The sequence below is a fragment of the Haloarcula argentinensis DSM 12282 genome, assembly GCA_000336895.1.
GTDB lineage: Archaea > Halobacteriota > Halobacteria > Halobacteriales > Haloarculaceae > Haloarcula > Haloarcula argentinensis.
Map to the genome: position 1 here is coordinate 285,901 of AOLX01000005.1, position 57,671 is coordinate 343,571.

Below are 57,671 nucleotides of genomic sequence, written 5' to 3' on the forward strand. Positions count from 1 at the left end.
CAGACGGAGATGCTCGGAAAGCAGCTCTATCCCAACGAATTCGGTGAGTGGCCGGGCGAGATCACCGCTGGCGAACTTCCAGAGATTCCCGAGGGCGAACAGCTGTTCGACCGCGAGGAACTCGCAGAGATCCTCACTAGAGCGAGCGAAGCTACTGGCTCACAGTAACAGCAGTTCCCTCAGAAGCATGGTTGGAAAAGGTAGGTGTTGCGCTCCTGTAGGAAAGCGGATGACGGGTGGCGATGGGCACCGTGTGTGCCACCCACTGCAGTCAGAGGCACGGATGGGTTCTGGACCCGAGACATGGGGTGGGGCGAGTAGGCGCAAAGTAGGAAAGGGCCCAAAGCGGGGACCAGAACCCATATGATCGTAATTCACCGTTCGACATATTTTTTGTGGTGACTCCTAGCATAGTGGTAATTTCAGTGCAGTCATCACCGGAACGCACGGCTCCGCCAATCATCTAAAAGGATGGGACGTTGCTGTGGGGGTGGGAGAGATGGGGTGCAACGTACCATCGGAAGTCGTCGAAACCGACGACGGATTCCAGCCCGAAGCAATCGTGCGGGAGAATCCAGCGCGATTGGACAGGGCTCAGAACCCACCTAGCTCCGATAGGAGTGTATATAAAGTGCTTGTGATATCCCCTCGCCGTCTGTTGGTTTTGTCGCAAGCCACTCGTTTCTCGCTAGCGTTAGTCCCATCTGCTCACGTTCGGAGTACACCCGGATTCGAACAGCAAGAGAATGGTGGGCAGCCGGGGGGTAGCGTCCGCACCATTTGGAGTCATCATCCACGACAACGGGTTCCGGACCCGGACCGTTTGATGAACGTGATCGGATTCAATAAGGGCGGTGCGGGGACCAGAACCCTATGAAGTAGAATGTACTTGGTGTAAGATAACAACTGTGACGTTTTATCTCATTTTATTCGCTCTGCGATCACTGAGCTTCCGCAATCGCAGCATCGAGAGGTGGGCGATATCCCCACACAGCTATGGAGGGGCCATCACAACCACCGATAGCGACGGCGGTTGCTGGCTGTAGCGTTGCGGACGACCACGACACTGGCCTGTTAGCGGAGACCACGCGACGGAAACTACCACTGACCATGCGTCGTGAAGTATAGATAGGACCCGGCTGGTACCCCGTTGTTAGTCGGGCCGGCGTTCAGAATCACTCACCGCCATCGACAAGCAAGTTCGTAAGCAACAGTAGTCGGCACTGTAATCGTAAGCACCACGAATATGATTTCCTCGACTGTGGGACCCGATTGAGTGATTGCGCTGTAGAATACTAGTGCACCGGTGGCAAGGACACCAACGACAGTCGCGACGTACTCGGGGTGTATCCATCTCTGTTGGGAGGGACTGGAAACCATATGTGAATTGACCGTTGCATCTGTGCTAACTCCTGTGGTTTTCCGAGTTCTTTGTATTGAACGGAGAGATTCGGAATAGTGGGTTATTCCACAGTTTCGAGACCCGTGATCTCGAATCGTGTCCCACCCATCGAACTCTCAGTTGCGCGAATGTCCCAGCCATGAGCGTCAGCGACTCGTTTGACGATGTTGAGGCCCAAACCAGTCCCTGATTCGGAAGTCGAATAGCCAGCCTCGAACACCTTTTCGCGGTCCTCGGCGGGGATTCCAGGACCGTCGTCTTCGATGTAGAATCCGGGGGTGTCACCGAAGATACCGACGACGACAGTGACATCTAAACCAGCGTGATCGATCGTGTTCCTGAACAGATTTTCGAGCAGGTGCCGGAGTTGATCCGTATCAGCTTTGACCAGTGGCCGGGTATCGGCCTCGCAATCACAGTACAGTTCGGCCTCGTCTGCAGGGTCAGATACGAGCTTCCACGCGGCCTCAGCCGCTGCGTCGATCGCAACAGGCTCCAGCGACCCGATCTCCTGTTGCTCCCGCGCTAGCCAGAGAAGGTCCTCTACAATCCGTTCCATCCGATCAGTCGCTGTTTCGATCACAGCCAGATGATCACTCGAATGTTCGGCCTGGACAAGTTCCAGCCGACCCTGGATGACGTTTAGCGGGTTCCGCAGGTCGTGGCTGACAGTAGCGGCAAACTGCTCTAGCTGTTCTTTTTGATCCTGCAGTTCCCGTTCACGTCTTGTACGTTCGGATATGTCCCGACCGGTGCCGACAAGCCCTATCAGGTTACCGTCCTGGTCGGTCAGGCGGTCAGCGGTGAACTCGTGGGGAGTGCGCTTCCCCTCCGCAGTGAGAAAATCCGCTTCGATTGTCGATTGCCCAGTTGTGAGCGCCTCCTCGATCGCCTCCGCGACTGCATCCTGTTCGTCTTCCGGAAAAAGACTGACCGCATCGAGATCTGCGATTTGTTCATCAGTGTATCCGGCCAGCCTTGCGAATTGTTCGTTACAGCGCTGAATGTTGCCTTCAGAATCGAGGACGTAGAATATGTCGGCAAGTGAATCGAGTGCCTGGTCGGTAAACGTCCGTTCTGCGCGCAGTTCGTCCCGGATTTTCAGCGAGTGTATAGCGTGCGAGATGCTGTTCCCGAGTTCGCCGAGTAATGCCTGTTCGCCCTCGGCAAAGGCAAATTGACGGGACGAATAGACGCACAGGAGACCGTACAGAGTGTTATTGTATTCGAGCGGAACCGCAGCAGTGCTTCGATAACCGCGATCGAGTGCTTCCTCTCGCCAGATCTCGAATCCCGGGTCGTCTTGAATATTCTGTACCGTAGCAATACGTCGTTCCCGGACGGCCGTCCCCGCGGGACCCTGTCCTGTCCGGGAGTTATCTGCAGTGACGACAATAGTGTCGAGATACGCGTCCTCGACGCCGGCCCAGGTCTGTGGCTCGATTCGGTCTGTCTCGGAATCTCGCTCCCCTATCCAGGCGAACCGATAGGGCTCAGAGTCGCTAATGATCTCACAGACGCGAGTTTTGATTTCCGATAGCGAACTCGCTCGGATGAGCGCCTGATCGATGTTGCTGACGAGCGCACGAACCCGTTCCAGTTCAGCAGCGCGCTGATTGGTGCGGTACTGTTCGACGGCGTTTTCAATGCGATTTGCGAGGAGTTCGTATCGTTCTGTTCCGTGTCCTTTCCGGAGATAATCAGTTGCACCGGCGGCAATAGCGTCGCTTGCGACCGCTTCGCTCCCCTCACCGGTGAAAAGGATGAACGGGAGATCAGGGTACTCTTCACGGACAGCTTTGAGAAGCTCGATGCCGTCTTTTTCGGGCAACCGATAGTCGCTGACAATACAGTCAACGGAACGTTCATCAAGCCGGTCGAGCCCTTCAGCGGCACTCGCTGCAGTTACAACGTTGAGTTGGTCGGATTGCTGTGCAAGTATTTCCGAGGCCACATCTAAAAAATCCGGTTCATCATCAATATGAAGCACAACAATATTCGGCAGCTCTGACACAATATCGAATGTACCTAACTTCGAGCGATAAAGTTGCCGACCCAAGTATCAAATTATATACTTTGGTACTTGAATGACACCTCGTGTGATTTGCAGTAAATGTATGATGTAACGGATTGAACACCTAACCTCGGATTGATCGAGCAGCACAGAGCTAGCTGTCCCGGTAAAATATCATACATAAGAACTAGCACGGGTGATTCATAAAAGCTCGATGCATAGCTATAGCAATGGTCTATGCAGGTGCCAAGACTCCCGATTCCATCCGTGTTCTGTATGTAAACGACGATGGTGACTTTGCTGAGTTGGCGCAGACGAAACTCCTGAATATCTCAACTGTCTTTGACGTCACCACTGTCGGGAGTATAGAGGCTGCTCTCGACTTGCTTGTAACTTCGACTATCGATTGTGTAGTCACGTCGTACTCATTGCCGGACGGGACAGGAATTGATCTCCTAGATCGGCTACAAACTGAACAATACGAAGGACCGACAATACTATTTACTGGTCGGGGGAGCGAGCGAATCGCGAGCGAAGCAACGCAGGCGGGTGTCTCCGATTACGTCCCGATCCATTCGGGCCAGAACAGTTTCGAGTTGCTCGCGAGTCGCATCCAGACGCTCACTGAGGCCGCTCGCAAACAAGCGGCCGCCGAGCGACTGTCCGACCGCTTCCAACGAACGCTGGAGCGGGCAACTGACGCGATTTATGCCGTCGATAGCGAATGGCGCATCGAATATATAAACGAGAAGATGGCAACGCGCGTCGACCGCGAACCCGAAACTATCGTCGGGACGATCATCTGGGAAGAGTTCCCCTCGATAGTTGGAACGGAACTCGAAGAGAAATACCGAACCGCGATGGAGACCGGCGACCCGATGTCGTTCGAGCAGTACCTTGGCGAGCCGTTGGATTACTGGGTCGAAATACGAGTCTTTCCCGACGATGACGGTCTGACCGTCTTTTCACGAGAAACCACGGCGGAGCGGGAACGGGAACTGGAGTTAGAACGCAGTGAAGCGATCCTCGAAAACATCCACGACGTTGTATTCGTTCTCGATGCTGACGGGACAATCGAGTTCGCGAATACCGCTTCGAGACGACTTGTTACCGGGGACGGATCGGCCAAGATAACGGGACAGCGGCTGGAAACGGTCGTGGGAGACCGGATATCCGATTGCGATGCGGACCGGTTCACAGCGGCGGTCGAATCGACGGTCGCTGATATCGAGACCGACGGTGGGGCGACAGGATTGTACGGCACGGACCTGCAACTCGATGTGACGACCGGTGGCGGCAAGCGGACGTTAGATGTCCGCGTCACACCGTTCGGGAGCAACAACGGCCGACAGGTGCTCGTCGTTGCCCGTGACATCACCGAACAGAGCATGGCGAAACGACAGTTAGAGCAGGAGCGAGATGCGCTTCGTGACCTCCAGAGCGTCATGGCAAGGGGCGAGATCTCGGCCGAGGCGCGTCTCGAAGAATTGCTCGAACTTGGCTGTCGGACACTCGGGCTCGACATCGGAATCGTCTCACACGTTCAGGGCGACGATTACACGGTCACGGCAGCGCACGCACCGGACGCCGAAATCGAACCCGGAGATCAGTTCGACCTCGAATCGACGTACTGCGCGGAGGTTGTCGGGACAGATGCGGTCTGCTCGTTCGCAGATGCTGTCACTGATGGCAAAGAAACCCACCCTGCGTATCGTGAGTTGGAGTTGGAATCGTATATCGGCGTGCCACTCATCGTCGATGGAGTCCGGTACGGGACGGTTAATTTTTCGAGTCCGACGACGCGAGTCGCGCCCTTCGGAGCGCTTGAGGAAACGTTCGTGAAGCTACTCTCGGAGCTTGTGAGCGCCGAAATATCCCGGATGCAGGACCAGACCGACCTCAAGCGCCAGGAGTTCCTGTTCGAGCGGGTGCAAGACATCGCAGATATCGGTGTGTGGGAGTATTTTCCATCGACGGACAGCCTCGACTGGTCTGACGGCGTCCGTCGGATTCACGGGGTTGACGACGAACACGAGCCGTCACTCGATGACGCACTTGGTTTTTATCACCCTGACGACAGGGAAAAGATTGCGCAGGCAGTCGAGCAGACGATTGCGGACCGGGAACCGTACGACATCGATCTCCGGATCGTTCGGACCGACGGCGACGTGCGCGACGTTCGGGCGTGGGGAGAACGCGTCGACGACCCACAGGACGATGAGCCCGTGCTTCGGGGGGTTTTTCAGGATATCACGGAGCGAAAAGCCCGGGAACGAGCGCACCAGGAACTTGCCGAAGAGTACGAGGCACTACTCAACAGTTCCGGTGACGCCATATTCATGCTCGACGTCGATACGGCTGGTAACGAGCCAGCGTTCGAGTTTGCTCGACTCAGCCCCGGCTACGAGTCACAGACCGGACTCACGACTGACGAGGTTCGAGGGGAAACACCACGGGAAGTATTCGGTGACGACCGCGGTGCTGAGCTCGCAACGAACTACACTCGCTGTGTCGAACAGCGTGCGCCAATCTCGTATCGTGAGGAGTTAGACATCGCTGACGATGCACGGTTCTGGGATACGAGCCTCGCGCCAGTCATCCTCGAAGACGAAATCGTCCGGATCGTCGGCATCGCCCGCAACGTAACCGAACAGGTCGAGCGGGAACGCAAACTCGAAACGACGAACCAGCGACTCGAATCACTCATCGAGGCAACGCCACTCACCGTCATGGAAATCGACACGGACGGAGCAGTCATCCGCTGGAACGACGGGGCCGAGAATATGTTCGGCTGGTCACGAGAGGAGGTGCTCGGCGAGTTCAATCCGATGGTCCCGGACGAGCAGCAGGCTGAGTTCGAATCCCATCGACAGCGCGCACTGAACGGCGAGCCGATTCGCGGCAAGGAGATACGGCGGAAAACGAAAGGTGGTGAGGTACTGGATTTACTCCTGTCGGTTGCCCCCATCACTGCTCCGGATGGGGAGATAACGAGCATACTGGCCGTTCTGGAGGATATCACTGAACAGAAGCAGTTAGAGTCGAAGCTCCGCTCACTGCAGGAAACAGCACAGCGGCTCAGTGGTGCACAGTCGAATGTCGAAATCGGCGACATCGCTGTCGAGGCTGCCGTCGATATTCTCGGGTTCGAGCTCACCGGTATCTGGGAGTATGCCGATCAAGCCGACAAGCTCGTCCCGCTGACGGCGAGTGCTGCCACGGGAGAACTGCTCGGTGAACTCCCGCGGTTGGAGTCCGGAGAGGCGCTTGCGTGGGAGGCATTCGAAACGTCTGAGGTGCGTCAATACGACGACCTCCAGTCCGAAGTGACACTCGGCAAGGCCGACGCACAACTCAGGAGTGGCCTGTTCGTGCCTCTGGGCGAGTTTGGGCTGATCGGCGTCGGAACGACACAGGAACAAACGTTCTCTGAGACGGACGTGGACCTGTTCCAGATACTGGGTACGACTGTCGAGGCGGCATTCACACGGGCGAGCCGGGAAACCGAACTCCAGCGACAGAACGAGCGGCTCGATGAGTTTGCCAGTGTCGTGGCCCACGACCTCCGGAACCCGCTGTCCATCGCCATCGGGTTTCTCGACATCGTCGAAGAGACAGGCGACCTCAGTCACGTAGACCGGATCGAGGCGGCACATGACCGCATGGAGCGGTTGATCGACGACCTCCTTACGCTAGCGCGCGGTGAGACCACAGTTACGGATACGAAACAGGTCGACCTCAAGACCGTGACGACGGAAGCCTGGGGATACGTCGACACCGCTGAGGCAACGCTGACAGTTGCTGACACGGTCCAGACAGTGGCTGGTGACGCCGGCCGGTTGACGCAACTGTTCGAGAACCTCTTTAGAAACGCTATCGAACACGGTGGAGAAGATGTCACAGTAACCGTCGGGCAGCTAGACGGCCGTGACGGGTTCTACGTCGCGGACGACGGCGACGGAATTCCGCCGGGGAAGCGTGAGGAGGTACTGGAACACGGCGTGACATCTACCAAAGGGGGCACTGGCTTCGGACTCTCGATCGTGGCGGACATCGCCAAAGCGCACGGCTGGACCGTCCGTGTGACGGAGAGCACTGCTGGCGGAGCACGGTTCGAGTTCCACTACTGAGGGAAGCAGTGGTCGCGGTTTCTCGGCACCGACAGTGACAGTGCTGGAACCGACAGAACCAGTGCTACGGCCAGAGCCCACGCGCTTCGTGGGCCTCCGCGATACGGGACAGGGCGACGATGTACGCCGCATCGCGCCACGTGATGTCGCGGTTTTCGAACTCCGTCCGGACTGCGTCCCAGGCCGCCCGCATCTCTTCGTCGAGTTCGTCGTTCACGCGCTCGAGTGACCACGACCGGCGGTTGATATCCTGTAGCCACTCGAAGTAGCTCACCGTGACGCCGCCGGCGTTCGCCAAGATGTCCGGGATCACCATGACATCTCGGTCAGCGAGGATGGAGTCAGCAGTGGACGTGGTCGGACCGTTCGCGCCTTCGACGACGTAATCCGCTGCGATGTCGTCCGCGTTAGCCTCGGTGATGACGTTCCCAAGTGCGGCCGGGATGAGGACGTCGACGTCCAGCGTCAACAGTTCGTCGTTCGAAATCACGGTGTCGGCGTACTCGGTGACCGCTTCCGGTTCCTCGTCGTGTGACGGCACTGTCGCCGTATCGATTCCGGCGGGGTCGTACATTGCCCCGTTCACGTCACTGATCGCGACGACAGTCGCGCCCCGTTCGTCGAGTAACCGTGCTGCGTTCGCGCCGACACTGCCGTAGCCCTGTACTGCGACCGTGGTCTCCGACAGTGGCTGGTCGTAGTACTCACAGACCAACTGTGTGATAATCGCGACGCTCCGACCGGGCGCGTCCTCGCGTCCCTTGCTCCCACCGACAATCGGCGGCTTCCCGGTGACGACACCCGGAATCGTCTCGCCTTCTTGCATGGAGTAGGCGTCCATCAGCCAGGCCATCGTCTGCGGGTCTGTTCCCATGTCCGGGGCGGGAATGTCCAGGTTCGGGCCGATGACCTTGCGGAGTTCCTGTGTAAACCGGCGGGTGAGCCGTTCTTTCTCGTCTCGGCTCAACGTTTTCGGGTTGACGGCGATACCCCCTTTCGCGCCGCCGAAGGGGAGGTCCATTACCGCGCATTTCCAGGTCATCCAGATCCCGAGTCCGACACATTCGTCCCTCGTCACATCGGGGTGATAGCGAAGCCCGCCTTTGTACGGTCCCCTGACGCTATCGTGCTGGGCTCGATACCCGGTGAACACTTCGACTGTACCATCGTCCCGCTCAATCGGAACGGTGACTTCGTGGACGTTTCGCGGGTGGTTCAGTCGCTCGACGATGTTCGGGTCGATATCGAGGTGGTCCGCGGCTCGGTGGAGTTGTAGACGGGCTGTTTCGAGCGCTGATTCTGGCTCGGACGGCGTCGGCGAGTCTTCCGAAGGAGAAGCGGAGCTCAGTTCCGGTCCCATCGTTATTCCAGCGGAGTGAGTCGGTTGCGCATTTCACCGCCGCAGTCCTGACAGTTCTCCGGTTGGCTCTCTGCAGTGATGACTTTGCCACACGCAAAGCACTCGTACGGTGTCTCCTCGTCGTGGTCTTGCTCGACATCTCTCATGTGTATTCACGAGTGGCGGTGTCCGACCGCCAGTACTCGGTTAAGGAATAGAAGGACATCAAAGGAATATTCAGAGGTTAAACAAAGAAGTAGGAGCGACTTGAGTTGTTTATTATTGAACCCCTTTCACGACTCTAGACCCGAGACGCTCCGATCCTCGAACAGTGTGGTGAACAGCTTCCGCTGGACAGTCCGGACGTGCTGGTAGAACGCCGGCGGAGAGATTTCAAGCATCGCTGCGATGTCCTCACCGGACCTCGTGCGCGGTGACTCGAAGTAGCCGCTGTAGTAGGCGGTTTGAATCACTTCGAGCTGGCGCTCCGTGAGGTCCGTGAGGAACTCCGAACTGCGGTCCTGCTCGATACCCCGTTCGAGCGTCTCCTTTCGCTTGAGTTCGACGCCGGAGAACGTGCTGTCGACCAACTGTGCGATGTTTCGAACGTCGACGCTCTGTGGCACATCGACGACGAGTGTCGTCCCGTCCGGGTCCGCAGTCGCTGCCCGGAAGATAGCACCGTGGTCGGCCAGTTCTAAGGCGAGGAACGGCTGTGACAACTCCAGCCGCAGAACGCCACTCCCGGCGTCGTCGTCACTGATCTGTGTCACGTCGTCAATCGACGTCATGTCCGCCGCAGCCGCCGCAACCGTTTGCACGTCAGCGTCTTCGACCGTGACGAACACGCTGTTACCAGCCGGTGCGTGCTGGATGCCACCCTCGTAGGAGAGGGAACATCCCGCCGACCGGGCGAGTCTCGACAGGAGGAATCGCTCGTCATCGATGTCGAACTCGACGCGAGTCACCGACGTCGTGAGCAGCGCGTGTTTTCGTTCGATGGCACTGAGCGCCGAGGCGATCGTCTCGCCGAGTTCGCGCAACACTGTGCGCGTTGTCTCGTCGAACGCGTCTTTCGTGTCCGCGTAGATGGTGAGGACCCCGTGCCTGAGATCGTTGTACACCAGCGGGATGCTCAGCACCGAGAGTAAATCACGGGTGAGCGCGTCAGAACGCCACGGCGCGTTTCGGAGGTCGGCGGCGACGTTAGGGATCATCGTCACGTCGCCGGTCGCAGCCGTCTGGCCCGCGGGCTCGGTCTCGGAGTCCGCGACGGCGATTGACTGACTGTCGAGATACCCCTGTTCGTTGCCGGCCCACGCTCGCGGTTCGACGGTAGTACCGCCCGGGTCGACGCTCCCGATCCACGCGAACTTGAATCGGTCCGTGTCAGTCAGCCGTTCACAGACAGTGTGGTTGATCTCTTCCTGTGTTTCGGCGCTGACGATCGTCTGGTCTATCTCCCGGATCGTGTTGTTGATGTGGTTCAGGGCGGTCAGTTGCTCGTTTTGCCGCTGGAGTTCGCGGTCCTGTTCCCGGAGCTGAGATTCTCGGACGACCCGGTCGAGGGCAGCCTCGGCGGTCGCTGCGAGCAGGTCAGTGAGTTCCTGTGTCACGTCGTCGAACACCCCGACGGCTGTCGAGCCGCTGACGAACACGCCGTGGTTGCCCAGCGGAATGAACATGACGCTACGGAGGTCGGTCGCCCGGTTTTCCAGCCGGTCCGACGTGTGGACGTCGTCGAACACGAGTGTCTCGTCGTTGACGAAACTGTGGCTCGGAAGCGTGTCGTCGTTCGTGCGGACAGCCGGAAGTGGCCCATGGTGTTCGGTCATCGCCTGTGACTGTGCGACAGGCTGGAGTTCGTTCGTCTCAGCGTCGTGCAGATAGATGGCGTTCGCGGAGACATCGAACACACTGAGCACGTCATCGACGATGTGCTGAGCGATCTCCTGATTGGTCTCCGTGTAGAGGAACTTCCGTGCGGTTTCCTGCAGCGTCGCCAGCGCTTCCTCGCGCTGTTTCCGTTTCGTGATATCCCGGCAGCTGTACAGCAGCGTCCCGCCCTGAATCGCGACTTCGCGGACGTTGACCAGCAGTGTGTGCTCGTGGCCCGCTTTGTCGGTGACGGTACACTCGATGTTCTTGAGAACGCCCTTCTCTGCGAGTTCCGCACGGTCGAACAGGTCCTCGCCGAGGAGTGTGTCGATCGTTTCCTGCCCGCGGATCTCGTCGTCGGTGTAGCCGAAAATGAAGTGGACGTTCGGGCAGACGTAGGTAAATTCCCCGTCCTCATTCGTCATGAGGACGGTGTCGGTCATATTGCTGAGCGTGACCCGGTGGAGTTCCTCGGACTGACGGAGGTCACGGTCGAGGGTGACCTGGTCCGTGATGTCTATCCCTTCGATTACAATCGAGGTGACGTCGCCGAAGTCGTTCCGGACCGGACGAACCGAAAGCTCGATAACGCGGTCCGTGGCCGTGGTCGGCCGGTGAACGACCGCGTTACCGAACTGCCCGTCGCGTGCGGCCTCTACGAGTTTCCGGATATCGCGTTCTGTCGCCTCGGACTGGGACCAGCACGGCAGCGTCCAGAACAGGTCACCGATGACCGCGTCCACGGCCTCGGCGATCATCGCCTGTCCCGTCTGATTCACACGGGCGAGCGAGCCGCCCGGGTCGAGGACCCACGTGGCCGTCTGTGTGTCCTGAAAGACGGCGTCGAACTGCCGTGCCCGTTCGCGCTGCGTGATCGCTCGCTGAGCGGACTGGAGTGTCTTCTCGGTTCGCTCGATTAGGTCATCTATCCGTAGGCCGTCTGTGCCTGACAGGGGAACGTAGTCGGAAACGCCGGCCTGAATTGCCTCGCTCGCCAGGGCTTCACTTCCATCCGTAGTCCCGAGGACGACGGGGAGGTCCGAAGCCACGTCCCGGAGCTGTCGGACCAGTTCGATACCACTCTCATCGTCGAGTGTCTCTCCCGTGACGAGACAGTCGACCGACTGCTGCCGAACGGTATCCAGGGCGTCCGCTGTCGTCGTAGCGGTGTGGATAGTGGCCTCGGTACTCGCGCTGAGAGCAGCTGAGAACGGCTCGCTCCAGTTTGTAGAACCGACAACGAGAACCTGCGCTGTGTCGAGTGGACTCCCGGCGTCGCTCATCTGATTCTCCCGGTCACAAACCGATCACTGAGGCCACTGGCGCGATACGTGGCTACTCGTGTGGGTTCTCGCCACCGGTTGGGGAAGGGGTGCTTCAGTTGCCGCGTTTTGAATGGAGGGTTCAATAGTAAACACCTGGTGTTCGGAGGGCTTCGTTGCTAAACAATTTAGTATTTCCTCATTCCCGTGGTCGTTTCGATAGAGTGCCATCGATCGACGGCCGGTACTCGCGAAGACACATGACGGACATCACACAGACGCCGACACGGTCGGTCCCTGCCTGTCGTTCAGGCGGTCGTGAGCGAATAGCTCCTGCCGATTTAGCTCAGCCATGATGGACGTACAACGTCGCTTGACGGAGAAGAGAGCTATCAGGCGCGTCGAAGCGCCGACGTCGGTGCCACTGTTCCGATCCGTGACGCGTGTCTGGCATTTCCCCAGCGGCGACGTCCTGCTCGAACGTGCAGAGTATCGTGACTGTCTGATCCCGGACGTCGACCGGGTTGACGTTCCAGTAAGTGGAACGGAGCAGATTGCGGACGCTGTGGCACTCGATACGGATACCACTGTTCGGGTGACAGATTGTTCAGGAAACATAGTAGTAACAAAATTTGATAAGAATGTGAAAATAGGCTGAGTATTTCGGACCCGAATGCCGCTATAAGCCCCCTTTGCTAGCTTCTGCTATGTCAAATAATATAGTAACTTTGCTGGTAGAAATAGATAGCTTTTGGTATCTCGATTAATCCCGTGGATACATGTCTGATGTAAATCCGTACCAGAGTCTACGGACACAGATCGGTGCAGCAGCACAATATTTAGACATTTCAGCGGGACAGCTGGAACGGCTGAAAACCCCTGAGCGGATACTGGAAACGAACCTGTCTGTTGAGATGGACGATGGGTCGGTCGAGGTGTTCCGCGCGTATCGGTCACAGTTCAATGGTGATCGCGGCCCGTACAAGGGCGGGATCCGCTATCACCCGCAGGTGGACCGGGACGAGGTCAAGGCGCTCTCCGGCTGGATGGTCTACAAGACGGCGACGGGCGATATCCCACTCGGCGGCGGGAAAGGCGGCATCGTCATCGACCCGAGCAACTATTCGGAGAGCGAACTCGAACGGGTCACCCGCTCGTTCGCGAAGGAACTGACGCCACTGATTGGAGCCGACCGCGACGTGCCCGCACCTGACGTCAACACGGGCCAGCGCGAGATGAACTGGATCAAGGACACCTATGAGACACTCGAAAACACGACCGAGCCCGGCGTCATCACCGGGAAAGACCTCGCGAGTGGTGGCAGCGAGGGTCGCGTCGAAGCGACCGGGCGTTCGACGGTCGTCGCAGCGCGTGAAGCCTTCGAGTATCTCGACAAGGAGATCGAAGGCGCAACGGTCGCGGTCCAGGGCTACGGGAACGCCGGCTGGATCGCAGCGAAACTCATTCACGAGATGGGAGCAAACGTCGTCGCCGTATCCGATTCGAGAGGGGCGATCTACAGCGAAGCGTCATTCGACCCCGTCGCAGTCAAAGACTACAAACGCGAAACCGGGAGTGTCGTCGGATCTCCGGACGCGGCGGCGGAACTCACGAACGATGAACTGCTCACGCTCGACGTCGACCTGTTGATCCCAGCCGCACTCGAAAACGCCATCGACGAGTCTTTGGCACATGAGATCTCTGCAGACGTCATCTCTGAGGCCGCGAACGGCCCGATCACTCCCGCAGCGGACGACGTTCTCAGCGACCGCGAGACGCTGGTTATCCCGGACATTCTCGCGAACGCGGGCGGCGTCATCGTGTCGTACTTCGAATGGGTCCAGAACAGACAGCGCTTCTACTGGTCCGAAGAGCGCGTGAACGAGGAACTGGATTCGATTATCGTGGAGCAGTTCGGGAACCTCGTCGAGGCTTACGAGGAGCGAAACCTCCCGTCGCTCCGGACCGCCGCGTACGTCATCGCACTCCAGCGGGTCATGAACGCCGGCGAGCAGCGCGGCACCTGGCCGTAACGGGTTCCGGACCACATCTGGCTGCCGTTCTCGCTGCCGTGTTTTCGAGCCCTCTGTCACCAAACGACACGATATTAAGGCCATCCAGTGACGAGGAACACTATGCCAACCGACCGCGTCACCGTCTCTCTCGACGAGGAGACCAAGGAGACGTTAGAGAGTCTGACCGACCGAACTGGGGAAAGTCAAAGCCAGTTGATCCGCGAGGCGATCGCGTTCTACGCGGCAAACTTCGACTCAGCCCACGCGAGCGACAGCGACCACCTCCAGACGTACTACGAGATGCTCTCGACGGGCGAGCACGTCCTGCTGGACATCGACCTGCTGCACGCACTCCTGAGCCAGTTTCCCGACTCGGACGAGCGGGACGAGGAGGTTCTCGAAATGATCGATCAGGTGGCACAGTACCACGCTCAGGAATACGCTGAGCGGTTCGATTCGCTCGAAGATGTTCTCGAGTGGCTCTCGCTGTGTGGGTTCCTGACCGTTCGGCGGGACGAAAAAGGGAGTTTCCACGTGGTGTTCCCATCCGAGTCAGTGCGGTGGTTGATGATTCGGTTCATTCGTGGTAGCATCGCCGACCTCCCGTTCGAAATTGAAGTCGACGAGAGTGTGTCGAAAGTTCTACTGAGAGAGCGAGAACCGTGAATACCCCCGGCACGGGACGTAAACAGACTCGAATCGGGGGATGTGGGAGTTCTTACTAGTTCACACACTTGGTGACACAGACACAGGGTTCATACGACCGATGTTCCGGCCACACACAGGTCTTAACAATGTTTTTCATTACCTGCTGGGACCGTGACAGTGGCTATCAAAACCAACAATCATGAGCATTACAAAACGACTCAAAGCCGTCGGTCCGGGAGCGATGGTCGCCGCCGCGTTCATTGGCCCAGGCACGGTCACGACTGCGAGTGTTACCGGAGCGGAGTTTGGCTACGCACTCCTGTGGACAATGGTCTTCTCAATTGTTGCAACGATCGTTCTCCAGGAAATGAGTGCGCGACTGGGTCTTGTCTCGGGGGAGGGGCTCGGCGAAGCACTTCGAGAACGGTTCGACAATCAGATCGTCGAGTACGTGAGTATATTCCTCGTTGTCGGCGCGATCGGCGTCGGGACCGCCGCCTACGAGGCCGGGAATATCCTCGGCGGTGCCGCAGGGCTCGCGACGATTACTGGTATCGACTCGACGGTGTGGGGGGTCGTGATGGGACTCGTGGCCGGACTCCTGCTCTACACTGGGCGCTACAAGCTGATCGAGCGAGCGCTCATTGGTCTGGTTGCCGTGATGGCGTTCTCGTTCGTAGCATCGGCGATCCTCATCGGTCCCGATCCCGGTGCGATTGCGATGGGGTTCGTCCCCGGTATCCCCTCGGGGTCGCTGTACCTCATCACTGGCCTCATCGGAACAACCATCGTCGGGTATAACCTGTTCCTGCATGCGAGTAACGTCCAGGAGCGGTGGAGCGGGCCCGACGATATCGGCCACTCCCGCATCGACACGGTGCTCTCGATCGTCGCAGGCGGCGTCATCACGATTACGATCATGGTGACTGCGGCCGCAGCATTCGAGCCCGGAACACAGATCAGCGATATCGGGCGGATGGCCGAACAGCTCCGGCCCATTGCCGGGCCGTACGCCGAACTGTTCTTCAGCATCGGCATCTTTGCCGCCGGGTTCACGAGCGCGACGACAGCGCCGCTCGCGGGTGCGTGGGCAACCACAGGTGCACTCGGCTGGGATTCAGATATGCAGAGTACACAGTTCCGTGCCGTCTGGGGCACCATCCTCGGTGTCGGGGTTCTCTCGGTACTGCTGGGCGGCAGTCCCGTCCAGATCATCGTGTTCGCACAGGTCGTCAACGGGATTTTATTGCCGATCGTCGCGGTATTCCTGATATACGCGATGAACCAGCGGGACCTCCTCGGCGAGTACACGAACGGGTCGATAGCGAACGCCCTCGGTGTGATCGTGACACTCGTCGTCGTGTGGCTCGGGGTTCGGACGCTGCTCAGCGTCGCGGGGGTGCTGTAGATGGGCGACCGGCGGATCGGTGTCGACGTCGGCGGCACATTCACCGACGTGACGCTGTCGCTCGACGGCGAACTCGTGACCGCGAAAGTCCCGAGTACCGAAGACCAGAGCGAGGGCGTCATCGCCGGAATCGAGAAGGCCTGCGAAGCGGCCGAGGTCGACCCTGAGACTGTAAGCGAGTTCTCCCATGCGATGACCGTGTCGGTCAACGCCCTGCTTGAACAGGACGGCGCAAAGACCGCACTCGTCACGACCGACGGGTTCCGGGACGTTCTGGAGATCGGTCGGCAGGACCGCCCTTCGTTGTACGATCTGTCGGCGGAAAAGCCGACACCGTTGGTTCCCCGCCGCCGCCGCTTCGAAGTGTCCGAACGGACGACCACCGACGGTATCGAACAGCCCGTCGACGAGGACGAAGTCCGGTCAATCGCCGAGCAGCTGCGCGAGATGGATGTCGAGTCTGTCGCGGTCTCGCTCTTGCACGCGTACGCACACCCCGAGAATGAAACACGCGTCGCAGACATCCTGCGGGATGAGCTCGACGTGCCTGTCTCGGCCTCGCACGAAGTCCTCGCCGAGTTCCGCGAGTACGAACGAACGTCGACAACGGCCGTCGACGCGTACGTCCGGCCGGCGATTGACCACTACGTCAGCCGTCTGACCGACCGTGCGCGGGACCTCGGGATTCCACAGCCCCGAATTATGCAGGCGAACGGCGGCATCACCGACGCCGACACTGTCAGGCGGAACGCTGTGACGACCGTCCTCTCTGGCCCTGCTGCTGGCGTCGTTGGAGCAGGGTCGATGGCGGCAGACGAACAGGACGGGCTCGTTACGTTCGATATGGGTGGGACATCTAGCGACGTGAGCCTCGTCCGCGATGGCGAAGCCGAACGGACGACGGAGGGCGTCATCAACGAGCGGCCGATCAAGACGCCGATGGTCGACGTCGAAACAGTCGGCGCAGGTGGTGGGTCCATTGCCTGGGTCGATGCCGGGGGCGCACTCCGCATCGGCCCGCGCTCCGCCGGAGCGAACCCTGGCCCCGCTTGCTACGGGAAGGGCGGAACGGAGCCGACCGTCACCGACGCGAACCTCGTGCTGGGCTACATCGGCGCAAGTACCAGTCTGGGCGGTGAACTCTCACTCGATGCGGATGCGGCCCACGACGCGCTTGCGGATCTCGCCGACGAGGCGGGGCTCGATGGGCCTCTGGAAGCCGCCCGTGGCGTCTACCGCGTCGCGAACGCGAACATGACCAGAGCCATTCGCTCCGTGACCGTCGAGCGCGGCTACGACCCACGGAAGTTCGGGCTCGCCGCGTTCGGGGGTGCCGGGCCGATGCACGCGGCAGCAATCGCGGACAGCCTCGATATCGACCGGGTGGTGATTCCGCGCGCCTCGGGCGTACTGTCGGCATATGGCCTCCTCGCAGCCGACGAGAAGCGCGACGCGGTACGGACGTATCAGCGGTCGCTCGATGCGGTCGATCCCGACGATGTCGAGGCCGTCTACGAGGAGTTGGCCGAAGAACTACTAACGGAGGTCAGCGACCGCGAAACGGCGACAGTGCGTTGCTCTGCCGACCTCCGGTACGCCGGCCAGAGTTTCGAACTCACCGTGAACGTCGACCGGCCGTTCGACACCGCGGACGCCCGCGAGCGGTTCGCCACAGCCCACGAGTCCGCATACGGCTACCGAGCGGACGAGTCGGTCGAACTGGTGAACTGTCGCGTGACGACGACAGTCGAACGGAGCGCACCGCCGGTCGAGTACACTGCCGCTGGCGACCCACGCAAGGGGTCCCGCGAGGCGGTGTTTACCGACGATGTCCGCGACACTCCGGTCTACGAGCGAGCGAAACTGCCACCAGAGAGCGGAATCGACGGCCCCGCGATTGTCGAGGGCGATGAGAGCACGATCGTCATCCCACCGGCCTGGGAGGTCCGGGCGCGCGATGACGGGACATTGACAGCGGTGGTGAGCGACACATGAACGACGAAACCACGACACCGAGTGACAGACAGGAGACGATCGACCCGGTGACGCTGGAAATCCTCAGGAACCAGCTAGAAAGCGTTGCAACCGAGATGGGCCACGTGCTCATCCGTGGGGCCTACTCCCCGAACATCAAGGAGCGACAGGACTGTTCGACGGCACTCTTCGACGCGTCAGGTCGGATGATCGCACAGGCGGAACACATCCCGGTCCACCTCGGCGCGATGCCCGACGCGGTGGATATCGTCCTGCAGAAGGACCCGAAGCCGGGCGACGTATTCATCGTCAACGACCCGTTTGCCGGCGGGACGCACCTCCCGGACATCACGCTCGTCTCGACGATCGCACCAAACGACGAGGTGATTGGATACGCCGTCTCGCGGGCACATCACGCCGACGTTGGCGGGAGTTCGCCGGGTAGTATGCCACCGGGTGCACAGGAGATTTACGAGGAGGGGCTCCGCCTGCCTGCTGTCCGACTCGTCGACGGTGGCGATCCAAACGAGGCGGTTCACGACCTTATCCGTGCCAACGTCCGGACGCCGGACGAGCGCGAGGCGGACCTTCGGGCACAGCGCGCGGCAAACGAACGGGCCGAGGAACGAATCGGTGAACTCCTCGAAGAACACGGGTCGACCCTGCTGGACGCGTTCGATGCCGTCATCAAGTACTCCCGCGAGCGGGTCGAGGCTGAACTCGACGCACTCCCGGACGGAACGTATCGAGCGCAGGATATCCTCGAAGGCGACGGCGTGACCGATGATGATATCCCGATCGAGGTGGCCGTCACCATCGATGGGGCCTCGATAGTTGTCGACTTCGCCGGGACCGCCGACCAGGTGGCAGGCAACCTGAACGCGCCGCTCTCAGTCGCGAAGAGCGCGGTCTACTTCGTCGTTCGGGCGATCACCGACCCGGAGATTCCGCCGAACCACGGCTGTTACGAGCCGGTGTCCGTGTCCGCACCCGAAGGATCAGTACTCAACCCGGACGCGCCGGCCGCAGTCGTCGGTGGCAACGTCGAGACGAGCCAGCGCGTCATGGATGTCACGCTGGCGGCGCTCGCCACGGCAGTCCCCGAGAGGGTTCCCGCCGGTGGCCAGGGAACGATGAACAACCTCATCATCGGTGACCGAACCGGCGATTTCACGTATTACGAGACGATCGGCGGCGGGTTCGGTGCCAGACCGGAAAAGGACGGGATGGACGGCGTGCAGGTCGGAATGACGAACACGCTCAACACGCCCGTCGAAGCGATGGAGGCTGAGTATCCGCTCCGTGTTGAGCGGTACGCGCTACGTCCGTCGAGCGGCGGCGACGGCCGATACCGCGGGGGCCTGGGCCTCGAACGAACCGTCACCGTCGAGACGGATGCCACCGTGTCCCTACTGACGGAGCGCCGACGGACAGCGCCTGCCGGAATCGACGGCGGCGAAGACGGCGCGCTGGGTGAGAATCTGGTCGACGGCAAGCCGGTCCCCGCGAAGGCCTCCATTGACATCGAGGCCGGGTCGACCGTTTCCGTCCGAACGCCTGGTGGTGGCGGGCACGGTGAGCCGGCAGAGCGGGACCTGGAGGCGAGAGAGTGTGACCGGCGCAACGGGAAGGTAGACGAGGGGTAGCACCTCAATTCGGTTGTCGGTCGAACAGACGTAGCCGGTCACCAGAGTGGAGTCACCGGCAGTCAGCTGTCCGGCGTGTCGATGGCCTCCTGCGCACCGAGCCAGTTCGTGATGGAGCCGTCAGGACCGGTGAGTGGCACTATCGTCACCCGGTTTCTGAAGCGTGTGCCGTCCTCGCGATAGTTCCATAGCTCGACGGTCCGCTGTTCCCAGATATCGATCCCCTCTTGAAGTGTCGCGACCGACTCTGAGTCCGTTGCCGGCCCTTGCAGGAGGCGGAGATTCTCGCCACGGAGTGCCGCCAGCGAGTACCCGGTCATCTCTCTGAACGTCTGAGTCGCATATCTGAGCGGATTGTCCTGATACGCTGGGCCAGTGAGTGTCAGGCCCAGCGGTGCCGTCCCGAGTCGCGCCAATTTCGCGATAGTCTCCCGCTCGAAGGGAGTCACAGAGCTGGGCTTGAGTGCATCGAGGTTCTGGAGAATGTCTGCCGGTGACTCGTCGCCAGGGTACGGATCGACACTTCGTAGCTGGTGTGTTTCGACAAGATCCGGAAGCCGCTGGCGAAACCGCTCCTCGTCGAGCAACATAGTTTCGATAAGTGCGTTCCTCAGTTCGGCCATGATCGCAGTCGCCAGTTCTAGCTACCGGGAACACAAACGCCCGTCGATATCCGGGTTCGTAGCCGATCAGCCGTGCCATTCATGCTGGTATAGCCCCTGTTTCAAAGATACACGGCACCTACGAGATCAATGCCAGAACACGAGTATCCGGTGGCCGACCTTCCGACACCCAGCGAGACAGACAGCCCTAGTGACGCTGTTGCCCTCCAGCTCGATGCGCTAGGAACGAACGACGACCCGTTTGAAAACGCGGGCATCATGACGGCGTACAATTTCGCCTCCCCAGCCAACCGCCGCTCGACTGGGCCACTTGACCGGTTTATAGCCATGGTCGAGTCACCGCAGTACTGTCCGATGATCGACTTCGGAGAGGCTGTGCGAGGCCCTGTCGAGCGAACCGAGAACTATGCTGAGCAGCGAGTGACGATTACCGGGCCAAATGGACGGACAACCACGTACGAGTTCGGTCTGTCAGTCCAGTCCGTCGGTGAGTTCCGTGGATGCTGGCAAACCGACCGTGTTGTCGTGGTCTAAACGGGGCAGGGGCAACTGAATCAGCGATCTATAACGTGTAGTGGGCTAGATTGCAATAGTTACTGCCAGTTCCGCCCGCCCAAGTACGACTGTCAGGTATCTCGTCCGTTTCACTCAGAGAACGCGCTACAGGTGTCGACCCACCGGCCACAGAGCAGTGAAATGAGTCCTGTGCGGTTCCTTATCGATCGGAACCGACTCTGCTGTGACCGTGTAATATTCTAATATAGTCTATTTGTATTGCTATTTGGTAGATCTTCCAGTGATTGTGCCGTCTCCGCTCGCGTGGCGAGCCACTAACTCAGACTGAATTAGCCGTTCAACACAGGAGCATATTTGCATATTCGTCCCCTTCAAGGCCCCTATTACCGCTTTTAGCACAGAGATACCTGCGGCGCTGTTTTTCCACGAGATCCAGTGAAAGTGGACCTGTTAGTATCTTAAACCGGCACACAAAGCCATCGCCTCCCGATATTTGGCATTATTCGCTAGAATGAGAGATGCTGTTGTTTTTATTTCCAGTGGACTCGTCACTTGGCCCTGCAAGTAGAAATTATTTTGATATTTCTTATAATAAATCAGATACCCTATGTAATTCGAGGCTTCCGATCTATTGACTGTTCTTCCCTGCCAAACTGTGTCAATTACTGTATTTCGTTTCCTACTAAGCTGGACCCAGTAGGCAGCAGGTCCGAGAACGGAGAGATACTGTAGATTCCGAGTTGGATTCGGATTCTCACTTCGTTACTTGTTTCAAGTGGTGCGCTCAGTCGCTATCTGCCGGTGCAGCCACGTTACTCGTCATCCGGTCGTCAGCCTCTGTCTCAGTATATGTGATCTGCCAGCCGGTAACTCCCATAAGAATGAGGATGAGCGGCGAAAGGAAGCCCAGGAAGTAGTAGGGCGCATACTGGAACGTGCTGACGCCGAGCGTGCCAGCCATGAACACCGCGCCGCTGTTCCATGGAATGAGCGCACTTGTGACAGTGCCGGAAGACTCGATCGCCCGGGAAAGGTTCTCCGTCTTGAGCCCCTTCTCTTCGTAGAGACTGCCCAGGGTCACGCCGGGAACAACGATACTGATGTACTGTTCTGCCGCAAGGACGTTCATCGAAACTGACGACAGAACCGTAATGCCGGTGAGACTTCCGACGCTCTTGCTGAGCCGACCGAGATGATGAGCTAAGACGGCGATAATTCCAGTACACTCGAACAGGCCGCCCAGTGCGAGTGCGGCGATAGCAATTGTTACCGCCCATGCACCGCCAACCATGCCACCGCTTGCGAGGAGGCCGTTTACGAGTTCCATCCCCGTTTCCGGGCTTGTCCCGCTCTGTGCGACAGTCCACACCGACGTGAACGAGTTACCCTGAAGCACGGCCGAGGTTATCGCGCCGGCAAAGACACCAGCACCGAGAGCCGGAATTGCGGAGATGCCGTAGATCGCCAGCCCAAATGTCACGATAAGTGGGAAGAACGCGAGCGGAGAGATCGTGAACGAACCCGTAAGTGCCGTCTGGATCTCAGCGATCCGATCAACAGGAATAGATCCTGACGCGCGAATACCGAGACCGGCGTACAGGACGACAGCGATGGAGAAGGCAAGGAACGTCCCTGCCCGCATCGCATTGATATGATCGTACAGATCGGTGTTCGTCACCGCCGAAGCGAGGTTTGTCGTGTCCGAGAGCGGTGACTGCTTGTCGCCCGTGTATGCGCCGGTGAGGATTGCACCTGCGGTCATCGGCTCAGGGAGCCCGAGTCCCGAACCGATTCCGATGAAGGCAACACCGAGCGTCCCCGCCGCGGTCCACGATGACCCGATGGCAAACGTTATCGCCGCAGTGATGATCGCTGTGAGCGGGAGGAAAACTATCGGATGCAGCAGGTCAAGGCCGTAGTACATGAGCGTCGGGATCGTTCCAGCATGTATCCAGGTCGAGATAAGCGCATAGACGATAAACAGGATGAATACGACCTGAATGCCCATCAGCAGCGTATGTGTGATCCCAGCATACATCTCGTCCCAAGAGATGTCGAATCGGTAGTAACTGAACAGTCCAGTGAAGGCAATGCCCCAGAGGAGGGGGAACTGCGGATCAAGTCCGTAAATTCCGATTCCGATGCCCAGCGCGGTTAGCATCCCGATGATCGGTATCAGCGCCTCCCCCAGAGAGGGCCGGTCTTCGGGGTCGATGTCGTCGTACAGCTTGATGTCGAATTCAGAACTCATACTTATTGATTCTATTACGTATCTCGATTCCGCTGGTTGCGCAGCGATATATTTGCATCAGGGTCTGTTCCCTCTGATGAGGGACGAATCGGTTTTTCAGACTCTATACGAATAGTTTGGCGACTACACCGGCTGTGGCAACAGCGCATGTCATTTGCCCCATCGACACCATCATCAATAAAAGTTCATGGAGAGAAGGAGACAGACAGTCGTGATATCTGGACCGGATCCGACTGTGCTTCGAAATCCGGTGCGCCGAGACAGATCGTCCCAGTCTGGTCCATATTTTCGAAAGGACTCAGCAACAGACTGTGCGTTCGATATACCAAAATCATATAACCATGATAAACAAGGATCAACACATGACTGAACGCGAACCACCGTCCCGACGAATCAAGTCGATGCAGACTGCCAGTGAAGTCCTGCGTGAAATTCAGTCACAGTCTGAGGCGACGCTATCCGATCTCTGTGAAGACATAGATGTTGCTAAAAGTACACTACATACGTATCTACAGACACTCGTTGCTGAGGACTTTATCGATAAATCAGATGGCGTCTATCGATTAGGGCTGCGGTTCATACCGCTCGGTGAGAGCGTCCGGAATCGGGTCGACCTCTATCAGCACGGCAAAGAGGAAGTAGAGCGCCTCGCCGAAGAGACAAACGAATGGGTCCATCTCACAGTTGCGTACCGGAACAAGGAGGTAACGCTGTACGAGCATAATGGGGGCGAAACTGTCGCCGTGGACTATCAACGGCGAACCCGAGAATCCCCACAGTATCTCCACTGTACTGCGACCGGAAAAGCGCTGCTGGCATATTTCGATGACGATCAAATCACTGAAACAGTGGCTACTGAGGGACTTGTCCAGCAGACTGAGAAGACCATCACCGAACCCGACGAGCTACGGGAAGAACTCGCAGAAATTCAAAGCAGGGGGTACGCGGTAAACGATGAGGAAGAAATCCGGGGGATGCGATCTGTAGGCGCTCCGATACAGGACGTGGACGGGACGGTCTGTGGTGCGATCAGTGTGACCGCACCGAAAACGCGACTCTCCGGTGAATACCTCTATAGTGACCTTCCGGAATTGGTGATGGAGGGAGCAAACATCATCGAGATCAATTTGGAGTCCGCAGCCGCCAGCAGCGAGTAGTATTCACGTATATCAAATAATCACGGGTACTTAGTAGAGCGGTACTACAGTTATTTGGCTCAGAGACAGCACAGGAGGCCCCGGTGTGGAGTCGTATTTCAAACGCTCTCTATATGAGTCAGCAGGTCGTAACGAGTATTGTGAATGTCCCTGAAACCACGTCAAACAGCTTGAATTTTAGCTCTCTTCGGTAATTCCGAATTGGATTGCGTGCTAACGCAGGGAACTCCAGTGCCGACAACGACACGTTTTGTGGGCCATAGAGGGGTTCAGCCACACGTCAGCCAGCGCGTCAGGGAACGGAGCAACCGAGGTTTTGTTCGGTATAGTCATATGCAAGAGGGCAGCGGGGAATCAGACCCTTGGTAGGTAGTATAGTGGGCAGTTTGTCCCTAATCCACCCGCCGCCGCCAGTCATGGCTTGGTTTGTAGATAACACTCACAGACGACACCAGTGGCTTCTGTGTCGCTCACCAGCAACTACATCTCTGACCTCTCAGTCGGTTCACGTGGTCAGATCGGAGGAGCGTGCTGTAGTAGGAACTAAGCATTCGGAACCAGCGGGACTGGTATGTTCGCAAGCTAATAACAGTGGTACATTCGTTATACTCTTGCACGGCATAATTTGAACGAAGATGAAAATTCGAATTCCTTGCGACATTTCAATGTCGGTCGCTATATTTCAGGCAGCGGCCGAGAGAGTAAAACTATTCTTCTTCGTCGATAACTAGATATGGGGTTTCTGTTACCATAGTTCGTTTTTTCAGGCCTCAGTTCCGAAAATAAGTATATACTTATGATTTTTAGGTTCTTTTCTAGAGCCTATAGGTGGAAGACACGACTGTATTTCCGATTCAATCTGCGGCTAAGGTTATTACAGGCTCTGTCAGACATCGACCAACGGGTTCCCCTTCATCACCCTAGCAGCCCTATTGGTAGATATCGAGTCTACAGTTCTACTACGCAGATAGTGCTGTCAAAGCCGGGGGTAACACACGAGCACCGTTGTTCAACGGATCGATCAGCCACTCACGGGGTTCACAAAACGGCGCGAAATGCATGCGGGCAAGAGGGTATGTTTGAAATAGCTACCGCCAAAGGAGACAATATGAGGGTTGCTATTGTCGGAGGGGGATTCGCCGGATTAGCGGCAGCACAACTGGCTGAAGAGGTTACGTCGGACGTGCAACTCTACGATAAGGGCACATATACTGGTGACCGAAGAGGCGCTTGGGGGGAGATGGTCTGGGACTACTCACAAGTGCCACTAGATCGGCACGTTCCGGGCTACGTCAGGGAAGCTACAACCGGGATATTTGTCGGTGCCGACGCGAAGACTGCAATAAATGTCCCTGATAGTGTGATACTGAATAGAGGGGAATTAGAGAAACACTGGGCAGGCACACTCGAACAAACAGAGATTATAGAGGACGCAGAAGTCGACGAAGCGGAGTTTCGGCGGCTATCTACGGAATCAGATCTGCTCATTGATGCTACCGGTCAGTTCCCGATCTCAAGCCGGTTCACGTCCCTGTCGTATGACGTGGCATGTCCGACACTGAGCGGGAGAATAGAGGCCGACTTTTCACACCTGTATCCAGAGCCGAGAGCGCTTGCATACGAGAATTACTTCCTCTGGATCGTCCCACAATCACCAGCGGAAGCAACTGTCGGACTCGGTTGCCGGGAGGACAAGTCTCCTGACGAACTGTACGAAGATATGCGACGATTGCTTGCAGAAGTCGATATTGAGCCCCCCGAACGTGAGGCCTTATACAGCGGAACCGACGTTTCAAACGGCCTGCGAAGTCTCTCAGACTGCTCGTACGAGCTAAACGACTGTACAGTTCATATCGCTGGCGATGCTATCGGACTGGCGAACCGCCTGACGGGCTTTGGAATGGTGCATGCGGCACAATCTGGCCGAGCTGCTGTGAGTTCCTTCGTGCAAGGAGAGTCGTATAAACGCAGGTTGGTGTGCCAGAACTTCTGGACAAAAGCAATCACCAGTGCGGCGTCCCCCATCCATCACACCATCGGGTTAGACGGAATCGCTCGTCTGGCAAAGTCCGATATTGAGTATCAGGAGAGCTTCGAACCACAGCAGCCTACAGATATTCTGAGTGCTGTTCGAACCTTCATCTAGCACCTTCAGTCAAGATTCGACGTTCAGTATATCAGCTCGCCGTACCACATAGAGGGGCTGACGAGAGCATATAGCGGTCAAAAATGACTGATCTATATATCCAGCGAGTATAGCTACCCAGAATAGTCAGCCAGTGAAACTATATAACATAGCCAGTAATTATAGCCAATAAGTATAGCTGAAAGGGCCAGTCGAGCAAGCGAGTGTACAAATATAGTCAACCAGCACAACTATCAGCCTCAGTTGCATTCGGCAGGGAAGTCTCAGAACAACGAGTATCGGACAAGACCACCGTCGAAGTACCAATGAAGCTCCTCGTCGACAGCGCTAATTTCGGTCAGAAGGCAAAAGGGTTAGCGGGAAGCAGTTGACTGCTCCCAGTCGTACCCCCACTCACGGAGCTTCTCGGCGACAAGATCCGGATTGTCCATAGCAACGACGAGAGCAGCTTCAAGCGCGTCAGTCTTGTAGACGTCTTCGCCGACTTCGTCCTCCAGATTGCGGAGGAACGTGGACTCCCGCTCCTCAACCTCGGGCCGGATAAAAATCGGCCGTTGTTTGCGATCCTGTTTGACGGATTCCCGCCGGAATTTGTATGGGATGTCAGGCTGGGCCGTAGTTTGTACGTCACTGGATTCAGTTTCGGTAGCCGCCACCTCATCCTGCTGGCCATCCGATTCCGGTTCTGTATCTGCATCCGTCTCTGCAAACGGATCGTCGCCGGAGCCGGACTTCATGCTGTTGCCTCCTGTTCCCGGGTCTGTCGGAGGTGTGCCGCCAGTTCTTCGAACTGTTCCAGCGTTTCGATTTCATAGTCACGTTCCCGGCTCCGGTATTCTTCGATGTATTTGAACGCCGAACACTGTTTGCGCCAGCACCCTTCAAGCAAGGACGTTCGCTCGCGGAACACAACAGGTGTGTCGTACGACTCCGCACGGAGCCGTTTGAGCATCTCTTCTTGATCGTTGGTTCCTTTGAACCGGTTCGGTACGGCAGCTAACACGCCCACGTTGATATCGAGCGTGTCTTCAAGTCCGGTGACGAGATCTGCAAGACCCTCAACGGACTGCTGGCCCTTTCCGCTTGGTTCGAATGGAATAACGAGGTTCCGCGTCGCGTGCAAGGCGTTGTACAGTTTCACGTCTGCGGTCGCAGGCGGGTCAATGATGACAGTGTCATACTCAGACGGAACGTCCGCGTCCTTTAGCACACGAAGGAGCTGGACGTTCGGGTTCCAGTTCTCACCGAAGTCCGCCGCTTCCTCCTCGCGACGCCGCAGATGTTTCGAAAGCACCTCCAGAGAGTTGTGTGCGGGAAGGACATCGACACCTTCGGAGGTCTCAATGAGGTCAGCGAACGGCCCGCGTGGCCGTTCGACGAGGTGCCGAACTAAGCTATCGGCCTCTGAGTCCGTTCGGTGGTCCGCGACGTCGAACAGGAACGAGAGACTCCCCTCCTGTGGGTCCATATCGATTGCCAGTACGTCGTGACCAGCACGGGCGTCGGCGACAGCGAGGTTCGCCGCCATCGTTGTCTTGCCGACACCGCCGGCCTCGCTGTACACGGTGTAGGTCAGCATACCGTATCGGATTCACTGCACAGATATAAAGATTAGTCAGACGGTATAGCTATATAGTATAGCCACACGCCGCCTCCCGAAGCGGGCTTGCAAAACGTGGGCTACTCGACGAACAGCCCTGCAAGCGTCTCGCGCATCTCCGCCCGTCGGTGAGACCGGGCTTCAGACTCGGAGAGGTAGTTATCGAGTACGACTTGTGCAGACGCCGAGCCCTGCTCCGCTGCGACGTCTTCAAACCGTTCTGCAACCCGCCTAACAGCAGCGCCGTACGTAGTATACCAGAATCGACGGCCAGTTTTCGGCGTTGGTGTGGCGCCATCGACAGTGACATCTGCGGCCTCGGCCACTGACTTGAACCGGCGTCGGACGGTTTCGGCAGTTAGATGGCCAGTAGCTGCGGACGGAGAGGGCAAGAGATAGCCACTCCACTCTGGACCACCAAGCGTCTCTATACGGCGCTCTACTGTCTCCAGGCCGGCCAGCAGAGCCACGGTCCCAGGACCGTTTTTCCGCTCGCCGTCACCGAACTCTATGTACGGATGGGAATCATCGTCCGGGTCAAGGTTGAGCTGCCGGATATGTAGTGATGCAACTTCACTCGGGCGAAGCCCCCAACCACAACATGCGACCACGATAAATCTGTCTCGCTGATCAGCCGCTACTGCATACAGCTGCTGGACAGCGTTTCTATCAAGTGCTTTGTTGTCCCAGGACGGAGTCGTATCCCACCCAAACCGGATTTCGAGATCAGCGAGTGGGTTGTACGCGGCGTTTCCGAACATCACCAGGTGCTTGTAGAACTGCCGTGTGTCCTGAACGTATTTTCGTCGTGACGCAAGCGTTGTCAGGGCATCGTCCAGTTGGTCCATCGCATCAAACGTCGCCGCTACCCGATCCATCTCCGCAACGCGTTCGTCGGGATTCTCCAGCGGTGCGAGCAAATATTTTGTATCGTGGATATTGGTATATACTTTCGCGTAGCGTCGTAGAATCGACCGCCGTGTGTCGATCGTCGCGTCAGCACGCCCACGTCGAGTCGAAAGTTCGTCGAGGTACGCTTCGATGGCCCGCTGTGTGTTGTCAGAGAGGAAGTCAAATGATCCTGATGGAGTCGTGGCTTCTGGTACTCCGATTTCATCGTAGAACTGCCCCGGAGACAGGTCGAATCGCCGTTGGAGATGCTTTACGAATCCCGGGAATTGTCGGTTCATCCAAGTGTACGTGGGGGTTTCAGCGGTCGGATCCAAGCCGTCGGTTTCCATCGTCGGTACGACTGTCTCATAATAGAAGGACTCGCAGGCAGCGAAGTCCATGTTTGAGTAGCGAGTTTTACTCATTGGTTTTGGGGTGGAACTGTAGTAACCGACGAACCGGTCTAGCTGGTTCGTCTGAATCGCCGATTTTTCGTATGTAGCGCATATTCATCGTGCAACTAATAGTTTGTCTTGTATTGTTTTCTCATGCGGAAACCCACAACAAGACAAATACTGGTGATCGAATTACCACAGCGCATAAATTATATAACGCTATATCAAATCGAATTCTCCGGCGATCACTAGGTTCACGAGAAACCGGTTCAGAATCATTTCTGCTGTATTATTACGCGTCACCACACCGTGCGATTAGGTTCGTTGTAGAATCATCTGGGCCGAACTCGGTAGATAACAGGTGAAAAAAGCAGTTACCGCGGGTTTCAGGAAGCGTTGCCACTCACGAGAAAGTAAACCCGGAGACGGACTCGTCAGTCTGGTTGAACCAACCAATAGGTTGCTTTGCTAGTGACCAATTCATTCGAATCTATGCTGCACAGAAAGCCTGTATGATACTGAAAATGCAATTTGGTCATGAACAGGCTCTCCCGTCGGCGGTTTCTCCAAGGCACTGCCATCGCTATGGCCGGCCTGGCAGGCTGTTCAGCCCGCTCGTCATTCCCCCCACCAGACTGTTCCGACGACGAACTGGTGTACGAATCTGACGCCGATCTTGACCAGGCAACGGCGTGGCCATCGTATCAGTATGACTCGGCCAACACCGGGTATAATCCGGAGGCGAGCGATCCGAAAGACGGTGTCGAGGTGGCTTGGCGACATCCCGCGTGTACAGAGGCCAGTTCGGGTGCCGTGGTCCACGGAGGACGTGTCTCTGCCGGTGGTCTCGTGGTGAACGGTCGGACAGGTCGTGCGGTCGGTGGTGAATGGGACAGCCACGCCAGTACACCGGCGTTCGCCGACGGACGAGTCTACGTTGGTGCGCATGATTTACTCGCGCTTGACGCGGCGACTGGCGAACGTGACTGGACGTTCGAGACCGAGAGTGACAGCGGTGGGCTGGCGACTCCAGCCGTCGAAGACGGGACAGTATACACGCGAGGTCAGTTCGACGATCCGACCATTTACGCAGTAGATGCATCGAGCGGAGAGGAAAACTGGCGATTTGAACTTGACGGGGAGAGTAGTACTCCGCTCGCGGTTGCCGACGGGACGGTCTATAGCATCGACGAAACATCGACAATCCACGCTATTAACGCGACCAACGGGAAGGAACGATGGCAACGATCCCCATCGCCCGATATCGAGCGTTCGACTCCAGTCATCGAGGACGGGATACTGTATCTCGGTTCATCTGAGGGAGACCTCCTCGCACTCAATACCGATGATGGAGCAAATGTATGGCGACGTAGCCTCGGTTCCGACTCCGTTGGACCTGTCGCCGTCGCTGATGGAACCTTGTTCCTTCCAGGCCCGGAAGGGGCTTTGATAGCGTTGACTGCGTCTAACGGGCACGAAGAGTGGAGGCGTTCCGTCGGTACGAATCTCTCCGGGCCACCTGTCGTCGCTGGTGATCTCGTGTATGTCGCCGCAGGCCACACGCTGTACACCTTCCATACGAGTAACGGCGACGAAGGCTGGCAGTTCGAAACAAGAGAAGTAATATTTAGTGACTACGAGCGGGGAGGGGTTAACAGTGGTCTCGCCGTCGTTGATGATCTCGTGTATGTCGCCACAGCTCCCGGCGATCTCTATGCGCTTCAAGCACAGTGATATTTCACCGACAAACTAGCGATCCCAACTGAATGCGCTTCTATCTCAACCCTTCCAGCTGATCGGAATTGCCTGTTCTGTTTTTCCCTAGGCTGAGTGTTGGTGGCGTAGTTGCCTCCCGAATTAATAACCATTAAGAGCTAATGGAGTGGGTGGTAGCTAGTGAACTCGTCGAATTCTGTAGACTCTGTGGCGGAGTCAAGCACAGATTTCCGTGACTAAGAACGGTCCCTCATCGCTCTTCCAAGAACGCCGATGAGCAGGTAAGACCGAGCTACAGAATAGTATTCCGGGTAACGTGCAGTAGCCCCGTAACTGTCACCGTTGGCTACACCTCTGTGAGGATTTCACCGCACGGGGCGTAGAGATCGTACAATGGCCACAGCCAACAGGATAGAACAGACTCAGCGGTTCTGAAATGTGGCTTACTCGAGGGCCAAGCTCTCAGTTGTCACCCGCTGGGACCGAACTCTTGACACCCAAATCGATCCCTATTCTCCGGCTGCGCACAGAGATAATCGAGCCGTTTCTTCATTTCGGACCGTGACATGCCCGCTCGGTTTTCTCGGGACTCCGCGATCCGGGCTTGGCTAGCATTTAGCATTTTTTCTTTCTTTTCTAGTTCCGAAACAAGTGTGTCTACGTCCTCGTTACGTGTTTTTAACTGTTCGTTGAGATCTTCAGCACGAGATTTTGCGGCCTTTTCGTCTTCCCGGGTTTCGCTCAGTTGTTCACGCAATTCCTCGTTTTCAGCGTGGAGAGCTTCGTTCTCTGTTTGTATGTCCTGTGCAGAATCCTGAAATGCAACTGTCGTCCCGACTGTCCCACTGGTAGCCACCACAGTAGCGATGAGTAGCCAGGAACTGATATTGCGTGCAAGCGTGGTCACCGGTGACCCTCCTCTGCTGTAGCCGGAGTACTGTACTGGTGCCCATCCCGGTGCAGTAGTACCGAAGGTTGAGTCGTCATGTCCCAGCCTGATTGGTGTGTGCTACTAATCGTAGTTTCCAGTTAGTTACATTTGGATAGCGAAAAATCCTCTAATAGTGCATCAACACTGGTGTAGAGGCCAGATGAACTGACCGGTTATTTCGTGTTCGTTATCGACGCGACCCACAGCATGTACCATTGCCACATGTTTCCGTGAGATTTCGACGAATGCCAATCACTACCTTATCCACGGAGGTCCTCAGATCGAAGCTCTCCTTTTGCGTGCCATGTTCTGGGGCGGACAGCGATTACGATTGCAGCGGCGTATAGTAGTCCGACAGCGCCGATGACGACGACGCCGGGAAGCATTCCGATAGCGGCGCTCTCCGTCCACAGGCCAGGACTGAACACGGTGATTCGGACCAGCCATGCAGTTAGCAAGACGGTGAAAAGCGGGAGGTACACTCGCCGGAGTCGGTGCGCGATAGCTTCCTCGGTGCTGATCTTGATTGTCGGCTGTCGATAATCCTCACTCAGTGATTTGCGCCAGTCCGGGTCGGCCACGCCTGCAGCCGGGTCTAGCCCGTAGGCGAAGACATTTGCTTGCAGTGTTCTGACTCGGCTTCGCCAGATGTCGTATCCTCGATATCGCCTGGCCTCGATGAACAGAAACACTGCTAGCGTGGCCGTTCCGATCAAGAGGATGTAATGAGGGATGTCCGGCCGCGAGAAGGCCCACGTGAGGATCGCAGAGATTACCAACACTGCCCAGTTGGTGGTCCGGTCGAGGCGTTCGCGCCAGAACTTCATCCGATGGATCTCGCCACGATAAAGATGGGCCATGGCTGAACTCGGACCCATATCCTCCTCTAGCAGGCCCTCGCCGACTTCCCGATGTGTTGAGTCGGTCGCGTCGACATCCTTGTTTGATACCCGTGTCATGAGTGAGAGATGAGCAACTGGAAACTGGACTCGGTCATGTGCTGGGAGGCCGGCCCCAAGTCGACACTATTGTCGGAATTACTCCTGTCGTAGTCTGGTGGCTTATCGGCGGTAGCCGTCTGTTGAGGCCCCATAGTCATCGTGTTACTCCGTTCTGCGGACATAATGCTTGAGAACGTCCCTACCCTCTTTTTCACCCGACGATAGCTCATCAATAGTTTGTTTGGCCTTGATTTCCGGCATCGGACAGTTCTTCGCTGTGACATCCAGTGTCTGACCAAGTTCGTGGTCGAGCATAGTATTGTTTCTATCAGTCAATACTGCACCCACATATAAAAACACAGCGGTAGTGTTTCAGCTTTTGTACCGTATTATTGAAGCCTAATGGGGGTAGTACAAAATACGCCTGCGGGTCTGCGAATTTTGTAATTGTGTAGTAGTGGATTTACTGTGTTATATTTGTAGGTATACTCACCCGTCGAAGAACGTGATTACCTGGTCCACTCTATCGCGTTCCCAGTGTCTCGATGGCGTACTCTGGTGAGAGACGCTAAACACGTGTGATGCCGAGTGTATTACTGGACTCAGCACTAGATGTCCAAGTCGAAATCTAGGTCACTCCCGGTCCCGACGATCGGCCAACATTCCGAAGAACCAGCAACTGTTCTGTATTTCATCTTCGTTATCCGGCATTACAGTCGCCCAAAGTAAACCTTTTTTACATTGTTCATCATCCAGATATGTGACTTCGATATCGACGCTTCGGGCGGTGAGTCGGGCCGCGAGCAAGTACTTCGTTGTCTGGGTAATCCTTCTGGCGGGAATCGCTTTGGTTAGGCCGGACCCGTTTGTCCCAGTTTTGGACTACGTGTCCCCACTGCTCGGGCTGATAATGCTCGGGATGGGGTTGACGCTTCGGCCGACAGACTTTCGCCGACTAATCGAGGAACCGGTTGATATCGGCATCGGCGCTGTCACACAGTGGCTGGTGATGCCTGCCGCCGCGTACGGGCTGTATGTCCTGCTTGACCTTCCGGACGCTGTCGGTATCGGTCTCATTCTGGTCGGTGCCGCTCCCGGTGGGACCGCATCGAACGTGATGACGTATCTCAGTCGGGGCGACGTGGCCCTATCTGTCGCGATCACGACCCTTACCACCCTTGCAGCACCGATCGTGATGCCGGCCTGGGTAGTGTTTACCCTCGGTGAGCAGATCAACGTCACCTTCGCGGAGATGTTCCAGAGCATCATCCAGATTGTCATTATTCCGGTGTTGCTCGGATTCACGATCCGATATCTATTGGATCGCTATTCGCCGAAAGCCGCTGAGATAGGGACCGACGTGTTCCCGGTTATCAGTGTCGCCGCCATCGTCGCCATCGTCGCTGGCGTCGTGGGTGCGAACGTGGACAACATTCTCACTGCTGGCCTACTCGTGCTAGTGGCGGTCGTCACGCACAACGCTATCGGGCTTGGCTCAGGATACGGTGTCGGCCGAGTAACTGGGATGTCGAGCGACCGCGTTCGGACCTGTGCGTTCGAGGTTGGGCTGCAAAACAGCGGTCTAGCCGTCGCGCTGGCGACGACGCTGTTTGAGCCTGCAGCGGCACTCATTCCAGCGCTGTTCAGCGTCTGGCACAACATCACCGGGCCGGCGCTGGCAAGCTTCTTTAGCTGGCAGGACGACAGACAGCAATCAGTCGAGACCGTGCCGAGCGACGACTGAGACTCGCTTCCCGCGGTAACCCGGTTTTCGGTGTTATCAAATGCACTCATCTAGCTGTGAGCGACCAAGCCGTACGGACAGAGGAGCCGGGCGGGGGAACCGTTCGGCTATCCCAACAAACAGAGTTGTCGTACTCCCGGTCTGTCTGATGACAAGATCAGCGATGTTGATTCTGTGTTGCCTGAGTAGTGATGCCACCGCTCACCGGCACCCGATTGGTATCTTTTCAGGTGAGACTAAAACAGATTAGTGATTCCTCCCTTTCGACGTAACACAGTGTATACGATGTTCAGCCCGTGAAATACCGAGCCGCTATGTGTCCGTCCGTGCTCTGCTTAGACGTCACCGGCGATTGGAAACGTTGAACGAGTGCTGGCACTGCGGGCAGTGATAGATCGTCGTATATCCGGTGCTCGAAACATCCCAGTCTCCCCCGATCATACCACTCTCAAAATCACAGTCCGGGCAGAACAGAACCATTTTCGATGGTGTCCCGATAGTGTCTGTAGTTTCCTTACGAGCCATTTGCATTGATAGCGTAACATGATGAATGGAGCGCAATATATGCTACCCCCCGGTTTTCAGTATTTGATATCGCAGTCATCATTCAGATACCCCGTGCTGTTTCCGGACAGAGTACAGCCATTGTCACATCTTGACAGGCGATCGGGGTAACACCGATGTAACTACCTGACACCGGTGTCCGCGAGTCCTTTTGAGGGAGCTACACCTCCGTATTGATGCTGACATACCCACACAACACAATATGTCTCAACAGAAATCAGATTACGCAGACGACGCGGATATCGACGAATCGCTGGACGAGCTGGCCTCCGAGGAGACCATCGAGGAAACCGTCGAGAACCTAGAGGCAAACGGATTCGATGTCATCGTCGCTGACTCGGCTGATGAGGCGCTCGCAGAACTTCAGTCACTCATCCCCGCAGCGGCGTCTGTGATGAACGGCCACTCGACGACGCTCGAAGAGATCGGGTTCGTCGAGTACCTGAGCGAGGGGGACCACGAGTGGGAGAGCCTCCCCGACGAGATCTGGAGTATCGACGACGACGCGAAGCGCCAGGCTGCCCGCCGAGAGTCACAGACGGCGGATTACTTCCTCGGAGGCATCAACGGCATTTCCCAGACCGGCGAACTCGTCGCGGCGGACCGTTCGGGGAGCCGCATCGGTGCGTATCCGTTCGCGGCCAGTAACGTCGTCATCGTCAGTGGCGTGAACAAGATCGTGCCGACACTCGAAGACGCGCTCGACCGACTGGAAACCGTTGCATATCCACTCGAAAACGAGCGTGCGAAGGAGGCCTACGGCGTCGATTCCGCGATTGCCAAACAACTCATCCTCCGTCAGGAGCTCGAAGAGGACCGGACTACTGTTGTCCTCGTCCGAGAACACCTCGGCTACTAATTGTAGTAATTCGCGGCTGAATGGTGTCGGCTCCGCTACCCTTCCTTTCAGGTTAGAAACACACTATCGAAAAACACCGGTTCTCGACACGTTCTCAGTCTTCGTAGTCTCCGGGACAACAGCCTGTCGATGAGGTTGATCCGGACCATGTAACAGAGATAATTTGACGGGTGCCAGACTGGCAGGAGCTACGAAACCAGATGAGAGTCGATATACGAAAACAGAGACGCTTTCGCTGCGGCCGTCGCGGCTTCACGGTCGGTCGTGAGGCGGCTATACATGGTTCCTTTGATCGTTGCTAGAATGTGTTCGGCCGCGTGCGTCGGATCAACATCGCGAAACACATCCGCTTCAACGCCTCGGCGAACAGTTTTTTCGATGATTGTAGCGAGTCGAGTATCGATCTCGGTGAACTGCTCGCGAAATACCTCCCGCTCCAGCGCTTGCGGGGAGAGCGTGACTAAAACGCTGTGTAGCTGGCGTCTCTCCTCGGTTAGCTGACACGGGAGGAGTGTCCTGATGATGTGGTTGAGGTCTTGTTTCGGATCGTCACCGATGCTGGTATTGATCGTCTCCTCGAATCGGTCCACAGTGAATCTGAGGAACCGAAGAAGCAGGGCGTCTTTCGAGTCGTAATAGTGGTATATCGTCGACTTGGCCTTGTCAAGTTCATTAGAGATACGCGATATCGAGAGCGCAGCGTACCCACTGTTAACAAGCGCTCTGTGAGTTGCGTGCATAATTTCCTTTTCAGTTTCACAGAGGGCGTCGCTCTCTTTAGTCATATAGACAGTCGTCCTCCCTGACTGTAGCTGGGGTGGCAGTACAGTAACGCTTGTTCGAACGCTGTCCCCGAACGGTTCTGACTAAGTTTGTCAGTTTGGTCATAGCGGGCCCAGGTGAGCAGGAGCCGAAGTGAGTGGACCGCATCAGTTCACGCTCCGCGATTGGCGCGACGAGAGTAGCGTCCCAAGCGTTCCACGGCTGCGGTCCCAGATGACGATCGAAGTTGGGAGCACCAGTATGGACGCTACGAACGAATAGAGCACACTAAGGGCGATCAATAACCCGAACTGCCCCAGGATCGGGACGACTGCGAGGACGAGCACTCCGGTTCCGGATGTCGTGGTGACCATACTGCCGGCCAACGCACCACCGGTTCCCCGGACGCTGATGTCGAGTGCTTCGAGCAAGCCGACATCGCCACGGTACTCCTCGGAGAACCGATGGACGAGGTGGGCGGAGTAATCGATACCGAGCCCGATTCCGATCGATAACGTCGTTCCGGTGAGGACGTTAAATGGGATGTCCAGATACCGCATTGTCGCAGCCAAGGCGGCAATGGTGAGCAGTATCGGGATGAGGTTCGCAACCCCGAGCCCGGGACGGCGTTCAAGTAGCCAGTACGCGAACAACAGGAACACTGCAGACGCGAGGATTGCGAGACCCAGGCTTATGTACGCCGATTCTGCGATTACATCCGAGACGGCTTTGAGTACCACAACGCTGCCGGTTGCGGTCGCCTCCATCCGGAACTCATCAGCAACGGCTCTCGTGTCCTCTGTCACTTCCTGTTGACTCGCATCGGACTCGACAGAGTACACGATCCGCGTGCGCGTGTAGTCGTCAGTCATGTACGATGCTGCCCGGTCGCCGTACGGTGAGTCATACAGCGCGTTGTAGATGGTCGGAAGATTCTGGTCGGGGACACCGTTACCGTTCTGATCGTTCTGTGCGACGAGTTGTCGGAACTCCGGTGAAGCACGCTCGTAGCGGTTAATCACGGTAAGGATGCTGGTCGAATCTGCACTCCCACCGGTGGTAACAAAGGAGTCGGGTGGGTCCTGATTCGCCCGGTGGATCTCCTCTAGCGCTGTTCCGTCCTGCAACGACCCTTCAACGTATACGGTTACTGTATCACTCTCGCCGCTCTCGAAGTTGTCCTCAAGATAGTTTATCTGTTTCGTGACTGTGTACTCGCTCGGAGCCACAGCTTCCGGCAGGACCTCGACGTATCCGGGGTTCTCCTCCGGTGGGAGGAAGTCCTCAGTGGTGAACCGGGTATCGATTCCAGTCCCATACGCCCCCATGGCTGCCGTAGACACCAGCACGAGGGCGAAGAATACGTACGGGGCTCGGCGGGCGATTGCGACACCAACAGTCAGCGATTTACCGACTGCGGAGTCCTCAGAGCCAATCGGAGCAGTACTGAATTCGGGGAGGTCGTATCGCACCCGCTGCTGGTCCGTGAAGTGCTTCAGCGCTGGCAGGAAGATACCGAAGATGAGGAATGTAAATAGGATTCCCACACTGGCGACGAACCCGAGGTCGCGGATCGGACCAAGCTGACTGGTCCCGTTCGCGGCGAATCCCAGTACTGTCGTGCCAGTTACGATGAAGAACGCCGGGAGTAACTGATCTGTCGCGGTCCGCATTGCAGGCGTCGGTTCGATCCCCTCGACGCGTTCTTCGCGATATCGATTTACCGCGTGGATCCCGAAGTCGATTCCAACGGCGAGAAGCAACGGCGGGACTGTGATCAACATCTGCGTGAAGGGGATACCGGCCCATCCCATGAACCCGAATGTCCATATAATTGCCATCGCTAAGGAGACGAGGCCAATGAGCAGATCAAACGGGTCCCGGTACGCGATGATGAGGAAGAACAGAATCAGGACCACGGCAGCCGGGACGACGAGTCCAAGCGAATCAGAGATGACACTGCTCAGTTCTGCGGAGATGATCCCACTGCCGAAGACAGAGATATCACCATCGACCGAACTGACGATATAGTCCGCTTCCTGTTGGATGGGCGTCAGTGGTGATGTCCCCTCTGTCCCGGCACTGCTTGAGACACCTGGCACTTCGTGCGTAACAGTTGTCAGTGTTGCAGATGCCGATGGCTCTTCTCGGTTGAGGTCGTTGCTGAGAAGTCCTACGACTGCCGGCTGGCGATCGAGCGTCGTTCGAGTGGCCGATTTGATTTCCGACTGTGAGGCTGCTTCGACGGCATCGATCTGTTCGGGCAGTGTCTCCGCGTCCGGGGCAAGCGTCTGTGCGACGGCCTGTGCGACACTCGTTGTTCCGACAACGTCCTGTGATTCGCGCTGTGTCAGCCGGTTCTGGGCTTTCAGCATATTGAGGATCGCCGGCTTTGACAGGACGTTCTGGTCCTTCTGGATAAGCGTTGTAGAGCCGGTCCCTTCGCCGAACGGTTCGCGCTCGAAGTTATCATTGACCTCGTCGAACGCTTCCTGTGCAGGAACGCCATCAGTGAACTGTGATGTCCCCGAGTCGGTCGCAGTCATGCCGAACCCTGCCGACAGAATGAGGGTCATAACGATGAACGCAGCAACGACTGTCTTGTCACGATTGACAATCCAATCGTCCAGGATGTCGATATATTTTTGATAGTCTAACATTGTGACATATACGTTAGCCTCGGAGAGTTACTGTCGCCTGTACCAGACGATGCCGCCAACGACTGCCAGGAGTGCAACGCCACCGATAAGCCACACTGGCGTTCCGCCGCCTCCAGACTGGTCGGTGACTTCTATTGGGAGACTGTACGTGTCTGAGACCCGTTTATCACCGTCAGGCATCTCATACTGGAAGTCGAGATTGAGCGGATACGTCTTGTCCAGCGCATTGCTTCCCGCTGAGAGCTGGACCGAAACCGTTTCTGATTCACCGGGTTCCAGCTCAGCGATAAACGTTTCATCGTCACTGCTGCTGAGGGGATCATTGACGAACGCCTTCCCTTCGATACTGGTCAGCGTCTTGTCTTTCGTATTCGTTATCGTAAATGTAATCGAGCGGTCTTGCCCCACACCGAGCGTTGCGTTCTGCATTTCGATGTCGAATTCGTCCTGACTGCCAGCCACTGTTGAACGAATTTCGAGTGTGTCTGCGTCAACCCTGTCACCGTTATCGTCGCGGTAGCTCACGCCGAAGTCAAACTGCCGGGCGCCTGCCTCTGCGCTGTTGGACACGTCAACGCCAAAGCTGAAGTTGGCCGATTCGCCCGCATCGAGATTTCCGACAGCATACTGTGTCTCCTTTGGCGACAGTGTCGACTGCTGGCTCTGCCAGGAGACGACGACGTTCTCCACGTCACGGGTTCCGGTGTTTGTGAGGGTTGCACTCAGTGAGCCGTCCTCACCTGCCTGCAGTGACGCCTCGATATCGGATACGCCAAAGTTCTGCTCAGGCGCAGGGGTAATGCTCATCGGGACATCATCATACGCGCTGGTATCGCCTTCTTGATCGTCGTACTGTACGGTAGCCGACAGAGCGTAGCTTCTGTCTTCAGCGTCGGGGCTCGCTGTCGCATCAACACGGACTGTTCGAACTTCGCCTGGCTCCCACTCTCCCACATATGCGGTCGTCGACGGACTCTGGCCGAACGTTATGTCCGCGTTTTGTGAGTTGAACTTGACAGCGGCGTCGTTGACCGTCAACGGGCCCGTGTTGCGTAGATTTACCTCGTACGTCCCTGTATTGCTGACAGCAACGGAGCTGCTTGCATTGACGACTGAGAACGTCTGTTCGGGGTCGGGTGCAACTGCAACGGATTGACTTGGCGACTGTGTTCTGAGGCCATCCTCATTGTCAAATGCCACCGACAAGTCGAATTGATACGACTCTGGCTCTGCGGCTTCTGTGGAAGTCACGCGATACCGGAACGTCCGGGTTTCACCCGTTTCCCATGTGTCGACAAACCGTGAGGTTGCAGTCCCGCCACTCACTGTGAGGTCTTGGTTCTGTGATTCAAGGGTTACCGCAGCGTTCCGTGCAGGACTGTCTCCAGTATTTTCCACACTGACCGCCACTGTTCCTGTCGAATCTACGCGCGCGTCCGATTCAACATTAGTTACGTTGAACGTGGCGTCGTCGGTGACATCTATTTCAATGTCTACAGTTTCTCTCGTTTGGTCCTCATCCCGTGCACCTGTTCCTTCGGAAATGTAGCTCGTGTGCTTGTAATCCAATCGTAGCTGTGCATCATACGTTCCGGAACTGGCGTCATCATCCACGCTGATCGTAAACGGAACCGTAGTCTTCGGCCCCGCTTGCAGCGTTCCAAGGCTTCGTTTCGAGTTCTTGACTGATATCGGCGCATCCCCTGAACCAAGCGAGACAGTGAGCCCTTTGGCTGTTGTTACTTCACTGTTCAACGCCGGATTTTGGGCTGAGCCACTTTCAAGATCGCCAGTGTTGACCAGCGAAATTTCTATCCTCTTTTGTTCACCAGGGGCGACAGTGTCGTCTTCGAGCGTTGCATCGATATCGGGGCTCCCAATGACCGCAGCGGTTGCCGTTCCGCTAGTTACAAGAATCCCCACTACGGCCAAGAGTAGCAGCTTCTGTGCGTTAGATGCCATATTAGTAAGGCTTCCATTCAATCCGCGATTCGTTGGTGGTCATAAACGGCTTCGAAATTCTTCGTTTGCCAGTCGTCATTCCTGTAGCTGACTAAACGTTCAATCACATATAGTGCTTTCGTATCTCTGAGGTTCGGCTGGGAACAATCAGCCGGTCAAAACCCGGGCTGTTCGATTTTCGGTTCCTCTAGCTGTTTGCGACACAAAGTCCACAAAGACCACCAGAGGGGCTTAGAGGTACGATACGCATAATAGATATACGAACGGAAAGAACGGGAATGCAGTCCAGTTCACCCTTGAGACAAGGGTCAACAATACGCTTAAGTTTATTGAATGTATAATCAACTGTATGGCTATATACGAACAGTTGTCCTTACTCAATCCAGTGATGAAAACGAGGCCCCAGACTGGCCACATGGCCGACAACGAGGAAACAGTAGAACCGTGAGTGATTTGAACCGTACCGTTCAAGCAAAGAACGGTCGATGTAAAGATGACTAACGAGATATCCTTTTTTGAGAACCCGGAAGGGACCCGCGAGGAGATCCTCGAAGCCACCTTCTATGCACTGCGTCAGCACGGGTATGCGGAGCTGACTATTTCGAAGATAGGTGACGAATTCGGAAAGAGTCAGTCACTCATATACCACCACTATGATAATAAAGACGAGTTACTGGTAGACCTTCTTGACTATATGCTTGAGCAGGTCGAAAATCAGGTCCCGCTTCCCAACCAGTCTCCCGAGGCGTACATCGAGGTCATCATCGACGAAATATTTGGGACCAGCAGTAACAGTGATGTCGAGTTTTCTCAGGCTGTGATTGAGTTGCGGGCGCAGGCAGCACACGATGATGATTACAACCGTCTCTTTCGCAGGAGTGATGACTTTATTCGAAAGCAGATCGCCCGTGTCATCCAAGCGGGTGTTGATGCCGGTGCGTTTGATGTCGAAGACCCATCGCAGACAGCCGCACTATTTCACACAGTCTTAGTCGGTATTCAGGCGGAACGGATTACCAGCGACGAGGACACAATCGACGACGTGAGAGCCGAATTCCGGCGGTATGTCGAGCACTGTTTACTCTCGGAGTAGCCACGCTGAGTAATGTCTGGCTGATCGATTAACTGCCCCCGTCAGCTGTCATGCCGCCACCGGGCATCGACTGGCAGTTCCCTTCGGGTTTCTGGATCGGCTCGACTGAGCCCCACGAGTGGAAATCCCACCGCATTGACTCGGCTTCAATACGTCGCGGATACCCGGAGTCCACGAGGACGTAGTATGTCACCGGTTCCTGAGAGCCGTCCTGAGAGATTTCATACACCAATACTTCCTCGCCATCGATGGTATCCCGGCCGACCGGCGTGAGGTCTGAATTTGCCTCCGGCTGATCGGCGAACCGACCCGGATCAACCTCGTCACGGCTCATCCCCTGTTGCATCGTTCCCCGGAGACACTGCCCCCCAGCAACGGTGTACGTACTGTTCCCAATGTGGTACATCTCCATCTGTTGTCCTTGCTGATCAAACGACCAGTACATATCCCCTTGGTAGTAACGACCAGTCATCTCGATGGTCCGCCCCTCAGACTGCATGGTGGCTGTCATCGCATACGATTCTGGGAACTGCGTGATCTGTCCGAACTGTGTCGATCTATCATCGTTTCCGCTGCCCGACAATGCATCTGTGCCGGTTGTCTCACCTTGACCAGGCGTTGGTTCGGCTCCGCCGCCACTCTCTGTTTCGTCTGACTCACTATTTTGATCGCTGCTGCAACCGGCGAGTGCGATCAGTCCCGAACCCACGGCTCCGAGTAACTGCCGTCTGGATAGTTGATGCATGGAGGCGGACATCTTCAACAAACAGATACTGCCGAAAATTCATGACTATTGTTACCATATGTATCTCGCTCTGATCACGGATGTTCGTCGTGTGTGTATTGACTGGTCGATATAGTCTAGCATAGCTATACCGTATAGTTTAGTAGAGTAGTTATAATCTAGTTCAAGATTGGATTGAAGATAGTAGTTATTATGCCCGAATATTCATACATGTATTATATGTACGATCCAGTTGTTTACTAGAGAGATGAGCGACGATAGTCAGAGCGATGGGGCTGCTGGGGATGAGAGACTATTTGCGGCACCGAGCAGCACCCTAACTGAACTTCAGTACGATCCAACCAGTGATAAAGAACTTGCTACGGTCATTGTTCAGGCCGTTTCCGATCAGACGGGAACAGAACCGTATCGTGAGTCGCCGTTACACGACTACATCGATATCGATGCCATTGAGATACTACTATTCGGTACACAGCCAGACCAGTCAATCGGATCAGCGAGCCAGAACATTACCTTTCGGTACCGTGACATTATTGTGACAGTTCGGGCTGACGGTGTGATCCAGCTGTCGGGCACTAACAGCAGTCGCGCAAGAAAGAACTAATCGCCAGGACACAGGACGGTTCGCCTGAGTTGGTAGCCGCGTTGCATATGCACCCCACTGCCGATATATCCCAAAACTACTACCTGAATTGCAGACTTCTTACCACCGGACCTGCCAGACCACGATAGTCTACAGTAATCAGTGCCAATAGGCTGTGCCAGAAGGCTTTACGAGATAGGTTACATGAAAGATTCGTTCCCAGTGATGAACGAGATGGTCTCTGATTTTCGAACAAGCAATGGATTGACGCAGAAAACCAGTATCCAGTATCTCTCCTGAAACGGGGAGTTAGCTGTAAACATATTATACAGATTTGATTCTCAAAAATAATATCTATAGATTCCACGGTAGTTATTATCGCATCAAAGGTAGAGTCGATACCATTAGACACCACCGTGTCCGTAGTTCCACATGCCATTGGAATAAATACGGAAGCTTCCGATCACCGGTAGCAACACCACTGTGTCCGCTGTTCTATATCCTGAAAACCGCTACGTATCAATCGGTTTCGACACCACCATGTCCGCCGTTCCTAAGTGGACTGGAAGTCCGAAAGCGTCGCTTCGGTATCAACGAGGTTAGTGACGGATTTGTGGATTCCAACATCGTCGACAGTCTTCTCAAGTGCTGCAAGAATCATCTCCGGGTCCATCTCGAGAGAATACTCGCGATAGGTTCCTCCACGTCGTCCCTCGTTCCGCTCGATTGCCGAGATGATACCTAACATCGACAGCTCGCCGAGGTGATCACGCATCCGGCGTGGGACAAGCGGATCGATCCCTGCCTTTTCGGCGAAGTTCGTATATCGAGGTCTGATATCCCGTGTCCGGGCCGGCGTCTTCCCCTCTTGATCAAGCGTAACCATTGCGTACACGACCAGATGACCGTGTTGTGTCAGTCCTGAAATACCCTCCTGTATCCGGCCTCGTTCCAGAACGTCGCGGGCCTCCCTAACAAGGTCTTCCGAAATCGTATCCGTATCCTTGTCGCGGGCCAAGTCGCCCGTTTTCATGAGCAAGTCGAGTGACTGCCGTGCGTCACCGGCGTCTTTCGCTCCGTACGCAGCACACAGTTCGATGACCCCGTCTTCGAGGACGCCGTCGTGAAACGCTACGTCAGCACGCTGTTGCAGGATCTGGATCAGTTCCTTCGCATCATATGCAGGGAACTGAATTTCCTCTTCACAGAGTGAGCTCTTGACTTTTGGAGAGAGGTCATCACGAAAAGAGAAATCGTTCGAGATACCGATGATACCGATCTTCGCAGAACTTAGATTGTCGTTCGCTCGCGCACGGGGGAGTTGATAGAGGATACTGTCGTCTTCGATGTGGTCCACTTCGTCGAGCACAATGTAGATAGTCCCGCCACAGGAGTCGAGTTCGGTCCACAGCATGTCATACACCGTTGCACGAGGATACCCCGTCGTACTGATCTGGCTCGTTTCGTCCCTGAATTCGTTGACGAGTCGTGTAGCAATTTGATAACTACTGGAGAGGCCATCACAGTTTAGCATCTTCACCGTGAGATCGATATCCTCATATTTCGCTGCGTCTTCCTCGAGGTGGTCGATCAGATATCGCGTGCCGGCAGTCTTTCCGACCCCTGTTTTACCGTACAGAAAGATGTTATTAGGCTGTTCACCGTTGATTACGGGCTGGAGAGCTGCTCGATACCGGTTTAGCTCAGTATCACGCCCGACGAGATTCTCAGGCTGATAGTCCTCTCGAAGCGCATCCCGGTCCAAGTAGATCTCAGTGTCGCGTTCGAACATCCCCATAGTCGTTGCCTGATTTATTGGAAGGAACCCACATAAAACCACCCCTGTCCGCAGTGTCCGGAGTGTCCGCTGTTCTATTACTTATAAAAGAATGGTGGAACCCTCCCACCCCACTATGTCCGCAGTAACTGGAACAGAGTGAGAGGGGTGAAAGAAATGAGCTATAAATAAAGGAAAAGTTTATAATAGTATGTGGAGAGCTAGACCGTAATGCAATTAGAAAGCTGTAGACGAAGACACTACAGCATTACTCATAGATATCTCTAGCATAGACGAACTCCATTACAAACCAGATCTTCCCGTCTCTTCCGTCCCCCACTCTGTCCTCCTCGAAGAACAGCGGACAAAGTGGGGTGGGAGTGTCACCTCCCATTGCTTGATTGTTTTACACCCTTCAGCCTCTCTGTCGGTGATTCATAGCGTTCCTACTGCCTTAGCACACACCGCCATGTCCGCTGTTTTCTTGTAATCTCCTCCAGAACAGCGGACATCGTGGTGTGTCCAGGAACGGATAACACCACGATGTCCGCAGTAACCGCCTCGTGATTTCTCAAACGGCCAGTAGAACAGCGGACATCGTGGTGTCCACTCGGAGGTGTTCCCTATACGTCTCGGTCAGACGCCACAATGTCCGCAGTAAATCGGCTATAGAGACATTCTAACGCGGTGTTACTGCAGACACTGTGGTGTTCGCTCTATCGTACTGCTCGCTTGTCAGTCATCGGAAAACCGGTAACCCACTCGCTACGTTCTATCACTCTCCTCCTATTTGAGCAGTTTAGTGCTGAGTTGCGAATCTGCACCTGTTGCTTCTGCAGTGTTTGTTATCTGCAGTGTTTGTTATCTAAACACGCGTTCAACAAGCCGTGCCTCCGCTTTTCTGAGATGATTTGATGCAGTACTGGGGGCACAACCGAGTTCCTCGGCAACGTCCTCGACGCTCCCATTTCGTGGAACGTCGTAATAACCGACATCCCGTCCTGCGGCGAGTGCTTCGCGCTGGCGTGAAGTCAAGTCGATGGCGAATGTTCCGGGACTGGCATCGTATTCCCCGACTTTCCGGACATTTACCGTTATTCCATCAGGAAGGGCATTCCGAACCTGTTCGAGAGCGGCAGGCTCCCCGACGACATCGAACAATACGACACCGTGTGGTCGGTAGGCAACCGGTGGGACTACCATTAGCGTCGGCTGTTCGAACGCCGCGTAGAACTGCCGTGATTGGTCAGTTTCTCGGCCACGGACGAACGCGTAGAATGCCTCGTCCCGAACGGGTGTGATATCGTAGCTTTCCATGGTTTCGACCGCAGAAAGCGCCGATTCGTAGGGTTCGCGATCACCGACGACATAAAACAGTGTGTAGGCATTCCCGTCCTCGACCCCGACTTTCCACGTGACGAGCCATTCGCGCTTGATTGCATCGCTTTCGGTCATAAATCGGTGCATCGGACGCTGATACTCCGGTGCATACTGAATCTCTAAGCGGAGATATCTCACGGACGAGCTCTGGTGGTGGCTCCTACATAAACACACTAGTGTGTACGACAGTTCGCGTATTCGCTCTCACTATCTATCCGTCTCTGTTCATGAGCAGTGATCGGCAGAGTATGGACGACGCACAGTCTGATGAGCAGATATGCTCCGGCAGAAGCGTGGATAACCGATTTAATTCTACACTTCGAGAGGTGCTTGGTTCGTCTCCGTTCATCCTCACGAAATTCGACGCGTTCATGAACTGGGTCCGGGGGTCCTCGATGTTCGTGCTACAGTTCGGTATCGCCTGTTGCACCATCGAAATGATGGGCACTCTCGCAACGAAACACGACCTCGATCGTTTTGCTGCCGGAGTCCCACGGGCATCACCGCGACAGGCAGATCTGATTATCGTCCCGGGGACCATCGTTTCGAAGTTCGCGCCGCGGATGAAGCGCGTCTACGACCAGATGCCCGAGCCGAAGTTCGTCGTTTCGATGGGGTCGTGTACCATCTCCGGTGGACCGTTTCAGGAAGGATACAATGTCATCAAAGGTGCGGAGCAAGTCATTCCGGTCGATATCCACGTCCCAGGCTGTCCGCCCCGACCCGAGGCACTCATCTACGGCGTCGCCAAGTTGCAAGAGAGCATCGCCGAAGGTGAGTCCTCGCCGGTGACGGTCAAACCCTACGAACTGGAGCAGTTCGGCGACCTTAAACGGGATGAGCTCGTGGACAAACTCGCCAGTGAGATCGACGAAGACGACCTCGCCATGCGGTACGATTGGAGTACGCCATAACGGCTATACGATCCGGGAACCGTCTCGACTGATTACCCGTCCGTAATGATCTCAGCAACCCGGTCGCGGCTGAAAAGCTGTTCACCCGATGGAATCTCTGGATAGTGGTCTCCGTTCTCGTAGGTCGGCCACTCGCCAAAGATATCGGGGTACAGCTGCTTTGCGGTCATTTCGATCTGGAAAAGATTCATGATCGGGCCGTGATATCGCATTCCGTGTGCGTACACGCGGTCGTCTTCGACCGCTGCGAGATTGTTTCCAACGCTGTGTGACGCGAGCCTCTCGCGGACATTGTCCATGTCGTAGCGGGGTGTCATCCCCCAGAGGTGGAGGATTACGTCAGGGTCCGCGTCTAGCATCGTCTCATAGCCGACCGAACCCCAAAGACCGTCCCATGTTTCGTCCCCGAAGGCGTCGTTGGCAGCGAGCGGACGCGTGTCGGCGAGCCAGAACCCCGGTCGGTTCAGATGATACGTCCAGAATTGGCCGTCGCCAAGTGTAACCCGAACTGCAGTTGGTCGATATTCTTCGGGTGGAAGATTCGTCTTGATGGTCCCGATGAGTTCTTGGTGAACGGCTCTCAGTTGCTCGTAACGTCTTCGTTCCTGAAACACGGTGGCGACACGACCGAAAAGCTCCCACAGCGTGTAATATTGGTAGTTCTCACTGTATGGTTCTTGCGGGTCACCGTGTGTTCCGCTGTAGAAATTCCCGAAAAAGGGGCCGACATTGTCGACGATTTCCTCGATATCGCCCATATCCCAGTTCTCCTGGGTAATCGCCCATGCGGGGTCCAGAAAGTGAACGTCGCTACTGAGGCTGTAGAAGAACTCCTTGCTGAAATTGTCGAAGGGGTTCGGAAGGTTCTCCCACTCAAAAGAGACACCAGAAAGCCGTTCGTAGTAGTGGTTCATCGATGGCCCAGCCATGTCTGGAACGAACATTGAATTGACTGCATCACCGTGGTTAAGAGCAACTAACATGTCTGCATACTGATTGTACATCGTGAAGACGTTCTCCGGGACGGAATCGAACTCAACTTCCCCTACAGGGGAAAGCGAGGCAACGTAGGAGCCGCCTTCTGACGGGGTTGCTGTGCTCGTCCCTTTGCCACTCGATGTTGCTGTATTGGGCGGTTCGCCACTGTTACTGGAGCAGCCGGCTACGATTGACGTGCCGAGCAGCAGACTACCGCCGGAGAGGTAGTCGCGCCGCGTGAGATTACTTGTTCCGTCTGTCTCGTCCATATTTTAGGTTGGCCTAATGTGGTGTATATGGCTTTCGGATTAACCAGATGGCCCTCGTGTATGCACACTGAATGTTTCTTGACTAGCTCTTCTCTATGATATATTCTTCAAAATTGTCTGTGAATACTATCTATTTGAATCTATTGGTTATAGATAAACTATCTTATACCCAGGAAGTGTAAAATATGATATCTCTGGATGTGTGGATAATCTATTTAGACATAAAACCACGATTATAATACAGAAGGGAACAATCTTATTTCCATAGCCAAGATTAACTGTGTGGAAATGCACTTCTATGACTATATTATTCTACATTGTGGCTGAATGCTCTTGGGTAATGAAATCGGACTTAGATTCGACCTGAATATGATATTCGTGCCGTCCCATCAGATAATTGCTGTCTCAAATACGACCTTCTGATACCAGCGGCCGTTGAGAGCCTATCGAGTTCGCTGGCGGGAAATAATAACATCTGTACGGGTGTTATTATTCTCCCTGGTTCAGCTGTGAGCAAGAGCCTTTTTATGCGATACCTGGTGCGGTACAGTGTAAATCCTCGTACGACTATCATCTAAATATGACTTCCAGAGCAAATTTCCAGTTCCGGATGTGGTAGCGGAAAGCGGGGGGCCATCCGGAATCTCGACCGGCTACAGACCGTGACCGCTGACAAAGGTCTGATTGAGACGACTCCGGACGAACTTCCGGAGCCCCATGTTGGGCCAGTGTTCAAAAACCGAGAGTTCTCCCCGCTAGATGTGACGCATAACGTTCGCCATGAGGATAATACCTATCATCGATGATCAATCGTCGAGGCTGTAGTTTTCGCGCTCAAGGAGCGTGGTTACATCCTGTTGGCCGAGGTGGGTTGGCAGTCGCCCAGCCTGACGTGATGATCTCGTCTTCTTCCGCGTCGATCCTCCGTTTGCGAAGCTTGTTCGCGATCGTCTGACGCTGAAAGCGTGGGTCGTTCGTCACCAATCGTCGTTCCTTGTCCCGCTCACTAAGCCGATTCACCGATTTGACGGCCTCCGATAGAGCCCTGTCCCGAGATAACTACCCCGCTAAGGTCAACGAAGAACGCGTCGGATTGTTCAGAGAACATACCATTCTGTAGGATCATCACCCTCTTGTATCCATTTGTCGGAGGCTACACCTACAGTTTAATTGAGTGGCTGATTTATAGCGTCATTAACGCAACTAACTGGCTATTGCTCGCGTCCAAACAAAGCCGACCAGTTCAAATTGGGTTTCGCCACGTCTACCCAAACAAATCAATCGGACTGCTGATAGCATTTACCGCTGATGGTGATTAAGCACCCAATACAGTGTGGGGAAAACCAATGTGAGGGTCGCTTCTGTTCTCCGATCTTGAGTATTACACTGCAATCGCGCTGTACGCCGTCTTGACTGGACCAACACGACAGTCGTGATCGTCAGCTGGATAAATCTCAAGACAACGTGCCAGCGATGGGACCAGATAAACTCGAATGAGTCAGTTACAGTTTGACGACGTCGCCGCTCTCTGCGGCTTTGTGAATTGCCCGGATGATTCGCATATCTTGGAGTCCGTGGCGGCCGTCCGGACCAATGTCGCTACCAGTCAAAACGCGATCAGCGAAGTAGTCGAACTCCTCCCGCATTTCGTCCTCCGCGTCAAAACTCTCGTGTTCGACAGTTACTGTCGTCGCGTTTCGCGACAGGTGGAGTTTTGCTTTCCCATGGAACGCTGGACAGAGTTCGACCTGCCCGTCCGTCCCAGTTATTTTCAGTTGCGTATCACTGTGGGCGTTCTGGCTATCAGTGGTGACCATTTTGATACCGTCTTCCAGCGCAAGCAACGCCCCGGAGCGTTCATCGGGCACATCGTCGAAGGCCTCGCTATAAGAATCCATCTGTGACTGCACTGCCAGTGGTTCCCGGTCGAGCAGAAACCGAGTCGTGTTAATCGAGTAAATCCCTAAGTCCATCACTGAGGTACCATAGCCCGAGAGTTCCGAATCGAGCCGCCACTGGTCCGTGTCCGGATTCATCTCAAGCAGCGGCTGACTATTGTTTCCATATACGGATACTGGCTCACCGATGAATCCGTCTTCAATGAGTTCTTTTGCACGCCTAACAGCGGGGTCAGTCTGCATCCGGTAGGCAATCATCAACGGCACAGCGGCGGCCTCACAGACCTCAACCATTTTTTCCGCCCGTTCGACCGTTGACTCCATCGGTTTCTCACACAGGACCGCTTTGTCTAACTCTGCGGCTGTCTCGGCGTATTCCAGATGCAAGGCGTTCGGTGTCCCGATGTAGATGGCATCAAAACTGTCGGCTGCCTCCCCGTCGTGGAACTCTTCGTAACTGATCCCGTGGTCCACACCGTTCTCGTCGGCGAGGCGTTTAGCTTTCTCCGAAGAACTGCTGACGAACGTCGTAGCTTCACCCAGATCAGAGTCTTGAATTGCGGGGAGTGCCAGGTCGATTGTCCACCAGCCAAGTCCTAACAGTGCGTATCGAACCGTTCCGTCCGTGGTGGTTTGCCAGTCACGCTCGTTATACGTATCAATCCAGTCTTTCACACAGCTATATTTTAAACCTTTGCGCTAAAAACTTCGGTTTCTGAACACACAAACGCTATGACAGTGGTAATAAAATATTAAAAACTTCACAACTCCGACCGACGTGGTCTTGATTATGTCTGGGTTCGGCCGTCTTTGTGTCCAACCACTGATGGGCGGGTGATGTTGCCGGAGTCAGTCACTGTACTGTGCAGTAATCTTGTTACAACTGACTCTCTTCCTCAGGTAGGTGCTATTATACTCTTTCTCACTATGGAAAAAATAGAAAGAAATCACTGTTCGAACACGCTCGTTCAAACAGTTAATACGGTATTATGTGGGTAGGTATATCCTAATGAACATGAATCCGCCAGAATTACGCGCAAATTGTCTACTCTGTGAAGGTATTATATAATCATAACTTAGTAATTAAGACGTTATGACATTTGTATAAACTATGTGAAACACTACATATGTTTAAATCCGCTGGACGGAGGCTCTATTCAAACCTGAGAACTGTTGGAGTATTCTAAGTCCGTCTTTAACAACCGATGGTGGTGATTGACGAACTCGTCTCCCATTATTTCATTAGCACAATAGCTACCGCTGTTAATTACATATAAATATGTACTCTATATCGGACTGTAGCATAGCCGTAGTAAGCGCATATTCATGTTTTGGCGAAGTCGATTGTAAATACATTGGTAAACCCTCTAGGGAGCTACATCGCATGAAAAACAATGCAAATCGAACACTGATCTCGGGAGGTACCGTTGTTACGCCGACCCGCGAAATTGAGAACGGGACAGTAGTATTCTCTGACGGAAAAATAGTCTCGGTGGAAGCAGAATCTCATGACTCTCCGGATATTGACGCGACGGGGAAGTATGTCCTACCTGGATTGGTTGATCTTCACGGCGATGATATCGAACGGCACCTTTTTCCGAGAGCTGGTGAGCGCGTCAACACGACGGTCGCTTTGGATCGATGTGATATTGCCAATGCCAGCGCGGGAGTTACGACAAAGTATCATGCCATTGCGTTCGAAGACATCCCAGATGATAACCGGAGTATCGAACTAGCCCGTCGCTTGGCCGAGCATATCCGGGATTTCAACTACGAAACCGGTGCCAGGATCGACAACAGACTCCATATGCGGTGTGAACTCACCAACGAAACGGCTGTCGACGCCGTCTCGCAAGAAATCCAATCAGGGGGTGATCTCGTATCCCTTGTCTCACACATTCCCGGAACGGGCCAGTTTGCTGGCGAAAATACACTTACACAACGCTATAATCTTCCGGATGGGGTCTCAGAGTCAAGCCTTCAGTCTCTCGAAACACGCCGCAATGGTGTCTCCGACATAGAACTAATTTCGCGTGCACGAGAAATCACAGAGCTAGCGAGCGATAGGAATATTCCAGTCGCCTCACACGACGATGAAACCGTTTCGAGTGTGGACAACGCCGCTGCTATCGGGGTAGACATAAGTGAATATCCGCTCTCCCACCGTGTTGCACAGCGTGCAACCGAGCTAAACTTGAGCGTTGCGATGGGTGCGCCGAATGTGGTTCGCGGTGGGAGTCTCTGGGACGGGCCCGATGCGTCTCAGGCGATCAGAGATGGTGTTGTCGACATTCTCTGTAGCGACTTTCGTCCGCAATCACTGCTTAGCTCCGTATTCACCGAAACCGGTGACTCTCTCAAAGACCGGGTATTACGTGTCTCTACTGTACCAGCTGCCGCTGCCGGTCTGTACGATCGTGGCCGATTGGAGTGTGGGGCAAGGGCCGATGTTATCGTCGTTGACCCAGATCCGGTTCCATCGATAGCACGAACATACGTTGCCGGCGACGAAGTGTATTGCTCTGCATAGCCTACTCGTGATGCGTACTAGGTAAAAACTGCGAGCGGCATCAAACCGCTCTTATCAGGCTACTCGCTGTTCGCCTCTTTCCGCTCAACTGACCAGTGATACACCGAACATGCGCCTGCAACACCTACTACTAGGGAGAACAGACCTAAAACCATGCTCCCGGGAAGTGAGAGGGCGACAGAGGTGGCTAGGACCATCGCACCGAGCACCGAGACGGCCACGTAATACTGATACCACTGTCGACCCTCCTCCTGCTCTTCAGAGCGGTTGAGGTACTTTTCGAAGTCGTCTGCCTTCTCGGTAAGGGTGATATGGCCACGGTCTTGGTTAAAATCGACGACACCGATGTCGTCCATCTTCGGGAGATGGCACTGGTATAATCCTACGTACACGCGCTTGCGCTCACTCGACGTCAACGCATCAGTTGTAGTCTCGTTCTCGATGGCTGCGACGTGTTCTGCGAGCTCTCCAAGAGAGATCTGTTCGCCTCGTTCTCGAAGAAAGTGGAGGACTTCTCTGCGGCGGCTGTTTTTCAGTATTTCAAAAATGACGTCTAGAGATGCACCCGAGTCGTCCTGCTCCTGTGACGCCGCTTGGTCCGCACTGCCTTCTTTCCCTTTTGACGATGGAACAGATTCGTCGCTTAGTTTATTATTCGGTTCTGCTTTCGTTTGTGCGGTGTCTTTGACTCCCATATTTACCCACTTCCTGTGTGCTGCGACATCGTCCACCCGTCTGTAATCGCGCTCACACAGCCCCCCGGCTGTATCGACGGAGCGTTACGCTGTCAGCCAGCATTTCAAATCAACATCACCTTGCCACTTAATACTTTGTTATGTAATCAGTTAGATAATTTTCCTTTGATTACCGTCGGGGTAGTCGGTAGTTGTTTGGGTATTCCGGGAGTAACAGTGTTCTTAGAATCAATTTTCGGCGATCAATGACAAAGATCTGCCGCAGTGTGTGTTGTGGTGCACAAAATACGTAGAATGCCCGTGAGTACCCTGTGGGCGGTCCTCTGTTACGGTTACGCGTTACTCATCCTTGAGATCGTACAGGATAAATCGCAGCGTATATACTCCGTATCTTTGGACGATGTAAGTAACGTAATCTTATCAGCGCCAATCGAACAGCTATCTGGAGATCCCTGCAGGGACGAAGTCCCAGATAAGATGCTCTTCTGGGTTGTCGTCAGGAAATGGAACTCTCCGAACTTTGCAGTATCTGTTGTTGATCGTTTGGCGCCTGCTTGCCGAACACGTAGCTGAAATGTCCGTTTTATGAATTGAGCGGAAGTGCGATATTACTCACCACATACTCAGTATGCAGGGTACTCAATCGGAATCGTGTATGGTTACGAAGCGAGACCAAGAGACACGAGCGAAACAATTAACCACAGGCACATGGAATATCACTGTACACGAGTTTGTGTCCAAAGAAGGTAGCTGGTACACTCGTGCATACGAATAGATACGATGGCAGACTTTGATCAGTGGGACGAAGTGAGCTACGTAATCAGTTCACGGTATCGAGTCGAGACTCTCCGCCGGTTGTCAGAAGGCCCTGCGACACCGTCGTTAATTGCGGACGACAGGGAAATGAGTATTGCTCACGTTTCGCGCGCCCTGCAGGAACTCCGTGAGTCGGAACTGGTCGACCTATTAGTTTCGGAAGATCGGAAGAAAGGGCGCGTGTACGACATCACCGAGAAGGGTGTCGATATTTGGGAAACAATCGAACGGAAGAACATGGCGTAACTGTCTCCTCTCGGTCTCGAACTGATAGGATTGCACAGCCGCGTCGACTTAGAACCGTCTTTATTCGTGTTTTCGATTCGAATTGAACCTGTCATTTTATTTGGAATATCGCGTATACACTACTCATTACACCAACTCTGATATTTGATCACAAGCCGGTGTGCTTTCCATAGATTCAGCTGACGGTAGTTGTTTAACTGAGACGCCGAGGAACGGTATCGAATCACTACGACTCTGGCTGAAAGTTCCACTTTGGTGGGCGTGTCTGGTAGTAAACCAATGCTACCCATTCCGAGACACCCCTGTGGAAATTCGCTCTTTGATATTGAATGCAAAGAGTGTCTACCAGTTAGTATAGCAGCCGTAACAATAATGATTTGTAACATACCTGCGTACGCATGTTGTCCATAGGCTACGGAAAATTACTGATTGGGTGCGTCGCTGGACTGTTACTCATTGGAGGCGCTACGCTGGGGCTTGGAATCGGTGGGTTCGCCGATGGGCCGGTAGATTCGGGGCCCGCTGTCGGCGAGGACGAACTGGAGATACGTACTGTGCAATCTCCGACCGAAATTCGGCCGGATGAGCCGTTGCGTGTGCAATTGCAAATCACAAATTCGGGGTCGGAAACGACAACACAACAGGTAGCGCTACGATTGAACGGGGACGGACAGCCCTCTGAAACGGTAGCAACAAAACAAGTCGAGGTTTCGGCTGCAGAACCGACGGACGTGACGTTCGCTGTCGAGCCTGATCAAGTCAGTTCCGGGGAATACACGTACGCCATTGCTGTCGGTGAATCATCGCCCCCGGAGTCAACTGGGAGTGTGGCTGTCCTCACCCCGCCTACGTTTGTACTCGACGATACCACAGAAAACGCTACAATCGTCCGCGGAACGAACGCCTCTATCCGAACAAACCTGACCAATGTCGGTGCATATCGCGGCGTCCAGACAGTTCGAATCGCTGTCGATGCGGATCAAAACGACCAGTACTCCGATACTGAAACGCTGAACGAGAGCGTCCACTCGCTTGCGGGCGGCCAGAGCCAGATGAGCACTGCCACGGTCCGAACTGCTGATTTGGAGCCTGGTCGATATCAATACAAGGTCGCCACCGAAAACACAACAACGACCGGAACACTCCATGTCCAGCAACCGGCGACGTTCCGGGTACAGAACACGACCGCACCGGCCAACGTAACGAGGGGGGAAACTGCCAATGTTTCAGCGGTCGTCGAGAACGTTGGTGACGTGGACGGGAGCGACAACGTCACGCTCCGCAGTGATTCTATGAACATCACCTATTCGCGCTCCGTTTCATTGGCTGCCAACGAAACGACGACGGTGTCCGTTGGAGTGAATACGACGAATTTGAGCCGCGGGACACACAACTATTCGCTTGGAACCGTTGACGACACAGATACCGTCTCGATGACGGTACAGGGCAGTCATTTCGAGGTGTCGGATTTGGCTGGACCGAATGTCCTGTACGTCGGTGATACGGCTGTGTTCTCCGCAGACGTTACGAACACCGGTGAAATCACCGGAACTCAATCGATCCAGCACCGCATCGACAGCGATGACGATGATCGACCGGAAGCCTATGGAGTCGACAGAAACGTCACGCTCGCACCCGGCGAGTCGACTCGCGTTCGGTTCGAGATTGAATACACGGTAACCGACTCGACGGATTACCCCGTAGAACCACTGAGCCTGCAGACGTACGTCTATGGCATTTACTCAAAAGACGCGCGTGCGTCAACAGCTATGTCGGTCAAGCCCTCATGGGCAAAAGACGGCGGGTCCAGCGGTTCCGGCGGAAGTACCAGTGTCTCTGATGGTGACCGCGCTTCGCTTGATGAAATAACCCAGGACAAGTACGGATACTACTATGATGAGGTGAGCAGTGAAACGAAGCGCCAGGTCGAAGAGATTCATGAGCGTCAACCGTTCGCGGATGGCCTTGCGGCCGCAGAGGTGCGTACGCGTGAGGAGATCGCTCGGCAAGAGTACGGTGCCGATGTGAAAGCTGGGGAAAAGTTTAATTTCACAGGATTAGGAATCGAAACCCAACAGAAGGTCGAAGCGGACTTTGATGCGCAGTTCCAGACTGATTCCGGTGACCGAATCGAGTCCTGGGACGAACTGGCCAACGACACATACGGGAAGTCGTACGAGAACTTAACCGCTAGTCGAAAGGCGGACATCAAGACGACGTATCAGGATCAATTCGAATAACCACTCACCCCTAACAATAGTAATCGCCGTACGCAGGCGCTTTTCCGAATCGGCCTAACGAGATATTTATCGG

At 55.5% G+C, this 57,671-nt stretch carries 41 protein-coding genes (1 of these 41 running past the window's edge); 19 read left to right on the plus strand and 22 right to left on the minus strand.

The window, feature by feature from the left end; genetic code table 11:
• Positions 1-168, plus strand: partial view of an ABC transporter substrate-binding protein gene (locus C443_RS02020; RefSeq protein ID WP_167321074.1) — the 3' end only. 1,095 nt of this gene lie to the left of the window's left edge; the window shows 168 of its 1,263 coding nt (coding positions 1,096-1,263); its start codon lies off the left edge, out of view; it ends in the stop codon at positions 166-168.
• A 1,295-nt stretch (positions 169-1,463) separates the two neighbouring features.
• Here the strand turns inward: C443_RS02020 and C443_RS02025 are convergent.
• Positions 1,464-3,416, minus strand: a complete 1,953-nt coding sequence (locus tag C443_RS02025; RefSeq protein ID WP_311241331.1) for a hybrid sensor histidine kinase/response regulator — start codon at positions 3,414-3,416, stop codon at positions 1,464-1,466.
• A gap of 230 nt (positions 3,417-3,646) precedes the next feature.
• On the opposite strand from C443_RS02025, the gene C443_RS02030 reads away from it, so the two are divergent.
• Positions 3,647-7,546 carry a PAS domain S-box protein gene (locus C443_RS02030; protein ID WP_005533304.1) on the plus strand — a complete coding sequence of 1,300 codons (3,900 nt, stop codon included), beginning with the start codon at positions 3,647-3,649 and terminating at the stop codon, positions 7,544-7,546.
• Positions 7,547-7,610: 64 nt separating this feature from the next.
• On the opposite strand, the gene gdhB is transcribed toward C443_RS02030, so the two are convergent.
• The 3 genes from gdhB to C443_RS02040 all read right to left on the minus strand — a co-directional run bounded on the left by gdhB (position 7,611) and on the right by C443_RS02040 (position 12,046).
• Entirely contained in the window at positions 7,611-8,906 is a 1,296-nt protein-coding gene (gene gdhB, locus C443_RS02035) for a glutamate dehydrogenase GdhB (protein ID WP_005533306.1), read from the minus strand.
• A 2-nt stretch (positions 8,907-8,908) separates the two neighbouring features.
• Positions 8,909-9,052 carry a rubrerythrin-like domain-containing protein gene (locus C443_RS21055; RefSeq protein WP_005533309.1) on the minus strand — a complete coding sequence of 48 codons (144 nt, stop codon included), beginning with the start codon at positions 9,050-9,052 and terminating at the stop codon, positions 8,909-8,911.
• A gap of 126 nt (positions 9,053-9,178) precedes the next feature.
• The gene (locus C443_RS02040) at positions 9,179-12,046 is read right to left on the minus strand and encodes a bacterio-opsin activator domain-containing protein (RefSeq protein ID WP_005533311.1); all 2,868 of its coding nucleotides are present in this window, start codon (positions 12,044-12,046) and stop codon (positions 9,179-9,181) included.
• Between the two features lie 758 nt (positions 12,047-12,804).
• Here C443_RS02040 and C443_RS02050 point away from each other — a divergent pair.
• The 5 genes from C443_RS02050 to C443_RS02070 all read left to right on the plus strand — a co-directional run bounded on the left by C443_RS02050 (position 12,805) and on the right by C443_RS02070 (position 19,716).
• Positions 12,805-14,058, plus strand: coding sequence for a Glu/Leu/Phe/Val family dehydrogenase (locus C443_RS02050; protein WP_049943824.1), 1,254 nt, complete (start codon positions 12,805-12,807; stop codon positions 14,056-14,058).
• A 102-nt stretch (positions 14,059-14,160) separates the two neighbouring features.
• Complete coding sequence (locus C443_RS02055; protein ID WP_005533317.1) at positions 14,161-14,706, plus strand: ribbon-helix-helix protein, CopG family; 546 nt, start codon at positions 14,161-14,163, stop codon at positions 14,704-14,706.
• A 181-nt stretch (positions 14,707-14,887) separates the two neighbouring features.
• Positions 14,888-16,096, plus strand: a complete 1,209-nt coding sequence (locus C443_RS02060; protein WP_005533319.1) for an Nramp family divalent metal transporter — start codon at positions 14,888-14,890, stop codon at positions 16,094-16,096.
• Entirely contained in the window at positions 16,097-18,091 is a 1,995-nt protein-coding gene (locus C443_RS02065; RefSeq protein WP_005533322.1) for a hydantoinase/oxoprolinase family protein, read from the plus strand.
• A complete protein-coding gene (locus C443_RS02070; protein ID WP_005533324.1) occupies positions 18,088-19,716 on the plus strand; it encodes a hydantoinase B/oxoprolinase family protein in 1,629 nt (542 codons plus the stop codon). Before C443_RS02065 ends, C443_RS02070 begins: the two co-directional genes overlap by 4 nt.
• A gap of 62 nt (positions 19,717-19,778) precedes the next feature.
• Here C443_RS02070 and C443_RS02075 read toward each other — a convergent pair whose 3' ends face one another.
• Positions 19,779-20,339, minus strand: coding sequence for a PAS domain-containing protein (locus C443_RS02075; protein WP_005533327.1), 561 nt, complete (start codon positions 20,337-20,339; stop codon positions 19,779-19,781).
• A 129-nt stretch (positions 20,340-20,468) separates the two neighbouring features.
• On the opposite strand from C443_RS02075, the gene C443_RS02080 reads away from it, so the two are divergent.
• Complete coding sequence (locus tag C443_RS02080; protein ID WP_005533329.1) at positions 20,469-20,873, plus strand: DUF4864 domain-containing protein; 405 nt, start codon at positions 20,469-20,471, stop codon at positions 20,871-20,873.
• A 766-nt stretch (positions 20,874-21,639) separates the two neighbouring features.
• On the opposite strand, the gene arcD is transcribed toward C443_RS02080, so the two are convergent.
• Positions 21,640-23,106, minus strand: a complete 1,467-nt coding sequence (arcD, locus tag C443_RS02085; RefSeq protein ID WP_005533330.1) for an arginine/ornithine antiporter ArcD — start codon at positions 23,104-23,106, stop codon at positions 21,640-21,642.
• A 362-nt stretch (positions 23,107-23,468) separates the two neighbouring features.
• On the opposite strand from arcD, the gene C443_RS02090 reads away from it, so the two are divergent.
• Together C443_RS02090 and C443_RS02095 are read left to right on the plus strand one after the other, a co-directional pair.
• Positions 23,469-24,263 (plus strand): IclR family transcriptional regulator, encoded by a 795-nt coding sequence (locus tag C443_RS02090; protein WP_005533333.1) that lies wholly within the window; start codon positions 23,469-23,471, stop codon positions 24,261-24,263.
• Positions 24,264-25,338: 1,075 nt separating this feature from the next.
• Complete coding sequence (locus C443_RS02095; RefSeq protein ID WP_005533334.1) at positions 25,339-26,409, plus strand: NAD(P)-binding protein; 1,071 nt, start codon at positions 25,339-25,341, stop codon at positions 26,407-26,409.
• 353 nt (positions 26,410-26,762) lie between these two features.
• Here C443_RS02095 and C443_RS02100 read toward each other — a convergent pair whose 3' ends face one another.
• From C443_RS02100 to C443_RS02110, 3 genes are all read right to left on the minus strand, one after another.
• Positions 26,763-27,146 (minus strand): hypothetical protein, encoded by a 384-nt coding sequence (locus tag C443_RS02100; protein ID WP_005533337.1) that lies wholly within the window; start codon positions 27,144-27,146, stop codon positions 26,763-26,765.
• A complete protein-coding gene (locus C443_RS02105; RefSeq protein ID WP_005533339.1) occupies positions 27,143-27,988 on the minus strand; it encodes a ParA family protein in 846 nt (281 codons plus the stop codon). The genes C443_RS02100 and C443_RS02105 overlap by 4 nt, the downstream gene beginning before the upstream one ends.
• A gap of 101 nt (positions 27,989-28,089) precedes the next feature.
• Positions 28,090-29,325 (minus strand): tyrosine-type recombinase/integrase, encoded by a 1,236-nt coding sequence (locus C443_RS02110; protein WP_049943825.1) that lies wholly within the window; start codon positions 29,323-29,325, stop codon positions 28,090-28,092.
• 507 nt (positions 29,326-29,832) lie between these two features.
• On the opposite strand from C443_RS02110, the gene C443_RS02115 reads away from it, so the two are divergent.
• Positions 29,833-31,029 carry an outer membrane protein assembly factor BamB family protein gene (locus tag C443_RS02115; RefSeq protein ID WP_152422996.1) on the plus strand — a complete coding sequence of 399 codons (1,197 nt, stop codon included), beginning with the start codon at positions 29,833-29,835 and terminating at the stop codon, positions 31,027-31,029.
• Positions 31,030-31,480: 451 nt separating this feature from the next.
• On the opposite strand, the gene C443_RS02120 is transcribed toward C443_RS02115, so the two are convergent.
• The 3 genes from C443_RS02120 to C443_RS22310 form a co-directional block, all read right to left on the minus strand.
• Positions 31,481-31,918, minus strand: coding sequence for a hypothetical protein (locus tag C443_RS02120; protein ID WP_005533342.1), 438 nt, complete (start codon positions 31,916-31,918; stop codon positions 31,481-31,483).
• 284 nt (positions 31,919-32,202) lie between these two features.
• Positions 32,203-32,901, minus strand: coding sequence for a DUF2270 domain-containing protein (locus C443_RS02125; RefSeq protein WP_005533343.1), 699 nt, complete (start codon positions 32,899-32,901; stop codon positions 32,203-32,205).
• A gap of 144 nt (positions 32,902-33,045) precedes the next feature.
• Entirely contained in the window at positions 33,046-33,198 is a 153-nt protein-coding gene (locus C443_RS22310) for a sulfurtransferase TusA family protein (RefSeq protein WP_005533344.1), read from the minus strand.
• Between the two features lie 472 nt (positions 33,199-33,670).
• On the opposite strand from C443_RS22310, the gene C443_RS02130 reads away from it, so the two are divergent.
• Both C443_RS02130 and C443_RS02135 read left to right on the plus strand, forming a co-directional pair.
• Complete coding sequence (locus C443_RS02130; RefSeq protein WP_049943846.1) at positions 33,671-34,627, plus strand: bile acid:sodium symporter family protein; 957 nt, start codon at positions 33,671-33,673, stop codon at positions 34,625-34,627.
• A gap of 766 nt (positions 34,628-35,393) precedes the next feature.
• Complete coding sequence (locus C443_RS02135; RefSeq protein ID WP_005533346.1) at positions 35,394-36,050, plus strand: lactate utilization protein; 657 nt, start codon at positions 35,394-35,396, stop codon at positions 36,048-36,050.
• A 188-nt stretch (positions 36,051-36,238) separates the two neighbouring features.
• Here C443_RS02135 and C443_RS02140 read toward each other — a convergent pair whose 3' ends face one another.
• From C443_RS02140 to C443_RS02150, 3 genes are all read right to left on the minus strand, one after another.
• Positions 36,239-36,835, minus strand: coding sequence for a TetR/AcrR family transcriptional regulator (locus C443_RS02140; protein ID WP_005533347.1), 597 nt, complete (start codon positions 36,833-36,835; stop codon positions 36,239-36,241).
• A gap of 144 nt (positions 36,836-36,979) precedes the next feature.
• Entirely contained in the window at positions 36,980-39,472 is a 2,493-nt protein-coding gene (locus tag C443_RS02145) for an efflux RND transporter permease subunit (protein WP_005533349.1), read from the minus strand.
• 27 nt (positions 39,473-39,499) lie between these two features.
• Positions 39,500-41,434: a COG1361 S-layer family protein gene (locus C443_RS02150; RefSeq protein ID WP_049943826.1), complete on the minus strand. Its 1,935-nt coding sequence runs from the start codon at positions 41,432-41,434 to the stop codon at positions 39,500-39,502.
• A 493-nt stretch (positions 41,435-41,927) separates the two neighbouring features.
• Here C443_RS02150 and C443_RS02155 point away from each other — a divergent pair, with 493 nt between their 5' ends.
• The gene (locus C443_RS02155) at positions 41,928-42,527 is read left to right on the plus strand and encodes a TetR/AcrR family transcriptional regulator (protein WP_005533353.1); all 600 of its coding nucleotides are present in this window, start codon (positions 41,928-41,930) and stop codon (positions 42,525-42,527) included.
• A 28-nt stretch (positions 42,528-42,555) separates the two neighbouring features.
• Here the strand turns inward: C443_RS02155 and C443_RS02160 are convergent, their stop codons facing one another.
• The gene (locus C443_RS02160; RefSeq protein ID WP_311241332.1) at positions 42,556-43,026 is read right to left on the minus strand and encodes a hypothetical protein; all 471 of its coding nucleotides are present in this window, start codon (positions 43,024-43,026) and stop codon (positions 42,556-42,558) included.
• Positions 43,027-43,519: 493 nt separating this feature from the next.
• Between C443_RS02160 and C443_RS02165 the strand changes: the two genes are divergently transcribed.
• Positions 43,520-43,876, plus strand: coding sequence for a HalOD1 output domain-containing protein (locus C443_RS02165; RefSeq protein WP_005533357.1), 357 nt, complete (start codon positions 43,520-43,522; stop codon positions 43,874-43,876).
• A gap of 532 nt (positions 43,877-44,408) precedes the next feature.
• Here C443_RS02165 and C443_RS02170 read toward each other — a convergent pair.
• Together C443_RS02170 and C443_RS02175 are read right to left on the minus strand one after the other, a co-directional pair.
• A complete protein-coding gene (locus C443_RS02170; protein WP_005533360.1) occupies positions 44,409-45,653 on the minus strand; it encodes a Cdc6/Cdc18 family protein in 1,245 nt (414 codons plus the stop codon).
• A gap of 840 nt (positions 45,654-46,493) precedes the next feature.
• Positions 46,494-47,099, minus strand: a complete 606-nt coding sequence (locus C443_RS02175) for a helix-turn-helix domain-containing protein (protein WP_425554654.1) — start codon at positions 47,097-47,099, stop codon at positions 46,494-46,496.
• A 140-nt stretch (positions 47,100-47,239) separates the two neighbouring features.
• On the opposite strand from C443_RS02175, the gene C443_RS02180 reads away from it, so the two are divergent.
• Complete coding sequence (locus C443_RS02180) at positions 47,240-47,926, plus strand: NADH-quinone oxidoreductase subunit B (protein ID WP_049943827.1); 687 nt, start codon at positions 47,240-47,242, stop codon at positions 47,924-47,926.
• Positions 47,927-47,958: 32 nt separating this feature from the next.
• Here the strand turns inward: C443_RS02180 and C443_RS02185 are convergent, their stop codons facing one another.
• From C443_RS02185 to gfo6, 3 genes are all read right to left on the minus strand, one after another.
• Positions 47,959-49,173, minus strand: coding sequence for an ABC transporter substrate-binding protein (locus tag C443_RS02185; RefSeq protein ID WP_005533366.1), 1,215 nt, complete (start codon positions 49,171-49,173; stop codon positions 47,959-47,961).
• An 834-nt stretch (positions 49,174-50,007) separates the two neighbouring features.
• Positions 50,008-50,193, minus strand: a complete 186-nt coding sequence (locus C443_RS22040) for a hypothetical protein (RefSeq protein WP_311241333.1) — start codon at positions 50,191-50,193, stop codon at positions 50,008-50,010.
• Positions 50,194-50,675: 482 nt separating this feature from the next.
• Entirely contained in the window at positions 50,676-51,746 is a 1,071-nt protein-coding gene (gene gfo6, locus C443_RS02190; RefSeq protein WP_005533369.1) for a D-xylose 1-dehydrogenase Gfo6, read from the minus strand.
• A gap of 709 nt (positions 51,747-52,455) precedes the next feature.
• Between gfo6 and C443_RS20650 the strand changes: the two genes are divergently transcribed.
• Entirely contained in the window at positions 52,456-53,601 is a 1,146-nt protein-coding gene (locus tag C443_RS20650) for an alpha-D-ribose 1-methylphosphonate 5-triphosphate diphosphatase (RefSeq protein WP_005533371.1), read from the plus strand.
• A gap of 59 nt (positions 53,602-53,660) precedes the next feature.
• Here C443_RS20650 and C443_RS02195 read toward each other — a convergent pair whose 3' ends face one another.
• Positions 53,661-54,296, minus strand: coding sequence for a DUF7344 domain-containing protein (locus C443_RS02195; protein ID WP_005533373.1), 636 nt, complete (start codon positions 54,294-54,296; stop codon positions 53,661-53,663).
• A gap of 780 nt (positions 54,297-55,076) precedes the next feature.
• Here C443_RS02195 and C443_RS02200 point away from each other — a divergent pair.
• The gene (locus C443_RS02200) at positions 55,077-55,358 is read left to right on the plus strand and encodes a winged helix-turn-helix domain-containing protein (RefSeq protein ID WP_004515801.1); all 282 of its coding nucleotides are present in this window, start codon (positions 55,077-55,079) and stop codon (positions 55,356-55,358) included.
• A gap of 398 nt (positions 55,359-55,756) precedes the next feature.
• A complete protein-coding gene (locus tag C443_RS02205; protein ID WP_049943828.1) occupies positions 55,757-57,598 on the plus strand; it encodes a hypothetical protein in 1,842 nt (613 codons plus the stop codon).
• The last annotated feature ends 73 nt before the right edge of the window (positions 57,599-57,671 follow it).

Excerpts from the sequence above, each read along its gene's own strand:
- C443_RS02070 (WP_005533324.1), top strand. The coding sequence starts at position 18,088 with ATGAACGACGAAACCACGACACCGAGTGACAGACAGGAGACGATCGAC.
- C443_RS22310 (WP_005533344.1), bottom strand. The coding sequence starts at position 33,198 with ATGCTCGACCACGAACTTGGTCAGACACTGGATGTCACAGCGAAGAAC.
- C443_RS02140 (WP_005533347.1), bottom strand. The coding sequence starts at position 36,835 with ATGACTAAAGAGAGCGACGCCCTCTGTGAAACTGAAAAGGAAATTATG.
- C443_RS02125 (WP_005533343.1), bottom strand. The coding sequence starts at position 32,901 with ATGACACGGGTATCAAACAAGGATGTCGACGCGACCGACTCAACACAT.
- C443_RS02165 (WP_005533357.1), top strand. The coding sequence starts at position 43,520 with ATGAGCGACGATAGTCAGAGCGATGGGGCTGCTGGGGATGAGAGACTA.
- C443_RS02105 (WP_005533339.1), bottom strand. The coding sequence starts at position 27,988 with ATGCTGACCTACACCGTGTACAGCGAGGCCGGCGGTGTCGGCAAGACA.
- C443_RS02115 (WP_152422996.1), top strand. The coding sequence starts at position 29,833 with ATGAACAGGCTCTCCCGTCGGCGGTTTCTCCAAGGCACTGCCATCGCT.
- C443_RS02055 (WP_005533317.1), top strand. The coding sequence starts at position 14,161 with ATGCCAACCGACCGCGTCACCGTCTCTCTCGACGAGGAGACCAAGGAG.
- C443_RS02205 (WP_049943828.1), top strand. The coding sequence starts at position 55,757 with ATGTTGTCCATAGGCTACGGAAAATTACTGATTGGGTGCGTCGCTGGA.
- C443_RS02065 (WP_005533322.1), top strand. The coding sequence starts at position 16,097 with ATGGGCGACCGGCGGATCGGTGTCGACGTCGGCGGCACATTCACCGAC.
- C443_RS02090 (WP_005533333.1), top strand. The coding sequence starts at position 23,469 with ATGACTGAACGCGAACCACCGTCCCGACGAATCAAGTCGATGCAGACT.
- C443_RS02060 (WP_005533319.1), top strand. The coding sequence starts at position 14,888 with ATGAGCATTACAAAACGACTCAAAGCCGTCGGTCCGGGAGCGATGGTC.
- C443_RS02195 (WP_005533373.1), bottom strand. The coding sequence starts at position 54,296 with ATGGGAGTCAAAGACACCGCACAAACGAAAGCAGAACCGAATAATAAA.
- C443_RS02180 (WP_049943827.1), top strand. The coding sequence starts at position 47,240 with ATGAGCAGTGATCGGCAGAGTATGGACGACGCACAGTCTGATGAGCAG.
- arcD (WP_005533330.1), bottom strand. The coding sequence starts at position 23,106 with ATGAGTTCTGAATTCGACATCAAGCTGTACGACGACATCGACCCCGAA.
- C443_RS02110 (WP_049943825.1), bottom strand. The coding sequence starts at position 29,325 with ATGAGTAAAACTCGCTACTCAAACATGGACTTCGCTGCCTGCGAGTCC.
- C443_RS02040 (WP_005533311.1), bottom strand. The coding sequence starts at position 12,046 with ATGAGCGACGCCGGGAGTCCACTCGACACAGCGCAGGTTCTCGTTGTC.
- C443_RS02170 (WP_005533360.1), bottom strand. The coding sequence starts at position 45,653 with ATGGGGATGTTCGAACGCGACACTGAGATCTACTTGGACCGGGATGCG.
- C443_RS02075 (WP_005533327.1), bottom strand. The coding sequence starts at position 20,339 with ATGGCCGAACTGAGGAACGCACTTATCGAAACTATGTTGCTCGACGAG.
- C443_RS21055 (WP_005533309.1), bottom strand. The coding sequence starts at position 9,052 with ATGAGAGATGTCGAGCAAGACCACGACGAGGAGACACCGTACGAGTGC.
- C443_RS02135 (WP_005533346.1), top strand. The coding sequence starts at position 35,394 with ATGTCTCAACAGAAATCAGATTACGCAGACGACGCGGATATCGACGAA.
- C443_RS02155 (WP_005533353.1), top strand. The coding sequence starts at position 41,928 with ATGACTAACGAGATATCCTTTTTTGAGAACCCGGAAGGGACCCGCGAG.
- C443_RS02150 (WP_049943826.1), bottom strand. The coding sequence starts at position 41,434 with ATGGCATCTAACGCACAGAAGCTGCTACTCTTGGCCGTAGTGGGGATT.
- C443_RS02185 (WP_005533366.1), bottom strand. The coding sequence starts at position 49,173 with ATGGACGAGACAGACGGAACAAGTAATCTCACGCGGCGCGACTACCTC.
- C443_RS02050 (WP_049943824.1), top strand. The coding sequence starts at position 12,805 with ATGTCTGATGTAAATCCGTACCAGAGTCTACGGACACAGATCGGTGCA.
- C443_RS02095 (WP_005533334.1), top strand. The coding sequence starts at position 25,339 with ATGTTTGAAATAGCTACCGCCAAAGGAGACAATATGAGGGTTGCTATT.
- C443_RS02175 (WP_425554654.1), bottom strand. The coding sequence starts at position 47,099 with ATGCACCGATTTATGACCGAAAGCGATGCAATCAAGCGCGAATGGCTC.
- C443_RS02100 (WP_005533337.1), bottom strand. The coding sequence starts at position 27,146 with ATGAAGTCCGGCTCCGGCGACGATCCGTTTGCAGAGACGGATGCAGAT.
- C443_RS02200 (WP_004515801.1), top strand. The coding sequence starts at position 55,077 with ATGGCAGACTTTGATCAGTGGGACGAAGTGAGCTACGTAATCAGTTCA.
- gdhB (WP_005533306.1), bottom strand. The coding sequence starts at position 8,906 with ATGGGACCGGAACTGAGCTCCGCTTCTCCTTCGGAAGACTCGCCGACG.
- C443_RS20650 (WP_005533371.1), top strand. The coding sequence starts at position 52,456 with ATGAAAAACAATGCAAATCGAACACTGATCTCGGGAGGTACCGTTGTT.
- C443_RS02080 (WP_005533329.1), top strand. The coding sequence starts at position 20,469 with ATGCCAGAACACGAGTATCCGGTGGCCGACCTTCCGACACCCAGCGAG.
- C443_RS02030 (WP_005533304.1), top strand. The coding sequence starts at position 3,647 with ATGGTCTATGCAGGTGCCAAGACTCCCGATTCCATCCGTGTTCTGTAT.
- C443_RS02145 (WP_005533349.1), bottom strand. The coding sequence starts at position 39,472 with ATGTTAGACTATCAAAAATATATCGACATCCTGGACGATTGGATTGTC.
- C443_RS02160 (WP_311241332.1), bottom strand. The coding sequence starts at position 43,026 with ATGCAGTCTGAGGGGCGGACCATCGAGATGACTGGTCGTTACTACCAA.